Raw genomic sequence first — 57,671 nt, 5'->3', positions numbered from 1 at the left:
GGGGCCGGGCGTCGTGGTCCGCGCGCCTCCCCGCGGTCCCGCGGCGCGAGGCGAACAACCCGCCGGCGCGCCAGCCGTTCGGACACCCTGTCATCGCTAACGGCGAGGTGTTCGTTGCGGACGCCAGTCGCGTGTACCGGTTCGACCTGCGGAGCGGCAAGCCGCGCCCGTACTTCTCTTCGGAGGTGAAAGTAAAGTCGGATCTACCGGGCTACTCGGTCGACGCCTGCGCGTCACTCACCGCGGCCGACGGGCGCCTGTACGCTCGGTTCGGCCCGCCGGCGGTTCGCACGCCCGAGGACCTTTCGAGGGGCGATGCCGAGGAATCGTATCTTGCGTGCCTGCGACCGACCGAGGACGAAATCGAGCCGGTGTGGAAGCTCCCCCCGCCCGAGGACCGGAAGGTGCCGGCCGCCTGGGAAGGCGCGCCGCTCGTGGTCGGGAAGCGGCTGTGGGCCGTGTACGCCAAGTTCGAGGGCGGACGGGTGGTTCACGTCGCGGTCTGTTACGACCCGGTCGGCGACCGAACCCCGGACCGCCCCGCGTGGGCAACCGAGCTCTGTGACAGCGCCCAGCCGGTCTCGGGCGCCGGCCGGACGCGCCAGGAACTGCTCACCCTCTGTGGGCGGAACCTCGTGTTCTGCTCCAACACCGGCGCGGTCGTCGCGGTGGACGCCGCGACCGGACAGCGGGCGTGGGCGTTTCGCTACCCGCGCTCGCGTAAGAGCAACTACGCGGGCGACCCCAGCCCGGCGGTCGCGTTCGGCGGTCGGGTGCTGGTCGCGCCGGCCGACGGCGAACGCGTGTATTGCCTCGACGGCGCCACCGGCGGTGTGGTCTGGGGCTCCGGCCCGACGGAAGGGGCACGAATCCTGGGGGTCGCGCGGGGGCGGGTCATCGTCACGGTGACCGGGCCGCTCGCGGGGCTGCGCGGGCTGGACCTGGACACTGGCTCGCACCACCGTGAGGACGGCGGCTGGGTGCAGGGCGGTACGCTTTCTTACGGCCAAGGGGTTGTCACCGACGACGTGATCTTGTGGCCGTCGCGCGCCGGGCTGTACTTTGTGCGCCCCGAAAATGGGTTTCCCACCCCCGGCCGCCCGAACCCGCTCCCCGCGCCGCTCCCCACCTTCGCACGCCCCGAAAACGGTCTGCCCCCTTCGGGTCGCTCGAATCCAATGACCGGAGATCTACTCGAGAACCGAACGTTCTTCGGGAATTTGGCTTACGCCGACGGCACGCTCGTCGTGGTCACGCACGCACAAATTTGGGGATACCGTGCCGAGTCGTACAAGATCGTCCCGCGATCGGACACGCCGGCGGACCTGTTTCACTGGCTCATCGACCGGTCGGAGCGCGACCTGGCCGCGGGCAACACGGCCGCGTGCTTTACGGCCCTCACGGAAGCCGCGACGGGTAACTTCCCGCCCCAGTTGCGCGCGTGGGCCGCGGCCCGGATGGTGCAACTGTCGCCGCGCGCAGGGGAACTCCCCACGACCGTGCGCCGTGCTCTTCCCCCCGCCCTCATGTCCGAATGGGTTCTCACGGCCGAGGGGCTTCCGGTGACGCTCGAAACCTTCGTGAGCGAGCACCTTCACCGCCCAACACGTGCGCCATCGGTTCCCGTAATGAGCCCCGCTACCCCGCCGTGCCCGCCGGCACTGGCGCCGCGGTCCGAGCGCGATCACACATGGCAGACGCCCTCGGGTATGTGCCCATTACTTTCGATCCCGGGTTCAACGGAGCCCCCCCAACGGCTGTTCATGGCCGGTGGCGACAAGGTACTTGCGGTGCCGCTCAATCAGGGCGCCGAAACGGAACACGCCGCCACGGAACTGTTCACTCACGCAGCGGATCTGCCGGACGGCTTTCTGGCGGTAGGTCCGCGGATCGTCGCGCTGTACGGTACGGCCCGCGATCCGGTTTGGATTTTTCGGGCGCCGGTCACGGCAAGACTCACGCCAGGGGCCTTGCCCTACCAACTACGCGCCGGTGCCGACACGCTCGGACCGTACCTGTCGTCCTTTCGGCTCGCGGGCTCGTGGCTCGTGGCGCGGCTCGGCGAGTTCCACCTCATCGCGCTCGACCTCGGCGCCCGGCGGGTGGCATGGGTGCTGGCGGCGACCGGCGACAGCGGGTATGAATCGGTGATGTTCGCTACGACTCCCAGGTTCGAGCCGCATTTCGCGACAGCAAACCGGTTCGTGGTCGCACAGCTCTCCGACGGTCAGCTCTGGTTCGTGCGGCTCGACACCGGCCGGTTCGAAACGCAACCGCCCCACCCAACCGGCACGGCGCTGGCGAGTTGGCCGCACGCGCCGGTGGAGATCTCGGGCGGGCACCTCGCGCTCGCTGACGGGGCCGGCCACGTGCGGCTCGTTGATCTGGGCGGACCGAACGACGTTCCGCCGATCGCGCTTCCCGTACCGGGGCGGGGCCGGTTCGTCGTGTTCACACCGGGCCTTCGCACCAAATGGGTGTTCGCGGCCGAGCGCCCCGAGGGGCTGGCCGGCGAACCGCCGCAGGTGCGTGCGTTCGGTGCCGAACTGCTCATCGCCGTGCGCCGCAATTACGGAGTGGACCTCGAACCGGTTAGCGCGGCCGACGGCAAGTCTCTATGGCACGAGCCCGCGTTCCTCGACGCCGATCACATTGACCTGTCCGGCGTCGACGCGGACGCCGATCGTATTTACGTTCCCGTTGGGAACAAGGTGGTGGCGCTCGCACGAGAAGACGGCACGCCCGCGTGGTCGGTCACGCTGCCGGACGCCGGCGACGCGGGGTGGGCGGTGCGGGTCGGGAAATCGGGCCTGATCGCCCACCCTCGCCAAGCGCCCACGCGCGAGCCGGTGGCGGATGTTCTGGCGCGGCTGTCACGATCGTTCCGGCGGGAACCGCACCTGTGGCGGCTCCCCGGGCTCGCCGCAACGCTGTATGATGCGTGGGTCGATCGTGTGGTGCCCGTGGTGCTCCTCGACCCCGAGACGGGCACGCGCACGGGCCGCTTCAACGTCCCGGCCCGAGGCCCCGGCTTGGCCGTGTGGTTCGGCCCGAATGCCACCGTGATCGCAACCGGCGACCGGGTCGTTTGGTTGAAATAGTCCTAACTCGCAACGTCCGAACGCCGGCTGGAGAACAACGTGTCTGTTCGAGCGGAACCTGTCGGTCTGAGCGGCGACGACGCCCACGCGGTCGACCAACTGCGCGCCGCGGCCGAGCGGATCGGCGAGGAGTGCGGCAAGGTTATCGTCGGCCAGAAGGACGTGATGGAGCTGCTGCTCATCGCCCTACTGGCGCAAGGGCACGCGCTCCTGGTCGGGGTGCCCGGGCTGGCGAAAACGCTCATGATCCGCACCCTCGCGGACAGCATGAACCTCACGTTCAACCGCGTCCAGTTCACCCCCGACCTGATCCCGACCGACATCACCGGGACGCGGATGATCGAAGAGGACCCGGAGACGCACCGCCCGGTGTTCAAGTTCCTCCCGGGTCCGCTGTTCGCCAACGTGGTGCTCGCCGACGAGGTGAACCGGACGCCGCCCAAGACGCAGTCGTCGCTGCTCGAAGCGATGCAGGAGCGGCAGGTCACGGTCGCGGGCGTCCGGCACCTGCTGCCCGACCCGTTCTTCGTCCTCGCGACCCAGAACCCCATCGAGCAGGAGGGCACTTATCCCCTGCCCGAAGCCCAGCAGGACCGCTTCATGTTCACGGTCAACGTGGGCTACCCGAGCGAGGAGGAGGAGTTCCGCATTCTCGAGTCCACGACGACCGCGAGCCGCGAAAAGCCGGAGCACGTTGTAAACGGGCCGCAGCTGCTGGAGATGCAAAAGCTGGTGCGCCGGGTGCCCGCGGCCGGCTTCGTCATTCGGTACGCGATGCGGATCGCCCGCCTCACCCGTCCCGGCACCCAGGACGGCGAGGCGCCGGACCCGAACGTGCCCGACTTCGTGAAGAAGTACGTGACCTGGGGGGCGGGGCCGCGCGCGGGTCAGAACCTCGTCCTCGCAGCCAAGGCGCGAGCCCTGCTGCACGGTCGCACCTACGTGGCGACCGAGGACGTGAAGGCGGTCGCGCTGCCCGTCATGCGGCACCGGGTCGTCACCAACTACAACGCCGACGCCGACCGCGTCACGCCCGACGAAATTGTGAAAAAGCTGCTCGCGCTGGTCCCGGCGCGTTCGGCCGAATAGGTCACCCGCACCATGTCGAACCCGCTCGACGCCGCCGTTCTGTCCCGAATCGACCGCCTGGAGATCGAGGCGCGGCAGTTCGTGGAAGGCTACCTCGCGGGCAAGCACCGCAGCCCGCGCCAGGGGCTGGCGGTGGAGTTCGCGCAGCACCGCGAGTACGCGCCGGGCGACGACGTGAAGCACATCGACTGGGCCGTGTACGCGCGGACCAAACGGTACTTCATGAAGCAGTACGAGCAGGAGACGAACCTCGTCGCGTGGGTCGTTGTGGACGCCAGCGAGTCGATGGCGTACGCCTCCGCGGCCCGCAGCAAGTACGAACTCGCGTGCTCGGCGGCGGCCGCGATGGCCTACCTCGTGCTCCAGCAGGCCGACACCGTGGGCGTCAGTTTGGTGGCCGGCGGGGTGCGTGCATTCCTGCGACCGTCCGGCCAGTCGAACCAGCTCCGCGAGGCGTGTCGCGTGATGGCGACCGGCCCCTTTTCCGACGGGGCCGGGGCCGCACGCGGGATGGACGAACTGGCGGGGCGCACCGGGCGGCGCGGGATCGTGTTCGTGTTCAGCGACCTGCTCGACGACGTACCGGATCTTCTCGCGGCACTACAGCACCTCCGCTACCAGAAACACGAGGTGGTGCTGTTTCACACGCTCGACGCGGCCGAACTCGATTTTCCGTTCCGCCAGACGACGCTGTTCAAGGGCCTTGAGGGGATGCCGGAAGTCCTCACCGACCCGGCCGGCGTTCGTGACAGCTATTTGAAAGCGCTCCACGCGCACATCGATTCGATCGAGAGCGGCTGTCGGCGGTTGGAGATCGACTACGTCCGGCTCCGCACCGACGCCGACCTCGGGCACGACCTCGCCGCGTACCTTCAGAAGCGTCACGGGCGGTAACGTCGCCGGGGCGGGCCGGAAATCACCGCCACGTCACGAACGGTACCGGCAGCAGGAACGCGTGCTGCTCGTACAGGCTCGACACGCCCGCCCAGCCAATGTGTTGTGACACCCACACGGCAAACACGTACGCGAGCACCACCGGAACCGCCGCGAGCCGGCCTGCCCACCGGGACACCCAAAGCCGCGGTAGCTGGCGCCGCGTGCCGCGTGCATACGCCCACCCACCCAGCAGCCGCGCCGGGAAGATGAACAGCAGGAAGAACAGCCCCTCAACGAAGAACAGTTCGCGCGGGATGAGTTCGATTTTCAGCACGTATAGCGGCATCGCGAACAGCAGATGGACACACAGTGCGAACGCAAACGCAAGCGGCGCCCGTCGGTACACGCCGCGGACCTTTCGCAACTCGAAAAACGTGGCGAACCGCCGCGTCCGGGCGAACCGCACCTGCAAGAAGGGTACGCACGGCACCACAACCGAAAGTAGCGCCGCGCCGAGCAACCCGACGCCCCAAAACTTGTGCCCGAGCCCGAGAAGGAAAAGCGGGCACGCGAGCCAGATGAACCCGCCCACAAACCCCCGAAGGCCGAGCCAGAAGTAGTACGGCAGCCGTAACCCGACAACGAGTTCCCAAACACGGTCTCGTGCCTCCTGGTACATCCCGCCCTGGAACAGCCGGTGCGCGAGCCACGGAACGTTGATCGGATTCAAAAAATGCCGGACCCGCCCGCCCCAGAAAAGCGCGCCGGCCACATGGAGCACGAGAACCACCGCGGAGACGCCGAGCGTGATCTCCCACACCCGCGCGATCGTCCCGCGCGGGTCGATGATCCGAGCCGCTTCCGCCTGGAGCGACATCAGGTAGAGCGGGAGCCACATCACGCCGCCCACCAACGCGGCTCCTCCGAACAGGGCCGCCCGGCGGACGCCGATGAACCCATCCCGGATGCGCCCGGATCGGGCCACCCGCCCGCTCGCTTCCAACAGATAGCCCAAAACCAAGAACTGCCCGAGCGGCACCGCCGCCAGCACCGATAGGCCCAGAAGCAGTACCACAACCCCGAAGCACCATTCCAGCCCTGCTCCAAGGAGGCCGATCGCGCGCAGCAACGGGTTCGCACCCGGCTCCGCACCGGGAATCATCTCCGGAACTGGCGCACGAACCGGTTGCGCGACCGGAAGAGGGTCATCGAACGTTGGTCCGATCAGCGGCGGCGCGACGGGAATTGCGTGAGCTGCCATTGGAATTGTGGGGGCCGAATCGGGTGCCTGCAGAACTCCCGGTAGGTACTCACCGACCGGCACCCGTACTACCCCCGGACGAAGCGTACGGTTTCGTGAAACGCGCACGATGGACGGTGGGTATGCACTGCGATCTCCCGCACGGAACATCAGATATGTGGGGCCGAAACGTCCTATTCGCCGCGGTCGTACTCGGCTCAGCTCTCTCGCTGTGGGCGAGCCTGTTTCCACTATCCGCACCCAGGCGCAAGATCACGTTCGACGCAGCCCCGACCGAGCGGCCCGACTTCCGTGTCACGGTCGCGAAGGTGAACCGCGCATTTCGGGACCAGTGGGCCGAAAAAGGGCTCGTCCCTGCCCCACTCGCTGCTGACCTCACCGTGGCCCGCCGGCTGTCGCTCGCGCTCACGGGCAGCGTGCCGTCGCTGGAAGATGTCCGCCAGTTCGAGGAGCAATCGCCCGAGATGCGTGTTGAGGGCTGGGCGCATCACCTGCTAAAGGACCGACGGTTCGCCGACTACTTCGCCGACCGACTCGCGCGGGCGTACATCGGCACCGAAGACGGGCCACCCGTCGTGTACCGCAAGCGCAAATTTATCGCGTGGCTGAGCGACGAGTTCCTCAAGAACACCTCGTATGCCGAGGTCGTGACGCAGATGATTGCCGCGCAAGGTCTCAACACGGATGTGCCCGCGGTCAACTTCGTAGCCGCGGGCTACGACGACAACAAGGAAGCCCCTGACCCCGAAAAGCTCGCGGTGCGCGTCAGCCGTGCGTTCCTGGGTCTGCGCATCGACTGCGCGCAGTGCCATGACCACTTCCTCGAACCGACTTGGAAGCAGACGCATTTCCAGGCACTCGCAGCGTTCTTCGGGCAGACGAGACATGTGGTGACCAACATCACGGACGCTGCTACCGGCGAATACGGCTTCGAGGATCGCGTTGCGGGCGGGCGACATGAAATCGGTCCCGGTGTGCCATTTCTGCCGGAGTTGCTGCCCGCCACCGGCACGAGGCGCTCGCGCCTCGCGGCGTGGGTCACCGACACGAAGAACGTCTACTTCGCGCGTGCGACCGTGAACCGTGTGTGGGCCATGCTGTTCGGCCGCCCGCTGACGAACCGGATCGAAGCACAGACGCTTGCAGAGATGAGCGACGAGCAGGCGCCCCCCGCGCTCCGCATTCTGGGGGACGACTTTGCGGCCCACGGGCACGACATCCGCCGGCTCATCCTGCTCATTTCCTCCCTCGACGTGTTTCGGCTCGACAGCGCTGCCGCGTTCGAAATTACCGAGTCTCATGACGAAGCGTGGGCCGTGTTCCCCCTCTCGCGGCTGCGCCCCGAACAAGTGATCGGGAACGTGATCCAGGCCGCAAGTGTGAAAACGATAGACCAGCAATCGCACGTCTTCGTGCGGCTGGCCCGGTACTTCAGCGAGAAGGATTTTGTGGCGCGATACGGCGACGCCGACGACGACGAATTCGCCCGATCCAGTGGCACCATCCCGCAACGCCTACTGGTGATGAACGGTGACCTGGTGGACGGCAAGGCGAATGAAGAACTGTTGAGTGCTTCGGCACAAATCGCAATGTTCGCGCCGGACGATCGCGCCGCGGTCGAAGCGGCTTACCTGACCGTGCTGACGCGCCGACCAACTCCGAAGGAAAGCCACCACTTCGCAACCAGACTTGCGAATACGAGTGGTGACGAACGCAGGCGGCGGCTCGCGGACCTGTACTGGGCGCTCTTCAACAGCACCGAACTCTCATGGAATCACTGAGCAATGCCCCCGATGCGCACCGCTGATAACTTGCGATTTTGGGTGGGTCCACGGCAGCATCTGATTCGGCGGGCGCCTCACACCGATGGCCCGCACCCCCACCCATGCACAGGTCATGTCGAACACGACAGTCGTAGATGCGAAGTGGGTTTTGCACGTGCCGACTTGTGACGCCAAGACGAGTTTTGACCTTGCGTGACAAACGACGCATGCTGCCGGACAAGTACCGATCACGCAGCAATTCCCGGCGAGCGAAATTCGGCTTGAAAAGCTTGAATTCGCCGGCCTGTTTGGCCCCGGCGGGGTAATACTACAGCGCCTCTGGTTGTCCCCGACTCCGCCGCTCGGCGTCGGCTACGCTCAGTGCGGCCTGGTGGCGCTTCCGGTGGCACCTTTTGGCGATGCGATTGCGCTCCTGTCGCCACCGGGACCACGTCAGGATTTGGTCCTCATCCCAGCGCCGCGTGTCGAGCAGGTGCCCGAGCAGGGCGCGCACCTCGGGGGAACTCATCTGGGGCTCTTTTTTCCCCCAACCGGCGCTTCTGCCGTGCCAGGAACCACAAGGCCAACAGGGACAAGGCGGTGTGGTGGTGCTACCCGACCCAACCCCGGGTCTCGTACTCGTCCAACCCGCACTCCCCCTTGGCCGCCTGGAAGCTCTGCTCCACCGACCAATGGCACCCGCGCACCGGGGCCAACTTCGCCACCGTGATTTGTTCGGGCGCGTTGGACCGGTGGCACTTGAGCTCGGGCTCCTGGCCCACGGACCGGCGCACCAACAGGCGCTCGCGCCCGGATGGGAGCCCTTCTTCGCTGAACCACACCCAGAGGGCCGCGTACTCGAAGATCCTCGGCCCTTGGCTCCCCTCGGCCACCACCACACGGGTCCACGCCGTGGCCGGGAGCCGCGCGGCCACCGCGTCCACCCGCTCGGGCTTGGTGGCCACATGGGGCGCGGTGGTGGCACGGCCCCGGCGGCCCTTGGTGCCCGCCGGCACGACCACCGGCTCGGCCACCCACACCCGCGCGTCGGCCGACGCGTCGACCACGTACCACGTGCCCAGAGCCCGGCCCCCCTGCACGAATGTCGGGCTGTCGCCGTACACGCTGTCCCCGGTCACCCAGGTGAACGTAACCGTTCACGGGGTCTGATCGCCGGTCGACTTGCCGGGGTCGGCCTGGAGCCGCAGATTCGTGTGTAATGGGCGCAACCCCGCCAATCCCTGAGGAGCTCTGGAACCAACTGCCGGCGGCGGCCCAGGCCGCCGTGTCGGCGGTAATTGCGGCCCTGGAAGCCCGGGTTGCGGCCCTGGAAGCCCGTCTCAACCAGAGCCCGTCCAACTCGTCCAAGCCCCCGTCCTCCGACGGCCCGCAGGTGAAGCCGGCACCGCCTCGGAAAGGAACCGGGAAGGCCCGGGGCGGACAACCCGGGCACCCCAAGCGGACCCGCCCGGACCTGCCCCCGGACACGGTCCTCGAGTTGCGGCCCGAGGTGTGCGCCGGGTGCTCCGGTGCGCTCGCCGGGACCGATCCCGAGCCCATTCGCCACCAGGTGCTCGAGTTACCCGCGGTGCGGCCCCAGGTGACCGAGTACCGGCGACACCGGCTCACCTGCCCCCGTTGCGCGCGGGTCACATGCCCACCATTGCCACCCGGGGTGCGGGGCGGATACGGCCCCCGGACCCAGGCCGCCTGCGCGGTCCTGACCGGGGCGTACCGACTCGGCAAGCGGGGCGTCGCGCGGGTGCTGAGGGACCTGTTCGGGGTGCCGATCAGCCCGGGTGCCGTGTGCCACCTCCAGGACCGCACCGCGGGCGCCCGGGAGCCGGTCACCACGGCGGTCCACGCCCACCTCACGGGGAGGTCCGCGAACGTGGACGAGACCGGATGGCGCGAGGGCCGGAGCCGGGCCTGGCTGTGGGTCGCGGTGGCCGACCGGTTGACCGGGTTCGTGATCCGCCGGTCCCGAGCCCGCAAGGTGTTGGGCGAGCTGATCCCGGGAACCCCGGGTGTGCTCACCACCGACCGGTACTCGGTGTACGACCACCTGTCACCGGACCGGCGCCAGGTGTGTTGGGCGCACCTGCGGCGGGACTTCCAGGCGATGATCGACCGGGGCAACGACGGGTCCCCGATCGGGACCGCCCTGTTGGCCTCGGCCGATGCGCTCCTGGGCGCGTGGCCCCGGGTGCGAGACGGGACGTTGAGCCGGGCCCGGTTCGTGTCCCATCACCTGGGCGGGGTTCGGGCGGCCGTCTACGCCCAACTGGGGCGCGGGCGCACGTGCGGGTGCGCGATCACCGCGGGCGTGTGCCGCGAGTTGCTTCGGTTCGGTGGAGCCCTGTACACGTTCGCCCGGGTGGACGGCGTCGAGCCCACCAACAACGCGGCCGAGCGGGCCCTGCGCCACGCGGTGTGCTGGCGCAAGACCAGTTACGGCACCGACTCCGAACGCGGCTCCCGATTCGTCGAGCGGGTGCTCACCGTCGTCGCCTCGTGCCAGCAGCAAGGCCGAAACGTGCTCACCTTCCTCACCGACGCCATTCAGGCCGCACGAAACGGCACACCCGTGCCCTCACTCCTTCCCGGCACCCATCGCCACCCCGTGAACGGATACGCGGGCTCAGGTGCGGCTCACGAGCAATAGGTCATGGAGGGCCGCGGCCAGCGCACGCGGGTCGAGCGGTTTGGCGAACAGAGGGGTGCCGCTCATCCGCCGGTACGCGGATGCGGTGTACGCCTTCACCCCGCCGGACATCGCACACCGGGTCAGTTCGGGAGCCACCTGCCCCAGTTCGGCGAGCAGTCGCCCGCCCTGAAGGCCCGGGAACTGAAGGTCCACCAGCGCAACGTCAATATTGTCCCGGTGCAGTCGGTACGTTTCCATGGCGGTGCTGCCGTCCACGGCCCACACGTGCCAGCCGGCGCCCTCGAGCCCGCGGGCCAGGCTAGCCCGGGCGGTCGGGTCCGGGTCGATCAGCAGAACACCGGGCCGCCGCTCCTGGGGGCGGCCCGCGTCATACAAGGTGGTCACGGGTCGCCTCCGCTCCGCCTGCCGAGTGGGTGCCGCGGTCGAACAGGTTCAGCGCGCCGCACAGGCGCGCGAGGTCGGTGTGCAGCCGGGCCGGCGTGGGCAGCGTGTACCTCGTTCCAGCAGGCGCTTCCGGACCGACGCCGACGCTCACACCGTCGGCAGCAACGACCGCGGCCATCGCCGGGCGGTCGTTCTCCGAATCACCGAAGTAAGCTGCGAACGTGTGCGCGGGCTGTTCGGCCAGGACGCGCCGCACCGCATCCCCCTTGTCCCACCCGTCCCGTAGCCCCACTTCGTAGGATTTGCACACGTCCAGCACTCGGAGCGCGGGGAACTGGGTGTGCCACCGGCTGAAGAACGCGTGGAACGCGGTTGCGGTGGGCTCCGGGGTCGCCCGGTAGTGGACCGCGAACCCGACCGGCTTGGGCTCGAGCCAGACGCCGTGGAACCCGGCGAGTGCGGCCCGCAAGTCGGAAACGGCGGCCGTCAGTTGGCGCTGGGCGTCCGCCGGTATCGGCTCGACCTCTGTTACCCCACAGAGGTCCAATTCCGCCCCGCCGCTGCCGCCAAAGTACAAGTCGTCGATACCGACCATGTCGCGCACGTCGGCCAGCGCCCGCCCGCTGATCACGCCGACCGCCACCCCGGGGGCTCGGGCGAGCCGGCGCAGCCGGGCGCGAACCTGCGGCGCGAGGATCGCCAGTGCGGGGTGCGGGACGATGGGCGCGAGCGTACCGTCGTAGTCGAACAATAAGGTCAGCGGCCGTCCCGAGTGGAATTCGAGCACGGCGTGGTCGACCCAGTTATCTCCGTCACTCATGCGGTCCCTCACCACCGGGAGCAGAGCGGCGCGGCGGGGTCCGCCGGCGCCGCGAATCGTGACCGACCGGAGGAGTTCAACCGGCGGCGAGCCGGAGCGTGGCGAAATAGTTCTCGCGGGCGATGTCCCGTTCGGTGGCGTCCAGGGACTCGTCCGCCGGATCGGGGACGACGGTCGGCTCCGAAGCCGCGTCCGCAACGTCCGGAACCATCTTGCTGATCGCAGTCAGCAGCGAGCCGGCCCAGCGGTAGATGTTGTGGTCGTCGACCTGGGCGCGCATGCGGCGCATGCGGCGCTCCTGCTCGGCGGCGGGCATGGTGAGGGCGGCGTACAGCCCGTCGGCCAACTCGTCCACGTCGAACGGGTTGGCCAGCACCGCGTCGGTCAGCTCCCGGGCGGCCCCGGTGAACGTGGACAGCACCAGCACCCCGCGATCGTCGGCGCGGGCGGTGACGAACTCCTTGGCCACCAGGTTCATGCCGTCGTGCAGCGAGCTCACCACGCACCCGGCCGCGTCTCGGTACAGCGCGAAGATGTCCTCCGGCCCGTGGTGCGCGTTGAGGAACACCACCGGCTGCCAGCCCGCCGTCCCGTGCTCCCGGTTGATCCGCGCGGCCAGCCCGTTCACCTCGGCGGTCAGATCCCGGTACGCCGGGATGCTGGAGCGGCTCGGGGCGCCCACCTGCACGAAGTGGAACCCGCCCTTGAGTTCCGGGTGCCGGTGCAGCACCCGGTCCACGGCCCGCAGCCGCTCCGGGATCCCCTTGGTGTAGTCCACCCGGTCCACGCCCACGATCAGGGGCCGGTCCCCCAACCCGTGCCGGCGCCGGATGGCCCCGGCCCGGGCCGCCCAGTCGTCCCCCAGGTACTCGTCGGCCAGGGCCGGGTCCACGCTGATCGGGAACGGCTTGACGGTGGTCGCCTGGCCGCCCCGCTGGACCGCGAACCGCTCCCGGTCGATGCGGCACTCCAGGGCCCGGTCCACGCACTCCAGGAAGTGGTTGCAGTCGTGCTGCGTGTGGAACCCCATCAGGTCGTTGCCCAGGAGCCCGTCCAGGATGTCCCTGGCCCACGGGCACACCAGGAACTTCTCCGGGCCGGGCCACGGGATGTGCCAGAACTGGGCCGTCACCAGGTCCGGGCGGGCCGCCTTGAGGAGCCGCGGGAGCAGCGCGAAGTGGTAGTCCTGGATGAACACCAGGGCCGGCCCGCCCTGGGCCTCCTCGAGCACCGCGTCGGCGAACGTCTGGTTCACCCGGCGGTACGCGTCCCAGTGCCCCGGGTCGAACGCGGGGCGGGCGAACACCTGGTGGCACAGCGGCCACAGCATGCCGTTGGCGGCCCCGTAGTAGTACCCGTCCTCCTGCTCCGGGGTGAGCCACACCCGCCGCAGCACGTAGTTCGGGTCGTCCGGCGGCACCCCGACCCGGCCGCTCGGGTCGGTGACCGCCCGGTCCGCGTCCCCGGACCCGTGCGCCACCCACACCCCGCCGCACGCCTGCATCACCGGGTCCAGCGCCGTGGTCAGCCCGCCCGCCGGGCGGATCCACTCCACCGCACCGTCCGTCGCGTACCGGTGGATGTACGGCTCCCGGTTCGCCACCACGATCAGCTTCGCGCCCCCGAGACGTGTGCGGGCAACTTCCTGTAAGCGCTCTTTGGTCCAGCCCACGGGTTGTCACCTCATGACGGGAAGTTGGACTGCAGCCCTCGAACTCGCGACCCGTCACAGTCGAGGACTGCGACCGGCCGGCGTCGGTCTGCCATACATGCGGTAACCCAGGCACCGCTGTTGCGGCGGCACATAAGGCAATCCCGATGCCGGAGGCCAAAACGTCTGCTCCGAGTCCCTAATTAGCTCCCTTACAGACGACGCAAACAACTTGGGAATAAGGAGTTATTGTAATTACTATGCGCACCGCATGAACGACGAATTGATGTGATGTGACGCACAGGCTTAACGAACCACGATTGGACAGAACGCGATGCCGTGACCAGAAATTGGTCACGCGGAGGACACCGCACCAGGACATGCGGTCTTCCGTAATTGGTCTGAGATTGCGCCGTCATCAACGTTACCGATAACCTTCTCGCGTGATCTTCGGAGGTGATTAGCAAATTCCGGGACTGGGTTGGGGTTGGAGGAGTGGCTCGGATACGTCGGTCGTACAGGATCGTCCCCGAAACGAAATACGTTCTAAGCTGGCGCATGAGTTCGCGCAACCTGCTCTCGATCGTCGGCCTCGTGGCTGTCGGCGCGCTGCTGGCGGGTCAGGTGCGACAACTACTTGCCGACCCGACAGTGTGGCCGCCGGATGATTTCGTGGAATACTGGGCCGCCGCGACGCTCGCGCTGAGTGGCCAGAACCCGTTTGACGGCAACCTCTTGCTTCCGCTCCAGCAAAGTGCCGGTCGGCACACGCCACACCCGATCATGATGTGGAACCCGCCGTGGGCGCTGCCCGCGGTGCTGCCGCTCGGGTTGCTGCCCGCGCGCGACGCCCAGTTGCTGTGGGCGCTGGTTCAATTTGCCTCCCTGGGGTTCTGCGCCGACCGCCTGTGGGTCAGGCTCGGTGGCGCGCGGAGCCTGCGCTGGGTCAGTTGGGCGGTGACATTCACGTCCATGCCGACCGTGCTGGCTCTGTCGAGCGGTCAAATCAGTCCGCTCTTACTGCTCGGCGCGGTGCTGTTCGCCGAGTGCGAGCGCCGCGCGCACGCGGACCGTCGCTGGGAGTATCTTGCGGGCGCCGCAACGGTGCTGGTGGCGATCAAACCACACCTCGCGTACCTGTTATGGGTCGGGCTCGCGGTAGACGGGGTCGTGCGCGGGCGCTGGCGGGTGCTCGTCGGCGGTGCGGTGGCCGGAGCGGCGTGTGCGGCGGTCCCGCTCGCGTTCAACCCGCACGTCTGGCATCAGTATGCCGACGCGATGGCGAACCGCCCGCCGTCGCAGTGGCTCTCGCCGACGCTGGGAACGGTGCTCCGAATGGCGTTCGGGTCGGAACATTTCCGGCTGCAATTCGTATCGGTCGCGATCGGCCTAGTGTGGTTCGTATGGTATCGATGGCAGCGGCGGTGCGCCTGGGACTGGGGCTCCGAACTGCCGTTAATATTGTTGGTATCGTTTTGCACAGCCCCATACGGCGCGTGGCCGTTTGATATGGTGCTGCTGCTGCCGGCCGTGTTTGCGGTGGTCACGAAGTCCCTGCCTTCTCAACTCGCTCCCGTAGAACAGAGGGGTAGCGTTTTTTATCCGCTGTTCGCGCTGGCAGCAGTTAACGCCGGCTGTTTCGTGATGAATCTGTTCAAGCTCGGGTCGTTTTGGTTCCTTTGGATGGCACCCGCCGTGTTGCTCATTTACTCGCTCCGCCCCCGCCGACCGCGACCGGTTGAACGGCAACCGGCACCCACCGCCGCGGTGCCGGCATGACCCTTCCGCGCTGGTTCGGCCCCGGGGCCGTGGCGTTTTTGCTCGTCTGGCTGCTGCTCCTGGGGGCCGGGCGCTCGCGGTTCTTCATCGACCCGGGCACGTTCTGGCACACCACCACCGGCGAACTCATCCTGAAGGACGGGTTCGTCCGTGCGGACCCGTACACGTTCACGTTCGCGGGGCAGTGGTGGGTCCCGTACCAGTGGCTCGGCGAGATCGCAATGGCCGGTGCCCACCGGGTCGGCGGGTTCGACGCGCAGCTCCTCGGCGCGGCGACCCTGCTCGCGGCCTTGTTCGCGTGGCTCGCGCTTCGGCTGTGGCGCACGGGCCTCCACCCCGTCGTCGTTGCCGGCGTCGTGGCGCTGACGCTCGCGTCGGCCGGCTCGCACTTCCACGTCCGCCCGCACCTGTTCACGCTCGCGGCGATGGCGGCGGTCGCGGTCGCGCTCGCCGAGGCCGACGTGAGCCGGCCGAAACTCAAGCGCCTGCTTTTGCTGATCCCACTCTGCGCCGTTTGGACCAACGTTCACGGCGGCGTGCTCGGCGGAATCGGAACGATCGGCAGCGTTTTCGCGGGCTGGGTGCTGGCGTGGAAGCTCGGCCGCCCGGCCCCGATCAAGAGCTGGCGCGACGCGGGTTTGTTGCTGCTCGTCGCGGTGGGGTGCGGGCTCTCAACGCTTGCCAACCCGTACGGCACCGACATGGTGAAGACCTGGCTCGTCATCATGAATGCGGGCGAGTTGCGCGACATCATCGCGGAACACCGGCCCTTCGATGTGACCGCGTCCTACGCATGGCCCGTGCTGGCACTGGCGCTGCTTTACCTGCTGGTGCTGTACGGCGTGAAGCGTAGCGCCCTGCGCGTGTCGTGGCTGTTGCCGCTCGTGTGGCTCGCGCTCAGTTTCAGCCGGTGCCGGCACGTGTCGCTGTTCGCCGTCGTCACGCTGGTCGCGGTGACGGCGATGTGGAAGCACACGCGCTGGGCGCTGTGGCTCGCCGCCCGGCGGCCCGACCTGTACCAGCCCGGCAGCGCCCGGCCGCGCCCGTGGTGGGCGCACGTGTGGGCGCCCGCGCTCGCGGTGGCGCTGGCGCTCGGACTTCAGGTGGCGCGTGTGCCGGTACCGCTGATCGGCTCGGGTTGGGCGACACACGACCCGAACGCTTGGCCGGTTGATGTGCTCGACGCTCTCAAAGAGTACGAGCCGAGGGCGGGTGAGCCGAACCGGCTGTTCAACTCGGAATACATTTACGGCGGGTTTGTGATCTACCACGCGCCGGGTTACAAGGTGTTCGTGGACGACCGGTGCGAGTTGACCGGCGGGCCGTGGCTCGTCAATTACGTCCACGCGGCCGAAGCGCCCGGAGCCGCGGTCAACGACTGGCAAGACCGCTACGGGCGGTTCGAATTCGCGCTCACTCGCACCGGCACGCCGTTCGATGAGTGGTTCCGCGCCGCTCCCGAATGGCGACCGATCAAGTCAACACCGACGGCCACGTTTTATACCCGCCGCTCACATTGAGCGGGCGGTTGATAAGTGGTATAGCGGAGTCCCGGAGGGACCGCGCTGTGAACCACTTGCGCCAAAAGTTCGGTACCGCGCGCGTGCGGCCGTACGCACAGCGCCCGGGTAACGTGGTGCTCCCGCACGCCCTGCGCGAGCGCGGAGACCGCACCGCCCCCGCCACGCACCCGCGCGCACGGGACGCGAAGCTCGCCCGGCTCGAAGCGGCTCTGTTCCTGGCAGATGAACCGCTCCCGGCACGAAAACTTGCCGACGTGGTCGGGCTCCGCGGTGTGGCGGAGGCGCGCGAACTCGTGGCCCGGCTCCAACAGTTCTACGACGCCGACGGGTCTGCATTTCAGGTCGAAGAGATCGCCGGCGGGTACCAACTCCTCACGCGCACCGTTTACCACACCTGGCTCGCCAGGCTCAAACGCACGGGGCACGAGTTGAAGCTCTCCCCGGCCGCGCTCGAAACCCTGGCGGTGATCGCTTACAAACAGCCCATCATGCGCGCCGAAGTGGAAAAGGTGCGGGGTGTGGCGTGCGGTGAAGTGGTGCGGCAGCTCATGGAAAAGGGGCTTGTCCGGATTGCCGGCCGCCACGACTCGCTGGGCCGCCCGCAGGTCTACGGCACCACCAAGAAGTTTCTTCAGGCCTTTGGGCTGAATACGCTGTCCGACCTGCCCGAAGTCGAATCGTTACGTCCGCCGCCTTAGCACGTTCATAGATTAAGTGAGGATTCCGTCCTCATCCGGCACGACGACATGAACCGCCGCACGTTCTTGACTGCCGCATCGGCCGCCGCCCTCTCGGCCGGTGGCGGCTGCACGGGCTCCCGTTACGACTTCGAATTGCTGAACGTGTCTTACGACCCGACCCGTGAACTCTATCGGCGTATGAACCGCCTGTTCGCCGAACACTACGCCGCGCAGACCGGCAAGCGGGTGCGGGTGCGCCAGTCGCACGGCGGGTCCGGCAGTCAAGCGCGGTCGGTGATCGACGGCATTCCCGCCGACGTTGTTACGCTGGCGATGTGGGCCGACATCAACAACATCCGCTCCAAAAAGTTGATCGCCGACAACTGGGAATCGCGGCTCCCCAACAACGCGCTTCCGTACTACTCAACGATCGTGTTTACCGTGCGGAAGGGGAACCCCCACGGCATCGAACAGTGGACCGACCTGGTTGATAAGCCCGGCGTAAAGATCATCACCGCCAACCCCAAGACCGGCGGCGGGGCCAAGCTCAACCTGCTCGGCGCGTGGCTCGCGGTGCGGCACGGCGGCGGATCGGTCGGCGACGCCCGGAAGTTCATCACGGAGATGTACCGGCGCGTCCCGGTGCTGGACACCGGCGCGCGCGGGGCCACGGTGACGTTCGCCCGCAAGAACATCGGCGACGTTCACCTCACTTGGGAAAACGAGGCGTGGCTGGAGAAGCGGGAGTTGAAGGACGAAATCGAAATCGTGTACCCGAAGGTGAGCATCCGGGCCGAACCGCACGTCGCGCTGGTGGACGCCAACGCGGACCGCAAAGGCACTCGCGCCCCGGCCGAGGAGTACCTCCGGTTCCTCTACACGAACGCGGCCCAGGAGTTGATCGCAGAAACGTTCTTTCGCCCCGGGAACCCGGACGTGGCAACTCGCCACGCGGGCCGGTTCCCGCCGATCGATTTGATCCGCGCCACCGCGCCGTCGTCTGGTCTTGGCGGGTGGGACAAGATCCAATCGGACTTCTTCTCCGAGGGCGGGCTGTTCGATCAGATCTATCAATCCGCCCGGTGAGTTCCGGGCGTGGTGTGAGCCATCACCACGTTTCAAGTAAAAGCTACAACTCCTGCTTCACAGCGCACGCGCGTAATACTACATAAAGTAGTATTGAGGGATGTGTGCTTATCGACATAACGTGAACGACAGGAGTGCAGAGCCGTGGCCAGAAGTAAGAGCGACGGGAAAGTCACCCAGAAGCAAATGGTCCGCGACGCGCTCGGGGAGAAAGGGTGGGCGGTCTCACCGACCGAGTTGCAGGCCTACATCAGGGACAAGTACGACGTCGAGCTACCGAACAACGTCATTTCGAACTACAAATCTAACATCAAGAAAGAAGATGGAGCGGGTGGGGCGAGTGTAACGCCGCCTCCGGTACACCGGTCGACCGGGGGGCTCGACATGACTGATGTCGAAGCGGTCAAGGGGTTGGTCACCCGGCTCGGGGCTGCGCAGGTCAAGAAATTGGCCGAGATGTTCGAGTAGTGGTGCCTTGCCAACCCGGCCCCGAGTTGCCATCATGCACCGGACGGGTGAGTGGTGGAATGGCAGACACAGCGGACTTAAAATCCGCCGCTACCGCAAGGGGCTTGCGGGTTCGAGTCCCGCCTCACCCACTGAACGAAAGCCGGTTACGCGCCACGCTCGGTAATCACCCACCATCAAACACAGGAGCCCGGCGACCGATGGTCGCCGGGCTCCTGTGTTTGATGGTGGGCCGCGTTACTCGTCTGAGGCGAGGGCTGGGACGTAACAGCCCGTTCTCAGACGCTGAACGGATCATTTTTTGAACACGGCACTGTTGCGGTCGCCGCGCGACAGAATGTAAGCCAGCAGGTCCAACACCTCGTCTTCCTGAAAAGTATCAACGAGGCCCGTGGGCATCATTGACACCTTCGACGGCGTCATACTTTCGATCAGCTTGCGGTTCACAGAGACTGTGGAGCCGGGCTCCAGCATGTTGGTGTTAACCATCACGTTGTCGTTGTTCAGGTTGACGATGCGTCCCTTGATGACGCGGTCGTCGGCCGTGCGGATTTCGACCGCCCCGTACTGGTCGCTGATCTCCTTGCTGGGGTCGATAATCGACTCCAGCAGGTCGCGCGGGCTGAACCGCCCGGCTACGCCGGTGAGGTCCGGGGCGTTGCTCCCGCCTTCGCCGTCGAACCGGTGGCACCCGAAGCACTTCCCGGTCGCGAACAGCTTCCGGCCGCGCTCGTAGTCGCGACCGGACTTCAGCCCCTTCTCCAGCGCGTCGGTGAGATCGGCCACCTTGTACGCCTTCACGAGCGGCCGCGCGGGCTCCGGCGGCAATTTCACCGCCGCCGGGTCCGCGGTCAGCAGCGCGCCCAGCGCGACCTTCTCGGCGGGCGCGAGGGTCAGAACCGCGTCATCCCGGATCAACTTTAAGAACTTACCGAAGCTGTTCCCGCCCTTGTATCCGGCGGCCTTGACGAACCACTCGAAGTAGTCCTTACGCAGTTCCGGCGTCCAGCCCGCTTTTAGCATCCGCAGCGAGCGGGCGTACTCGATTTGCTCCTCTTGAGTGGGCGCGTCCTTGAGTGCCTTGACCGCCCGCGGGGCGACGGTGTCGTCTTGTAGGTACACGAGTACCTCCAGCACCATGCCGTTGACGAAGCGGTTGCCCGACGGCAGCACCGGCGACAGCTTCGCCAGAACGGCCTTGCGCTCGTCGGCCGTGGGCGAACCGAACCGGTTGAACAGCACCTGGTAGACTCGGAGCAGGTCGAGCTTCTGCTGGTCGGTCAGCTTTGCGAGGTCGAACCGCCCAAGAGCGGCGAGTACCTTCGCGCGGAGCGCGGGGTCGCCCTTCACCTTCTTGTCGGGGGTGTGTTCGGGGCACGGGGCGGAGACCCGCACCAGTCCGAGCAGCGCGTGCGCCGCCTCGGTCGCGTCGGTGGCCGCGAGTGCGAGTTCGCGCCACTGGTCGACCGGCTGGCTCTCCAGCACCCGGCGGGCGGCGGCCAGAGCGAAGCGGTCCCGGGAGTCGGCCGCCGTCGCCATAACGTCTTTAAACGCCGGGTTCGAATGCTCGGCAGAATCGACCAAGGTCTTGTACCGGCGACGTGCGGCCTGTTCGTCCGCGCTCAGCGACTCGCCCCCGGCGACCGCCTCGGTGCTCTCCGTTCCGGTGTAGGTTACGCGGTACAAACCGCTCTTGGTCTTGCGCCCGCCGATGGCAAAGTACAGCGCGCCGTCGGTCGGGTTCACGACGAGGTCCGTGAGCGGCAGCGGCGTGCCGGTCACGAACTCTTCGAGTTCGCCGGTGTACGCGTAGCTCTTTGGCTTCAGGTGGACCGCGTACAGCTTGCCGTAGCTCCAGTCGCAGATGAAGAACGCATTCTGATACTTGGCGGGGAACTTCGCACCATATCCGAAGCACACGCCGGTGGGCGAGCCCGGCCCCACGTTGAGCACCGGGGGCAGGTTATCGGGGTAATACTCGGGGTACTTGCCCGCACCGTTGCGCCAGCCGAACTCGCCGCCCGGCGGCACGAAGCACACGCGTGTCGGCCGGTACCACGGGGTGTTGAAGTCCCACTCCATGTCGGCGTCGTAGGTGAACAGGTCGCCGGCGCGGTTGTAGGCCGCATCGTACTGGTTGCGGAAGCCGACGCTGAACAGCTCCCACTGCTTGCCGTCGGGGGTGACGTTGTAAATGGCCCCGCCCGGCCCCATCACGCCCTTCATGAATCCGTTGCCGTCCGGGAGCCGCGGCAGCAGGTGGTCCTCGCCCCAGTACGGTGGGACTTTGGTCGTGTCGTACTTGGTGAGTTTGGTTTGGTTCCCGCACACCACGGTGAGGCGCTTCCCGTCCGGGGTGAGCATCACCGCGTGCGGCCCGTGCTCGCCCCCGCCGCCCTCGAACGCACGCAGCAGTTCCACCGTGTCGAGCGTGTCGTCCTTCTTGGACGAAGTGACCTTGTACAGCCCGCTCTTGTTGGGCGCGTTCACCACGACGTAGAGGGCGTCGAACGCGTAGAGGAGGCCCTGCGCGGAGCCGACCGCGGCGGGGATCTTCTCGATCGCGGTTTCGCCCTTGGCGCCCGCCGGCGGGACCGAGACGCGGTACAGCGCGCCGTACTGGTCCGACACGATGAGCCGGCCCTTCGGGTCGACGCACATGCTCACCCACGAGCCCATCGTGTCCTTGGGGACGCTGTACAGCAGTTCGACCTTGAACCCCTTCGCGACTTTCATGGTCGCGGGGTCGGTGGCCGGCGGCTCGACGGCTTTCGCCTTGGGTTTGGGTTGCGCGGGCGCGCTGACCGGGCTGAGCGCGAAGAGCGCGGCCGACAGCGCGAGGGCCGACGCGCGGAGACGCGATCGGAACATAGAAGGGCCTCGGAGAGGGAACGTGCGGTACGAACGTGCGTGGGCCGTTTGGGATAACCTCACGCGAAGCGGGGGTGCGCGTTAAAAGGGCGGGTCGTGACGCGCCCGGTGGGCTGACGCCGTCCGACCCGCCACCTCGTTACAGCCCGGCGCCGAACTCGTCGTCGTCGCTGGGCGGCTTCGGGTCCGGTTGGCGCGGTCTCGCGGGCGGCTCCTTTGCGGGGGGCTTGGCCGCGGGTTTCGGCCCAGCGGCCTTCGTCGCCGGTTTCGGTTTCGCGGCCGGCTTGACGGCGGGGGCGTCGGGTTCAGCCCCTTCGCTGACGGGGCGCGCGGGGGCCTTCGCGGGTGCGGGCTTTGCCGGGACCGGCTTGGCGGGCGCCGGCTCCGCCGTGGCGACCGGTTTCGGGGCCGGCTTGGCGGGCGCCGGCTCTTTCGCCGCGATCGGCTTCGGGGCCGGAACCGGCTTGGCGGGCGCCGGCCGTGCCGGGGCGGTCGCGGGTTTCAACTCAGCTTTGCGCGGGGCGTAAGTCGGAATCTCGTCGAGCGGCTCGTCGTCCAGATCGTCGAAGTCGTCCACAAGCGCGCGGCCGAGCGGCCGATCGTCGTCCGCGTCCTCGCGCGTGGGGGCCGGCGGTTTTGGTGGCGGCGCGGGCCGTGCCGGAGCCGGAGTCGGGCGCGCGGGAGCGGGCCTTGGAGCGGCGGCGGCCGGTTTCGGGACGGCGGCGGACGGTTTCGGCGGCTCGACCTTCTTCGGTTCCGGTTCGGGGCGCTGCGGCGGTTCGGCTCGCGGCGGCAGTTCGGCCCGCCGTGGCTCCGCGGCACCGCGGGGCGGCAGTTCGAGTGCCTTCTTCGGCTCGGGGCCGGGGAGGCCGTTCCCGTTGCGCGGCACCAACTCGATCGGTCTGCGCCCCTCGCCGCCCTTCGGCAGCGGAATGACGCGCGACACCGGCGGCAGCGCACCGGCCTTCATTTCCAGCCCGAACCGCGTGACCACATACATTCCGCTGGTGCGGTGCTTGTCCAGTTCCAGCAGCCCCTCACGCTGGGCGTCTTCGAGCAGTTCGCTGAAGGTGCGGTATCCGTAGTAGTCCTCGTTGAAGGACGGCTTCTTCCGCTTGATTGTGTCCTTCAGCATGGAAGAGTAGATCACCTCCTTGTTCTCGCGGCGCAGGGCCAGCAGCGAGTCCAGCAGCAGCGCGAACACCTTCCGCTTCTTTTCGGGGATCTGTTCGTTGACCGCGATCGGGATGATCGGGGCGCGGTCCAGGTCCTCGTAATAGATGAACTCGTCGCAGTTGTCGCGCAGCAGGTCCGAGGTGGCGTCGGACAGGCCGAGCCCGATGACGTGCTTGCCGAGTTCCTTCAGCTTCGACACGAGCGGCGAAAAGTCGCTGTCGCCGGAGACGATCACGAACGTGTCGATGTGGTCCTTCGAGTACGCGAGGTCGATCGCGTCCACGACGAGCCGGATGTCGGCGGAGTTCTTCCCGGTCATCCCGCGGCGCGGGATCTCGATCAGTTCGATGGCGGACTCGTGGAGCGCGCCGGTGTACATGCCGAACCGGCTCCAGTCGGCGTACGCCTTTTTACAAACGATTTTGCCCTTCTCGACCAGCCGTTCGAGCACCTTGGAGATCTCGAACCGGTCGCGGCGGTTGTTGAACCCCAGGCCCATGTTCTCGAAGTCGATAAACACGGCCAGCGACCGTTCGCCGTCGCCCGCGCGGTGTGCTTTCATCCCAATCCTACGCTTATCGGTGCGAGTCCTCGGCATCTGACGACCCGCACGCTATTGTGCGAAACCTTTGGTGGCGGGGGAAGGCCAAGCCGCGATCAAGCGTCTACAACGTTCCCATCCCGAACGAATCTCCCTTCCGTGAGGACTGGTGCGACGTGGCAGAGAACTTTTTTCGGCTCGACGGCAAGGTGGCGGTGGTGACCGGCGGCGGCCAGGGCATCGGCGAGGCGATCAGCCGGCGGCTGGCCGGGGCCGGGGCGAAGGTCGGCGTGTTCGACATGAACGCCGAGAGCGCCGCCCGCGTCGCCGGCGCGATCGGGGGGGTGCCGCTGGTCGGCGACCTGACAAAGGAAGCCGATCTGGACCGCGTGTTCGGCGAAATCGCCGCGAAAGCCGGCCCGGTGGACATACTGGTGAACAACGCCGGGGTGGCGAGCCGCAAGGGGCGGGACGTGCCGATCTGGGAGAGCGTCCGCGAGGACTGGGAGTTCGTGCTCGGGATCAACGTGACCGGGCTGGTGCTGTGCTGCAAGGCGGTGCTGCCGTCGATGATCGAGCGCAAGTACGGCCGGATCGTTAACATCGCCAGCATCGCCGGGAAAGAGGGCAACCCGAAGATGGCGCCCTACTCGGCGAGTAAGGCGGCGGTGATCGCGCTCACCAAGTCGCTGTCGAAGGAACTGGTCGGCAAGGGCGACATCTGTGTGAACAGCGTCGCCCCGGCCGTCATCCAGACGCCGATTCTGGACCAACTGGACCAGTCGCAGATCAACATGATGCTGTCGAAGATCCCGCTGGGCCGCACCGGCAAGCCGGACGAGGTGGCCGCCCTGGTCCACTTCCTGAGCAGCAACGATTGCAGTTTCACGACCGGCTTCTGCTTCGACATCAGCGGCGGCCGCGCGACGTATTAAAGACAACCCACCCCCAACCCCTCCCTGCAGGGAGGGGAGCAAACCCAAAACACTCCGAAAACGTCGCGGGAACGCTCTGTTCTGGCTCCCTACCTGCAGGGAGGGGTTGGGGGTGGGTTTCCTCGCCCCCTTCGCGTACACTTGCTCTCGCCACCCGGCCGCACCGAGGTAGCAAACGCTGCGGCGTAACGCCGTGGATGGTTAGTAACCGTGCCCATCAAAAGCGTTACGGCTCCGCACAAGTCGCGACGCCTAGAGGATCGATACCTCTCGCTGTTCGAAGGTGTAAGTACCGCGGCCGGGTGGCACTTCTTCTCCACAGGTGAACGCCGTGCCCGAACTGTGGTCCGAGTTCCTGCCGCACCCGTGGAACCTCGTCGCCGGCGGCGCCGCTGCTGCGGCGTTACTCTTCGGGTTCATCGGTCTGTCTGCGTTCCTCGGCATTTGGGCCGAACGTAAGGTGTCGGCGCGGATGCAAGACCGGCTCGGTCCCACGCGCGTCGGGCCGTTCGGGTTGCTTCAATCCCTGGCGGACGGCGTAAAACTCATTGCAAAAGAAGACGTCGCCCCGCAAGCCGCGGACAAGCTCTTGTTCCGGGCCGCCCCGTACATCGCGTTTTGCGCCAGCTTTTGCGGGTTCCTCGCGCTGCCGTTCGGCTCGCAGTTCGTGGCCCAGAACCTGAGCGTGGGCGCGTTCTTCGTGCTCGCGGTGCTGTCGAGCGAGGTGTTCGGCATCGTGCTGGCGGGGTACGCGTCCGCGAGCAAGTGGTCGCTGTTCGGCGGGGTTCGCGAGGCGGCCCAGGTCGTCAGTTACGAGGTGCCGCGGGCGATGTGCGTGGTGGTCCCGGTGTGCCTCGCCGGAACGCTCAACCTCAACACGATCGGGGCGCAACAGGTCGGCTGGTTCTGGAATTGGAACGTGTTCCACGACCCGTTCACGTTCGTCGCGTTCTTCGTGTTCTTCATCACGGCGGTCGCGAGTTGCAAGCGCGCCCCGTTCGACCTCGCCGAAGCCGAGAGCGAACTGGTGGCGGGGTTCCACACGGAGTACAGCGGCATCCGGTGGTCGTACTTCTTTCTGGCCGAGTACGGCAGCATGTTCGCCGTCAGCGGGCTGGCCGCCCTGCTCTTCCTGGGCGGCTGGCACTCCGGAGTTCTGCCGTTCGAGCCGTCTGTCGAGTTCGGGTTCTGGCCCGGAACGGTGCTGAACGTGGCGGTGTTTGTTGGGAAGTGCTGGGCGCTTGTGCTGGTGATGATCTGGATGCGCTGGAGCCTCCCGCGGCTCCGCATCGATCAGGTGATGACAACCTGCCTCAAATATTTCCTGCCGATCAGTTGTGTTCTCCTGATTGGCGTGTGCCTGTGGCTGTTGATGGTGCCGGCGGCGGTCACGAACGTCGTGAGGTACGCGCTCAGTTTCGGGTGCTTGGCCCTCGTGCTGGGGGTGGGCGCGAGCCTGTTCCGCTCGCCCGTGACGGCGTCCGCGCGGGCAGGCGAATTGCCGGGAGCGTGGGCGCGGCGATGACACCGAAACCCGAAAGTAACCTCCCCTCCGGCCCGCTTCCGGACGGGAAGGGGCGGAGTACTGCTCCGCCGCGTGAACTCGATTCGCGCGGCGATTCCGACGCGCCTTTGCTCCCCTCAAAGAGAGGGGTTGGGGGCGGGTCGTATTTCTTCCGCTTCGTGCGCCCCTATCTCGTCCTCGCCTTGCTCTGGGCACTGTACTTTCACCCGCTGATCCTGCACCCCACGCAGACCATCTACGCGCCGTATTCCGACCTGCTCGCCGAGCACCTGCCCGTCAAGCTGTTCCTGAACCGCGAGTGGCGGGCGAGTGGCGAGTTGCCGCTCTGGAACCCGTACCACTTCTGCGGGACGCCGCTCGTTCACGACCCGCAGGTCGGAACCTTTTACCCACCCAACTTCGTCGTACTCGCCGTCCCGGAACACGCAGTCGGGGCGGCGGTGTCGTGGGGCGTTGCGCTTCATGTGCTCGCCGCGGGGGCGCTGGCGCTTGTGTACGCCCGCGCCCGCGGACTGAACGAGCCCGCGAGCCTCGTTGCGGCGATCGGGTTCATGCTGTCGTCGAAGTGGATGACGCACCTGCTGCTCGCGGGCCACACGATCACGGCCGGGCTTACGTGGCTCCCCCTTCTGCTACTCCTGATCGAACGCGCGATTGATCGCCGCGGCACGCGCGCGGTCGTGTGGGCGGGTGTGCCCCTCGCGCTTCTCGGACTCGGCACCCACCCGCAATGGGCGTTCTACGCAACCGTTTTCGCGTTCGTGTGGACGTATCGGCGCGACGCTCGTGGTCGGTGGTTGGGCTGCTGGTTCGGTGCGGCCGTCGTTGCAGCGGCCCTGATGGCCGTGCAACTGCTTCCGGCTCTGGAATCGGCACAGTATTCCGCGCGAAGTGACGGAGTGGACGCCAGCGGGGCGCTCGGCATCGGGCTCCAAACGGCCGTGCGGCTGATCGGGCCGGCGTTGTCGTACTCGCCCCCGCAGGCGTGGGAAATGCAGGGGGTATTCGGCGCGTTCTGGCTCGTTGCGGCGGTCGCGGCGCCGGTCGTGGGCGGCCCGCGGACGCGCTGGCAGTTCGGTGTTTTCTGCGCCCTTGTGCTGTTCGCACTCGGCGGGGCCGCACTGATCGACTGGTTGCCGGGTTTCAACCTGTTCCGGGTGCCGACCCGGATGCTGCTGATCGCGACCTTCCCGCTCGCTTTTCTCGCGGGGGTGACCACCCAGGCGCTCACGGAATCGCGGTGGGCGCTGAGCGCTCGGGCGGCGGTGTCGCGCGGGTTCCGGCGCGTGGTGCTGGTCCTCGTCGCCCCCACGATCCTCGGGCTGTGGTTCAACGACGGCCCCGTGTGGTGGGCGTTCGTCGCTTACTGGGGCGCAGCGGTGCTGGCTCTGCCGCTCTTCATCCGCACTCTTCAGAACACCGGCACCAGCGGCCGTCTGCGGACCGCCCTCTGGTTCGTCATTCTCTTGGCCGAGTTGATTGCTCCGATTGCCGTTCTGCCGCAAACGAAGCCGCAAGCGGAACTGTATCCGTCGTCACCGGTTCTGGATTACCTGAGAGAGCAACCGCAGCCGGTCCGCGTTCTCGATTGGGACGTTCACAGTGAGGGCACACAGACCTCCCTGCTGGGGACGGGCGCGCCGCAGGCGATGGTTCAGGCGCTCGGGACGCCCCGCGGCTACAACCCGCTCGACGTGCGCCACTACCGCGAGTTCCTCGCGTTCGCGGTCGGGGACGACCGGCCGGTGCGCGGGAACAGCCCCTACGCACAACAGGTGATGCCGAACTTCGAGGTCGGCGAGCCGCACGTGTTCGCGCTCCTGCGCGTCACGCACCACGTTGCCCCGGTCGGAACGCCCCCGCCGCCCGGGGATTGGCGCGTGTGCGCGCGCGACCCGGCCCCGCCGGCGGTGGTTCCGCTGCTGCCGGGCACGCCGCCGACACTCCCGCCCCACACGCTCCGCGAGTTCACGCCCCCGAAACCACGAGCGTGGATCGTCCCGCACGGCGAACGTCTCGAAGGTGCGCCGTTCGCGGCACTCAAAACGTGCGACTTCGACCGCACGGTGCTGATCACCACGCGCGCACCGCTCCCTCCGATGGCGGGCACAAAGCCGGGCGCCGCGCGAGTTACGCATTACGGCCCGAACCGCGTCACGACTGAACTCGACGGCTCGGCGGGGTGGCTGGTTCTGTCGGACGTGTGGTTCCCGGGCTGGACCTGCTTCGTGGACGGCCGGGAAGTCGAGGTGTCGCGCGCGAATCACGCGTTCCGGGCGGTGCCAGTGCCGGCCGGGTCGGCGGTCGCGGAGTTTCGGTTCGAGCCGCGCACGTACCGCCTCGGCTGGTGGGTCAGTGTGGTCGCCGCCGTCCTCATGCTCGGGCTCGGTGTGTGGAGCGCCCGCCGAGGTTGACCAATCTTGAATCGACCTTACTCGTCACAGCTTCACGCGATCGCCGAACCGCGCGCGCAGCGCCGCCGCACCGCCGGCCGTGATGCGATTGTCCCGCAGGCTCAGCACGTCCAGTCCGTCGAGGTGTGGCGACCCCGCCAGGGCTCGCGCGCCGGTGTCGCCGATCCGGTTCTGCCACAGGTCAAGAATCGACAAATCCGCTACGTTCGGCGAAGACGCCAACGCCGCGGCCCCTGCATCACCGACCGTGCAATCGCGAAGAATCAGTTCGCGGAACCGCGGCAGGTGTTCGCAGGCCGCGAGCGCCCGCGCGCCCTCGTCCGCGATCGGGTTCATCGACAGGTTCAGCCCCGGGCCGTGCAGCCGGCCCAACAGCGGCGAGCGCGCGAGCGCGACCGCACCGCGGTCGCCGATGCCGGTGTTCTGCACCTCCAGCACGTTGAGCGTCTGTGCCAGTGGCGATTCAACGAGTGCAACCAGCCCGTCGCACCCAAGTCCGTTGCGGTACGCGACCAGTGATACGAGCTGTCGAAGGTGTGGCGCGTGTGCGAGTTGCCGCACCCCGGCCGCCGTGAGTTGCGTGGCCGACACGTTCAGCGCCGAAAGGTTGGTCAGCGCCGCGGACGACAGGAACGCGGCGTCGGCGTCACTCAGCGCGGCCCGCACCGCGAGCCGCTGCACGTTCGACACATTGGCCCCTGCCATCAGCCGCAGGAACCCGGCGTCGAGTGCCGGGGGGAACAGGACCAGCTCGCGGACCAGTCCGAATTTCGCACTGCGGAGTAGCCGGCGGCACCGCCGCTCGTCGGTGTCTCCCGGGTCCGGACGGGGGCGCAAGAGGGTCGGGAATTCGGCCGCGCCCACGGCGAGCCGGACGCCGAAATACGGTCGCATCGGGTCCGGGAGTGCGAGCCGTTCCAGCTCGCGCGATGCGGCCACATCGACGCACGCCTCCTCGGTCCAGGCGGCCAGGGGCGACGCGAACCACGCCCCCAGTTCGGGGTCGTCGACCGTTTCGGCGCGCAGGTCGATGTTCAGCAGCCCGCGCGTGAACCGCCACGGTTTGAACGGGGTCAGCGGTTCGAAGGTGAACGGCTGCGGGGGCCGCGCGGCGGCGAGCTGTTGGGCGAACCCGAACACCGGGTGCGTGAGTTCGTGGAGCCGGCGCGGGAGCGAACCGAGCCACCCCTCCGCGTGCGCCACCAGCAGCCGCCGCTCCTCGGCGCGGAGGGCCGCAACGTGCCCCTCGTCGCAGGTGGGCCGGGCGAGTTCGACCTGCACGCGCAGCAGCGCGGCGCGCGCCCGGGCGTCGCCGGGCGACGGTAGACCGGACACGTCAGCGTGTTCGTCGAGCCAGTCCGCGAGCACCAGCCGCGGGGTGTCATCGGCCGGGGCCGCGCGACAGCTCGCGAGCAGCCCGAGCAGGTCCGGGTTCAGCGGTGGGGGCACGGGCAGTTCCCTCTGACGGCCCCGGCGCCGGCGTGAAACGGCGGCGCCGGGGCGGAATATCCTTGCGAGCGGGCGCGCGGCGGTTTATCCCTATTCTTGCAGCGCGAACAAGAGGCCCTCTCCCAACTGTCCGCCCGATGTCGTTACCGGTTATTCTGTTCGCCGTGGTCGGCGCCGCCACCTGCGCTTCCGCACTTGGTGTGGTGGCCGCGCGCGACGTGGTGCGCATGGCGGTGTGGCTGCTGTTCACGCTGGTCGGCGTCTCACTGATCTACTTCTTGCTCGGCGCCGAGTTCGCGGGCGCCGCGCAGCTCATCGTGTACGTCGGCGGCACGCTGGTGCTGGTCGTGTTCGGAGTGATGCTGACCGCACACGGTCCGCTCCGTGAACTGCGGACTCGGCGCACCGAGTGGTTCGTCGGCGGTGCGCTCGGCGTCGCGCTGTTCACGCTCCTGGCGGTCGTCTCGTTGAAGCTCGGCTCCCCGACCGCGGGCGAAGATCCCCTTCCCGGCCCCGGGCCGCTCGGGATGAGCTTTCTGGGCGCCACCGACACCAGCCCGAAGGGAGCGGTGAGCGGGACGCCGACCGGCGGCGTGGTGCGAACCCCGACGGCGTACCTGTTGCCGTTCGAGATCGTGTCGGTTCACCTGCTGGTGGTGCTGGTCGGAGCCGCCTACCTCGCCCGCGCGAAGAGGAAGCGACCCCAGGCATGAACGAACTCGGCCTGACACCGTTCTTGCTGCTCTCCGCGTTCCTATTCGCGTGCGGGGTGGTGTGCGTGACCACGAAGCGGAACGCGATCGGCGTTCTGATGGGCGTTGAGCTGATCCTGAACGCGGCGAACGTGAATCTCGTCGCCTTCGCGCGCTTCAACCCCGCGTTCCGGCTCGAAGGTCAGGTGTTCGCGCTTCTGGTGGTCGTACTCGCGGCGGCAGAGGCCGCAGTGGCACTGGCCATCATCCTGAACTTTTACAACAACCACTCCACCGTGGACGTGGACGAAGCAAAGAACCTCCGGGGGTAGTGCTGGGGGCTTGGTGGCTGTGCTTGGTGTTCGGTACTCGGCCTCGGCGCGGGATGCGGCCCTGGTGTGAAGAGAAGCTCCGAAACACTGACACGAAACGCCAAGCACCGAGCACCAAACACGAGCGATGCTCGACTGGTTTCAGGTCGTTCCGGGTCGGCTGTACGTGCTCGCCACGCTGCTGCCGCTCGCCGCGTTCGTGCTCCTGCTCGTCGCGGGCGCGGTGCGGGCGCTGTGCCGCCCGTTCCGCGACCAGAGCGGCTTCGGCGGCCGTCTGTATTGGCTGTACGGCGGAGACGCGCCGCTCAAAACCGGCGCGTACCTCGCCACCCTCCTCATCGCCAGTTCGGCTGTACTCGGCATTGTTGGGCTGGTGACCCTCCTGACCGACTCTTCGACCGGCGATCAGCGGGCGGCACGCTGGTCCGAGCGGGCGGACTGGGTCCGCCTCGGGCCGCTCGATTCCAGCCCGCCACCGGTTTGGGCTCGGCAGCACGCCGCCGACCCGCTGCTCCCCACACCCAAACCGGCGCTCGCGCTCGAACTGGGCTACAAGGTCGACGAACTGACCGCGGTCGTGTTCGCGATGGTCACGGTGATTGGGACGCTGATCTTCGTGTTCTCGCTCGGCTACATGAAAGACGAATTGCAAGAGGGGGTAATAGTCGACCTACACGCCCCGCTTCCTGTCGGCAGGGGCAGCGAAGGCACAGCGGAATTGAGCCACGCAACCGATACCCGTGACACGCATTCCCCCCTCCCCTTCAGGGATGGAAGTCCGGGGGGTGGAGGTCGGCCTTCCACCCGCCGCGGTCGGTTCGGGCGGTTCTTCCTGTACTTGTCGCTGTTCAGCTTCTCGATGCTGAACCTCGTCATCGCGGACAACCTGTTTCAGGTGTTCGTCGGTTGGGAGCTGGTCGGGGTTTGCTCGTTTTTCCTCATCGGGTTCTACTACGAGCGCCCGAGCGCGAGCCGGGCGGCGAACAAGGCGTTCATCGTGAACCGGGTCGGCGACGCCGGGTTCCTGATCGGCATCCTGATCGCGTGGACGTATTTGGGCACCCTCAACTTCGACGAGATGGCACGGCGGGTGCGATCGCCTCAACATGGGGACCGCCTCACGCACGCCGAGAGTCCCGAAGACGCCAACCGGTTCGTTCGAGTCGATCCGAACAGCATGTCCAATTCTGGTAGGAACCAGCAGTACGCGCTCCCCCAGAACAGGACGCCGGGGTCACACCTCGCTTTGTTCCCGCTGATCGAACCCGATCCTTTCGGCAGCACTCAGCCGGACGGCAACAACTGGACGGGCAAGCTGTCAGTGCCGGCGGTTGCGACGTACACCACATACGGCGTACTGCCGTATGGGCTGTTCGTTCTGATGGGAATCGGCATCTTCCTGGGCTGTGCGGGCAAAAGCGCGCAAGTGCCGCTCCAGACGTGGCTCCCCGACGCAATGGAAGGCCCCACACCCGTGAGCGCACTCATCCACGCGGCCACGATGGTCGCGGCGGGTGTGTACCTCGTCGGTCGGTGCTTTCCGCTCTTCGCCCCGGAGGTGCTGCTGACCGTCGCCTACATCGGCGCGGTCACCCTGTTCATCAGCGCCACAATCGCGCTGGTCCAGACGGATATTAAGCGGGTGCTGGCGTACTCGACGTGCAGCCAACTCGGGTTCATGATGCTCGCCCTCGGGCTCGGCGGGTGGGTTGCGGGGTTGCTGCACCTCATCACCCACGCGTTCTTTAAAGCCCTGCTGTTCCTCTGTTCGGGGAGCGTGATTCACGGGTGCCACCACGAACAGGACATTCGGAAAATGGGTGGGCTCAAGTCGAAGATGCCCGTCACCGCGTTCACGATGCTCGTCGGCGTGCTGGCGATCTCCGGCGCGCCGCTCCTGAGCGGTTGGTACAGCAAGGACATGATCCTCTCGACGGCGCTCGGCTACGTCTCGCTCCATCCCGCTCACGCCCTCCTGTTCGTACTCCCGGCCCTGACCGCGGGGCTCACCGCGTACTACATGTTCCGGCTCTGGTTCCTGACCTTCACCGGAACGCCGCGGGACACGCACCTGCACGATCACGCGCACGAATCCCCGCGCGTGATGACGCTTCCGCTCGTCGTACTGGCGGTGTTCAGCGTTGGTGTGGCGTGGGGTTGGCCGGTGTGGAGCGCCGAAGCGAGCTACATCGGGTCCGTTCTGCATAAGGCCGAGCCGGCTGCGGTCCGAACGGATTTCGCCCTTGAGAAGTCGCAGGAGCACAAGCTACACCTGTACGCGGGAGCCGTCGCCCTCGCTACGGCTGTGTTCGGCGCGTTCCTCGCGTACCGAACCTTCTATCGGAGTACCCCGGCTCACGCGGCGCTGCACGCAACCGGCCCCGGCTGGTACCGCTTCCTGCTCGGGAAATGGTACTTCGACGAAGCCTACGACGCCGCTCTCGTCACCCCGACCCTCCGGCTGGCGCACACCGCCGCGATGGTCGATAAGCGCCCGCCGGAATCGTCGCCGAACGGGTTCGACTTTTACACCCTCGACGGACTTCTGAACGCCATCGGGCAAGCGGCGTCGCGCCTTGGATCGCTTTTGCGTGGTGTGCAGACCGGGTTCGTGCGGTCCTACGTCCTCGCGCTGGCCTTGACGGCCGCGCTGTTGTTAGGGATGCTCGCGGTTCTGGCGAAGTGAAAGGCCGGGTTACACCGCAGAGGGCGCGAGAGGGCGCGGAGAAAAGGCAACAAGAACAAAGCCGTGGCTGTCGTTGTTGTTTCTCTGCGCCCTCTCGCGCCCTCTGCGGTGTAACCCGGCCTTTCTGCTCTTCTTGAAGGCTAAGGAATGGCCGAGTCGGACCTGACGTGGCTGTCGCTTCTCGTGTTCTTGCCGGCCATCTGTGCGGCAGGTTTGCTCGTCCTGCCGTCGCGCTGGCCTGAACTGCTGCGCTGGTGGGCCACGTTCGGCGCGGCCGGCACACTCGCGCTGTCGCTGTGCGTCGTGGTGGGGTACTATAACCTGCTCGACCAGCACCTCGACGCCAACGGGATGCCGCGGCACTCGGTCCGCACCCGGCTCGACAGCCGGGCCGATAAGGCGGCCAGCGACGCCGCGCAGCCGATTCCCAAGAAACTCGACCCCAACGACTGGATCGCCCGGCGGGCCTGGATCGCGCCCTTCAATGTGCAGTTCGCGCTGGGGGCGGACGGGCTGAGCCTGCCGCTCGTGGTGCTCACCGCGCTGGTCACGCTCTTGGCGATCGTCGCGAGCTGGAAGATCGAAGACGGTGTGCGCGGGTACCTCGCCTTGCTGCTGCTGCTGGAAACCGGCGTGATCGGCGCGTTCCTCGCGCTGGACTTCTTCCTGTTTTACGTCTCCTACGAGTTGATGCTGCTCCCCATGTACGTCCTCATCGGGCTGTGGGGCGGCAACAACCGTAAGTACGCGGCGCTCAAGTTCGTGGTGTACACACTACTCGGCGGCGTGTGCCTCCTCGTCGCGATGATCGCCCTGTACTCGGTGAACGCGCGCGACTTCGTCGATCAGGCGGAAGTGAACCAGCGGGCCGCCGACGTCCAGAAAAAGCAACCGAACCTCAAGCCCGAAGAAGCGGCGGAACAGGTTGAGGTTCACACGTTCGATTTCGTCACGCTCTCGAAAGTGGGCCGCGCGGTGTCGCTGGTCCTGAGCGGGCAAGAAGAGCGTCTTGCCGTTAAAACCGCGACGGTCGAAGTGCCCGGCCCCTCGGATGAGGCGAAGCAGGTGCGCCTCTTCGCACCCGGCGTGGACCGTGACGCCGCCCTGGCCCGGCTGAAGACGCAGCCCGTTTGCACCAAACGGTTCCAGTACCTCGTGTTCGTGCTGTTGTTCCTCGGGTTCGCGGTCAAGGTGCCGATCGTTCCGCTGCACTCGTGGCTGCCGGACGCGCACTTCGAGGCGCCGACGCCGGTCAGCATGATCCTGGCGGGCGTGCTGCTGAAGCTCGGCGGCTACGGGCTGGTGCGGGTCGCGTTTCCGGTGTGCCCGTGGGCCGCATCGGAGCTGGCGTGGTGGATCGGGCTCATCGGGGTGATCGGAATCGTGTACGGCGCACTGGTCGCGATGGGCCAAACCGATTTCAAGAAACTGCTCGCGTATTCCAGCGTCAGCCACATGGGCTTCGTGGTGCTGGGTCTCGCGAGCTGGGGTTCTGCCGCCAACGCTCAATATTGGCAGTGGGGCGTGAGCGGCGCGATGTTCCAGATGGTCGCCCACGGGATCACCGCATCGGCCCTGTTCTTTATCGTGGGCGTGGTGTACGACCGGGCGCACCACCGCGACCTGAACCGGTTCGGCGGCCTGAAGGAACCGATGCCGTTCTACGCCGGGCTGAGCGCGATTCTGTTCTTCGCGTCGATGGGGCTTCCCGGGCTGTGCGGGTTCGTGGGCGAGTTCTGTGTGTTCCTGGCCGCGTGGAACTTCTCTCCCGGCCTTGCGGTGCCGGCCGTGCTGAGCGTCGTCCTGACGGCCGCGTACCTGCTCTGGACGTGGCAGCGGGTCTACCTGGGCACGAACCCCGCAACCAAAGACTTCCCCGAACTGACGCCCCGTGAGGCGGTGTGCCTCGTGCCCTTCGTACTGCTCGCCATCGCGCTGGGAATTGCACCGAGCCTGTTGCTGTTCAACTGGATGGAGCCCAGTGTGGCGGGCTGGATCGAGAACCTGGCGCCGCTGAAACCGTAGGCCCGGGGGGAAAACTCCGGGCGATGACCCGCCACCCACGGCCCGCGTCTGGTCATCATCGCGTTCGGCACCCGGGGTTTCACCCCGGGCTATGACCCGTGACCCCGTTGGGGTCAGAAGACAACGATTCGCGCGGCTGTGCCCGACTCTTCGACCCCAACGGGGTCGCGGGTCATTGCCCGGGGTGAAAACCCCGGGCTACCAGAAGCAGCGCTTGCCTCGCGCCGGTCACAGGGTTAATCTTCCCGCATCGGCTGCGTTTAACTCGCTGCCATGCAGCGGGACGATGTTGCGTCGTCCGGGCAAACACCATCACACGCTCCGCACCACAGATTGAGAAGTTGACGAGGCCCGATCATAACGGCTCGCCGGAGACCCCGGCGGGCCGTTCCTTTCCCGGAGTTGTAGCGCCGAACCGCGTGCGCGTGTGCGCAGCTCGGCGGCACTCCCCACAGGAGCCGCGATGACCGCCGACGAACCGAAAACCAAGCTCAAGGGCCGGGTGAACCACTCGGTCGCCTTCTGGTGCTTCAACGCCCGCGGCGAGCAGTGGTCCGCCGAGAAGGTGTGCAGCGTCACCCGCGACCTGGGCGGCAAGGCGGTCGAGCTGATCGACCCCTCGGAATGGCACCACCTTAAGAAGTACGACCTCGTGTGCGGGCTGGCGGCCAACGGGATGCCCGGCGCGCCGTTCATGCGCGGGTTCAACAACCCGCAGTTCCACGACGAGGTGATCACGACCACCTCGAAGACCATCGACCAGTGTGCCGACGCGAAGTTCCCGAACGTGATCGCGTTCACCGGGTACAAGTGGGTCAACCCGGACGACCCGAAGTCCGGCACCATCACCCCAGATGAGGCGTTCTACAACTGCGTTGCGGGTCTCAAGAAGCTGGCGCTGTACGCGGAAAAGAAGGGCGTGACGGTGTGCCTGGAGCACCTCAACACGCGCGACGACACGGACCCGATGAAGGGGCACCCGGGGTACGGCGGAGACGACCTCGAGTTCGTCGCGAGCATCGTGAAGGCGGTGGGCAGCCCGCGCGTGAAGCTGCTGTTCGACTTCTACCACGTGCAGCTCATGCACGGCGACCTGATCCGCCGCGTCGAGCAGCACAAGGAGCTGATCGGCCACGTTCACACCGCGGGCGCGCCGGGCCGGGGCGAACTCGACGAGAACCAGGAGATCAACTACCCCGCGGTGCTCCGGAAGCTCGTGTCCACGGGCTACACCGGGTTCGTCGGTCACGAGTTCATCCCCACCCGCGACCCGCTGGCCGGGCTGAAGCAGGCGATCGAGACCTGCGACGTGTGACCGGCTCCCGGGGAATAATTCGGCCACTGCGGCGTCGAGTGAGGTAGCAACCGGCCGGGCGCCCAGTCCGGGCGCCCGCCGGTTCGCGAGTCGAACCCGCTTCGGGTTCCGGCGGACCTCGGCATGGAATGGTGCTGCGGACTGGCGGCCGTCGTGACCGTCATTGCCGTCCTCGGTCACGGCGCTTGGATGGTCGCAGTAACGGTTCTGAATGCCCTCTTCGGAACCCGTCCGCGCGCCGACGAACACCGCTCGTTCCGCTACTGCCCGGGGTGCCGCGCCGCCCTCTCGCCCACCGACCGCTACTGCCCTCAATGTGACCTCGACTTCGACAGCCGACGTGCAGCGGATTTGCACCGCGTACGTGTCGCCGAGCGGGAAGTTCAAGCTCTGATCGACAGTGAGGCCCTGGACGCCGCCGCCGGTCGTCCCGTTCTGAATCAACTCAACGCCCGCGCCCGGAGCCTTCAAAGGCTTCCCGCAACACCCCCGCCCCCCACCCGACCCCGTCCGGCTCGTCCCGCCGTTGCGAATCCGCCCGAACCGGTCGCGTCGATCAGCGCCGTCAAACCGCTCTCCCCGGCGGCCTCGGTTCCGCCTGAACCGCCTTTACGCGTACCCGTGGCACCGAAAGAGCCGGAACCGCGCCGTGCGGAGCCGTCCAAGGAGCCCGCACAACGGTTGCCGGGGTTCCTCGAAGCGCACAACATCCTTTGGGGCGAGTTGGTCGGTGGGTTGCTCATCGTTGGTTGTTCGATCGCGCTGGTGGTCACGCTCCGGCAGACGCTCGAAGCGATCCCGTACTTCCAGTTTTTGCTGTCCGCGGCGGTGACGCTCGGGCTGTTCGGCGCGGGCCAGTACACGCTGCACCGGTGGAAGCTGCGCGGCACCAGCCGCGGGATGCTCGTCATCGCTCTGCTGCTCACCCCGCTCACGCTCCTGTTACTCGCGGCGCCGTTCACCGAAGGCGCGCACTGGGCCGTCGATCTGGCAGTGAAAGCGCTGGCACTGGCGACGTTTGTGGGAGTGGTGCGTACCGGCGGGCGGGATCTGATCGGGACCCAGCACCTGCCCGGGCCGGTGGATCGCCGCTGGCTGCTGTCGCTCGCGGTGATCGGCGCCGCCGGGACACAGCTTCTTCCCGCCAACCTCGTGTCACCGTGGCTCCCGCTGGCGTGCTTCGCGGTCGCGTGCGGGGCGACACTCGGCGGGCTGTCGTGGTACGGCCCCCGGCGTCGCGACGAACCGGTTTCGGACCGGAGCGGCACGGCGGTACTGATGTTCGTCGGGTTGGCCGCGTTCGCGCTGTCGGCGGCATGGGGGCTGTACGCCGTGCGCGACGCCCTGGGCGACGCCGCACGACTTGCCGCACGGCTCGCCGATCTCGCGGTTCCGTTGGCCCTGGCGGGCGTTCCGGTGATCGAATCCGGGATACTGGTGCTGCGCCGGGTCGCGTCCGGCGGGCTCCGCGCCGCGGGAACCGCGGTGGCGCTCGCGGGGTTCGGCGCGGTCACGACCGCGCTGGCGCTCGCGTGGCCGGACCCGCTCGCACTTCTGCTCATCTCGAGTGCGGCCGGGGCGCACCTGACACGCGTCGCGTTCCGCGAGCACCTCTCCTGGGTCCAAGCCGGCGCGATCCCGCTGTTGGCCCTGGCGGCAATGCTTGGGTACCACGGCCTCGCCGGTAACTGGACCAACCCTGCTGGACTGATCGCGGCGTTTGAGGCGCCCGTGAACGGGGTGATACTCGCGGGGTTCGCACTGGCGCTCGGGTTGCTCGCCGAGGTGCTGGCGCGGCGTGGGTCCCACCAGACCCGGAGTTACGCGACCGGCGGACTGTGCGTCGGGGCGCTTGGACTGCTGATCGTGAGCTGGAACGGGCCGGATCACCCCGTGACCGCGGCAGTCGTTCACGGCGCGCTCGCGCTCGGGCTGATCGCGAGCAACTACCGGTGCGAGCGCCGGGCGGTCGCGTCCGCCGGGTTGTGGGTCGCGCTGGTCGGTACGCTCTGGGCGCTGTGGGCGCAGGCGCCGCGCCAGCCCGACCATTGGGGATTTGTCATCGCAGCCGAGGCGGCGTTCCTTGCCCTCGTCTCCGTGGCAATCCGGAACGCGCACCACACTGCGACCGCCCTGCTCCGCCGCGCCGGGCGGGATGTAGCCTTCGGGGCGAGTGTGTTAGCCCCCGTGTTCGCAATCAGTTCACTGGCACCCGATTCCGCGTGGCACACCGGAACGCTGTTCGCGCTCGCGCTCGCCTTCGTCGCGCTCGCGCGTTTGACCGGGGGGCCGTATTTCACCTGGGCCGGTTCACTGGCGGCCCTGTTCGGGTGCCTGCACCTCGGTGTCTTCACCTGGGGCGCAAAGCCGGTACTGGTGTCGATCGAAACGGCCGTCCTCGCGCACGCCACTTTCATGACCGCCGCGGCGGTGCTGTGCCGCCGACAGGCCCGTGTGTTCGGCGACCCGTTCCGCTGGTCCGCGCGACTCTCGACGGCCCTTGCAGTCCCGCTACTGCTCCCGTGGGTGGGTGGCTACGCGGGCACGTTCGCGGTACTCGCGGTGTGGCTCGGTCTCCTGTGGCTCAGCTTCTCGTTGTTGTGGCGCGAGCGCGGCGGATTCTCGGCGTTCCAGGCCGCGGTCACACTCGCGGGGCTGCTGACGGCTCTGGGGTGGGCCGAGCGCCAGGATTGGTGGGCCGGAACGGCTCCCCTTTCTGATGCGCGTGTGCTGTGTGCGTTCGGGTACGCTCTCGGGCTGCTGGCCATCGGCTGGTCGCTCGCGCGGCGCGCCGTCCGGCCGGTGCCTCGTGCCCGTGAGCTGTGGTGCGACGACCCGCTGTCGCTGGAGCGGTTCGTACTCGGTGCAACCGTACTTGGGTTTTTGTTAATCACGGCCGCGGCGACGGCGCCCGGGATAGCAGCGGAATTACGCCCGCTGGCTTGGCGTCTCGACAGGCTGGCGGTACCCGCGCACGCCTTCGATCAGACAACGTTCGGCCTGCTGTTCCTGCTCGCAACGGCGGTCGGGGTGGCGTGGCGGCTGTCAACACTCGAACGCGACACCGATGTCCACGCGCTCGGCCTCGCACTGGTCGCGCTCGCGGCGCCTGTGGTCTGGGCCGGGACGTTCGCCCCCGAGGTCGCGACGGCGTCGGCCTTGCGGTGGGGGCTCGCCGGCGCGTTCCTCACGGGGACGGGACTGGTGGCTCTGCGTACGTCTGCACGGCGTTCGGCAGAGGCGCTGGGTTTCATCGTGCGCCCTTCGCCGCACTTGCACCTAGTCCTGCTCGCGGCGCTCGCGACGGCGGCCGGCGCCGTTGTGGCACTCTCCGGGCTCGTTGCCGAACTCGGGTTGAAGCGGTTGGAACCCGGCGGGCCGCTCGGCACCTCCGCGTTCGCCCAGATGGGAGCGCTCACGTCTAACCTCGTGCCGCTCGCGCTGGTCGTGGCCGGGCTGGCGGTCAGCGCGGCCCGCGAGCGATCGGCGGGTTATGCCCTCGCGGGCGGAGTGGTGTTCGTTGCTACCCTTACCGCCGAATACGCGCTGGGCGTCGTACTCCGCGGGAACCCTCTGAACGATACGGAATGGGTTCACCTCGCGCTTGTGCTCGCCAGTAGTGCGGCGGTGTGGGCCATGGGCTGGCTGTCGGTCGAGCGCCGCGTGCCGGGGGGAACTCTGCTCACCGTGCAGGTGCTGATCGGATTCGGGGCACTTCTTGCGGTGTGCTTCGGGCCGGGAACGCGCATCTTCACGCGCCCGGACTTACCTCTGGCCGTTGCCGTCGAGCCGCTAGGTGTATTCGGCTGGGGAGCGCTCGTGCTGGTCGCCGGCGCGGGCGTGTGGCACGCACGCCGTAAACAACCGGAAGCCGTTTCACTGATCCTGGCGTTCTCCGGGCTGCTCGCGGGCGTCCTGGCCGCCTCGGCGGCGCGCCGGTGGGACGAGCCCGGCCGGTGGCTGTCGTTCCATGTGATGGCGCTCGCGTGGCTTGGTGTGAGCGGGGCTTTCCTCGCGACGATCAAGCACGTCAAACTCGGAGCGTGGTGGCTCACCTGCTTCGCGGCGCTGCTCGTGCTGTGTGCTCTACGCGCCGGCGAGTTGGACCCGTGGCGCCCGTGGCTGCCGGCCGGGCTGGCGATCGGAGCGGCGGTCGCGCTGGGAGCGGTCTCGCTACACACTCGAGCGCTTGCGTTCGCGTACACCTCTGGGTTGGCGATGAACCTGGCCGCGCTCCTCGTGTGGGTCGCAGAGGGACCCAGAACCGTGTCCGGGTTCTTCCTCACGAACGCGACTGGCTTTGGTGCCGCGATCGCCGTGTGGGGCGTCGTTCGTGCCCGAAAGCGCGCGGCGAACGATTCGGCCCCCTGGCTGGAACCACTCGACGGGGCACTCGTCCCGGCGCTCGCGTTCCTTCTCGCTGGTCTCGCGCCCACATTCACCGGAGCCGGGTCCGATCCTGCCGGTTTGAAGTGGGGAGCGCTGGGAGCGATTGCGGTGGCGTGTGCGGTGGGGCTCTGGGACGCGCGTGCGCGGTTCGCCCGGCCGGCGCTGTTCGTGGCCGGCACGCTCGCGGTACTGCTCACCGTGTGCGACTTGGAGCCGCAAATCGTTAGTGAGTGGGCGCCGCGACCGGTGTGGAGCATCCCGCTGACCGCTCTGGCGCTCTCTGCATACGCACTCGGTGTCGCGTGCTTGCGCCTCGGGTCCGACCGATTCGTTGGGTCGGTTCTCCGGTTACCACAGTCTCCTCAGGCGCAGTGGCCCGCGCTCGGGCTGTCGCTGCTCGCCACGGTTGCGGTCGCGTTTGGGATACACAGCGGACTTACCTCGGCGGAATTGCTGTCCCGGTGTGCGAACTCGGGCGCCGCAGCGCTTCTGGCGATCAGCTTCGCGGTGCTGGCCCGGACTTACGCCACCGAAGTCGGGAATGCGCTCCGCATGGCAGCCGCGGCTCTTGTGGTGTGGTGCCTTGCGGCGCTCGGGTGGGCGGTGCCGGACCCAACACCCCCGCACGTTTGGCTGCACCGGAACGCGTGGCTGTTCGTCGCACTGGTGATCGCCGCCGTGGGCGGGAGCGTGGCGGTGCCGCGTGTGAGCGAACACTGGCGCCGGGTGGTGCGCATCGTCGGAGGATGGGCCGCGGTCGCGGCGTTCGTCGTGCTGGGCCTGAACCTTGTGCAGCAGGTGCCGGTGTTTGATCCCGTCAAAGGCCGCACGCCACTTGCGCGCGAGGCCGCCCTCGCGATACTGGCCGCGGTCGCGAGCTTGACGGCCCTCGCCCTCCGCTTCGCACTGAAACCAGACCGTGACCCGTTCGAGCTGCGTCCGACGCGCCGCACCGCATACGTGTACATCGCGGAATTGCTGGTCGTATTGTTCTTTTTGCAGATCCGATTCAACGTGCCGGGGCTGTTCCGGGGGGAGCTTGCGAAGTTCTGGACGTTTGTGGTGATGGCGCTCGCCTACGCGGGCATCGGGCTGGCCGAGTTCTTTGAGCGGAGAAAGGTCGAGGTGCTCGCGCTGCCGCTCCGCCGCACCGGCGCGCTGCTCCCGCTGGTGCCGCTGCTCGCGTTCTGGGCGAAGCCGTCGGCCCCCGTCTCCGAGTTCGCACGCGACACCGCTCCGGGACTGGAGCCGATCCTCGGTTACCTGGAAAAGCTCCCGCAGCACTTCGATACCTACGCGTGGCTGTGGTTCCTCGCGGGCGGCGTTTACGGGTTGGTGGCGCTCTCGAAGCGGTCGTTCGGATGGGCGCTGCTCGCGGCCCTGGCGACCAACGCGGCGCTGTGGGCAGCCCTTACCCACGGCGACGTACCGTTCTTCGTTCACCCACAGGCGTGGGTGATCCCGCTCGCGCTGATTCTCCTGGTGTCCGAACACATCAACCGGCACCGGCTCTCGCCCGAGGCGTCCAACACGATGCGGTACGCCGGCGTGGCGATGATCTACGTCGCCTCGGCGGCGGACATGTTCATCGCGGGCGTGGGGAAGTCGAGGTGGTTGCCGGTGGTCCTCGCGGCGCTGTGCGTGCTCGGGGTGCTGGCCGGCGTGCTGCTCCGGGTGCGTGCGTTCATCTACCTCGGGGCCGGGTTCCTTCTGCTCGATGTGTTCGCGATGATCTGGCACGCGGCGGTGAACTTGCAACAGACGTGGGTGTGGTACGCGTCGGGCATCGTGCTGGGCGTGGCGGTGCTGGCGCTGTTCGCGTACCTGGAGAAGCGCCGCGGGCACATCGAGCAAGAGCCGAGCGAACGCGAGTGAAGTCGGGCACTCGGCCGCAGCGCACGGGTGTTTGGCGCGCTGCGGGCTGGTCATCGCGTTACCACGACCACATGATTGGCTCGGGGCGCCGGTCGCGGTAAATTGGGAACCCGCACAACAACTGTTGTTCAGACGGGCCGTGCTGTGGCCGAACGTGTGCCGTCGGTGTCAACGGATCAGGTCGCGGCGCTGGTCGAGTTGGCACGCGCCGGGAGCCTGCGCACCGCGGCCATCGGGCTGCACCTCACCGAGCAGGGGTTGCGCAACCGGCTCGTCGCGCTCGAAACGGCCCTCAAGGTGCCGCTCTACCACAAGCAGCGCGGGCCGCGTCGGCGGTCACCGCTCACACCGCAAGGGGAACTGTTCCTGCCCCATGCGGTCGCGTTCCTCGAAGCCGCCCGGCGGTTCGGCGAACGCGCCGGCGACGGCCCGCAAGAGATTCACGTCGCGGCCACACAATACCTGACGATGTACGCGATGCTCGACGCCGTCCGCCGGTTCCACCGCGCGTTCCCGGCGACCCCGCGTGCGCCTCAGCGCCCGCACCGAGCGCGACATTGAGGACGCGTTGCTCCGCGATCCGGACCTCGCGTTCGGCGTCGCGGCGCCTTACGAAGGTGCCGCCGGGATCGAGTACCGGCACCTCTTTTCGCTCGAATGGGGGCTGATCGCCCCCCCACCCGCTACTCAAGAAGCGCGCGCTGACCTTGTCCGACGTGAAAGATGTGCCGCTGATCGTGCAGGGTTGGCGTGTCAAAAATCGTTCCCGCCGGTGACCTCGCCGCCCGCCCGTGTCGCGAGCCCGCGCCACACTGCGATCGGGATCGAGTCGCGCACGAACCGAACACTTCCGTCCGCCAGCGCGACGTTAACTCCGCCGGCGAACGGGCTGCGCGCCGAGAACCACCCCTGTCCGTGTCCGGCCACGTCGGGCGTGGAGCTGTTCGGTGTGAGGGCGGCGTTGAACCCGTTCGTATACGGCTGCCCCCAGATCCACGACCCGCCCCGGTTACCGGTCCAACTCGTGGCGGCCGTCGCGTCCGCGGTCTTGAGGACCGGGTTCAGCCCGCCCGGCGCCGTTCCGACGGCGCTACGTCCGGCACTGGCACTCGCGTACAGGCGGCGCCGCTGCTCCGGGGCCAAGGCCGCGTATGCCGTACCGGTAACGCTCGCGTTCGTGCCGCGGAGGATGTCCGCCATCATCAGCGTGTTCGAAGTGCCGTCGGCAACGTCCGTGAGGCGCACCCGCGAGCCGGACCAGAACAGCCCGTCCGACGGGAACCGGAGGTCGGTGCCGTTACTCCGCGCAGGGTTGTTTACGGCATCGTTCGCATCCAGCCCGGACCCGATGTTGACGGCGTAATTGGTGCCCGCGTGAGGCGCGCCGCCGGACATCGCGTAAACGGGGTCCTGGCCGTCGGCGGGGTTCAGAAACGTCTTCACCGGTGTCACGGCGGTGGACGCGAGGGCGGCGTTGAACGTGCCGAACGGCGCGCTGCCGAAGAACAACTGCTGGGTGTTCGGTTCGAACATTCGCCCCAGCGGCTCTTGCTCGATGTAGGGCAGGATGAAGGCATGTACCGAGTAGCCGTAGGACGCCACCGACGACCCGGTCGGGGCCGGCTGGTACCCGGGGAGCCGCTCGTTCGCACTGTGGAAGTTGTGGCACGCGAGCGCGAGCTGCTTCAGGTTGTTCTGGTCGCTCATGCGCGCCGCGGCCTCGCGCACCTTCTGGACCGCGGGGAGCAGCAGGCCGATCAGAATCGCGATGATCGCGATCACCACCAGCAACTCGATCAAGGTGAACGCGGCGCGCAACGGAGAACGAACCGTGGTAGAAGTCACGTCGGGTACCCTCGACAAGCAGCAAATGTGCAACTCGAACGAGATGATAAATAGTTATACTTAGTATTTCAAGCAGTGTGTCCGTGAAACTTACAACTCGAAGTGCGCGCGGGCGGAACCGGCCCACTTGGGCCGGTTGCGGTGACGAGCGTAACGAGGTCGGTCAGATAGGGCGGACGAGTTGCGCGAACACGTCTGCGAGAAATGCCGTGACGAACGCCTCAATGCCCGGCGACGTGCGCTCCGAGTTGCCGGCCACGTTTAGCACGTGCGGGTCGTGGTGCCGGAGCCATTCGACGACGGTTGCGACCGTTTCGCCCCGGCCGGGTGTGACATCAAGGTGCGGGCGCCCGTACCGCTCGATCATTTTGAGCGTGAGCGCTTCGCCGGGCGACGCCCAGTCGGTCGCGAAGCGAAGGGTGGCGTCGGATTCCTTCACGTTGAGCGCGGTGCGCGGCGGGTATCGAGGGCTCTCGTGCTCGCGGAGCCCGTAAAGTGAGGCGAACTCGGGGCGCTCGCCGTCATGGGCCAAGAAACCCTTCGGCATCCACCCCCCGGTCGCGAGGCCGGCGGCCTTTGCGGCTACGAGTGCGGCCCGGTCCGCACCGGTCTGTCCGCCCGAAATCACGCGCACCAGCCTCATTACGCCCCCGTATACGTTGCCACAAACGAATTTCGCACTACCACGTTTCAGGCCGTTCAGCGGAGAATGATAACCGGACGCCCCACCCGAACGGAAACCGAGATGCGCTCCCACCCTCGCCGTCCTGCGTTCACCCTGATCGAGTTGCTGGTGGTGATCGCGATCATCGCGATTCTGATCGGCCTGCTGCTCCCCGCGGTCCAAAAGGTGCGCGAGGCCGCGGCGCGCATCAAGTGCGCCAACAACATGAAGCAGATCGGGCTGGCCGTACACCATTACGCGCTGGACCACGACGAGCGGTTACCCCCTGCTGGTCGGGACGGCGTGTACTGGGGGCCGTTTGACGACCGCGTAGGCTACGCCGAACGGCCGCTGCCGGATTACAACCCGACCCGCGCGATGCTGTGGCCGTATCTGGAGGGCAACGCCCAGGTTTTTCAGTGCCCGAAAGGGCTCGACGCACTCCCCGGCAGCCCGACCTTCGGCCAGTCGCTGCAACTCAGCTACGCGCTCAACAGCGTGATCGGCGGCCCGGCCGGACAGCGGTTAACGGATGTGGCCAACGGGAATGGCACCAGTCAGGTGCTGTACGTGTGGCAGCACTGCCGGTCCCCACAGTGCGCGACCAACGGGACCTTACCAGCCGGGTTGGCTCCGGGGCTTCCCTGGCCCCCTGATGACGCTGACTGGATCAACCATTACCCCGAGAACCGCCACACCGGTGTGTTCGGGGTGCTCTTTTGTGACGGCCACGTTGTACCCATGCGGCGTGCCGGGCTGGCATTAGCGATGTACTACGTGCGTTGAATCGCGTGGCTGGCAGTGGTTTGACCCGCGAGGGGCATTTGACTTCGCACGTCGTTCCGTGAAAAGTTGGCGAATCTAAATCGACTGTTCCGCCCTACTTTTCCTGATTCCGACACTCATGATTAGAAAGTCGATGAGAAAAGGATGAATCGGCGAGCCGATGGTTGCTGTGGTGTGTTGGGTTACTTACGATTGCCCCCGGTGGGGTAGCCGCAATCGTGATCGCACCCCGGCGACTAACGCCGGGGCCGGTCAGAAACCCCCTCAGGAGTTCCCACATGCGCAAGTTGATGATGGTCACGCTGTCCCTGTGCCTCTCGGCCGGGATTGTAATCGCTGCCGAAGGGTTCGTGAGCAAGGTCGACGTTGAGAAAATGAAGGTCACGATCGACGACAAGGAGTACACCGTCGACAAGGACACCAAGATCACGACCAAGAGCAAAACCGAGTCCAAAGAATCGGACCTGAAGGCGCTGGCCAAGGCCGCTGAGCGCAAGGGCAAGGACGGGAAGGTCGGCACGAAGGTGACGTTCGAGGCCAAGGAATCGAAGCTGACCTCCGTCGAGTTCCGTGGCGGCGGTGGCAAGAAGGACAAGAGCGACAAGTAAGGTAGCTCACGGCTCATGCCGAGGCCCGACCGAACGGTCGGGCTTTTTGCGTTTTACGGCTGCTTGTCCGCGCCGGCTCCTGGCACCTGATTTGCTTTGGCTGAGGCTCATCACTGGCAATTAGCCGCTGACGAGGAGTCAAATAGTGCGCCACGGTCATCCGCCCTCTGCTCTCACGACCGGACAGGAACACGAAGCAGGTCAGCAACTCGTTCGCGAGGAAGGTCCGGCGGCAACCGGCGAGCGGCTCCGGCCGTACGCCCTTGCGGCGCTCACCGCGCTGCTGATCGGGCTCAGTGCCGCGCTCGCGGTCCCGTTCCTGCCGGCGCTGACCTGGGGAGTTGCACTGGCGATTATCGCGTGGCCGCTCAGTTCGTGGCTCCGGAGGGTGACTGCGAACCGCACCTGTGCTGCGGTCGTGGCCTCGGCCGTGGTGATTCTCCTGGTCGCGGTCCCGAGCGGGTACGTCGCCCAGCAGGTGGCGCGCGAGGTAAGTTCGTCCACCGAGCAAGCGCAACAGGAGGCGGTGCAAGGCACGCTTCGCGAGCGGATGCTAGCTACGCCGGTGTTGCGCGACGCGGTCGCGTGGGCGGAACGGCCCGAGGTGAACCTGGAAGCGGAAGCGAAGAAAGCAGCCCGCGAATACCTCGGCAACGGGATGTGGCTGGCCCGCGGATCGGTCGCGTTCCTGCTCCAACTCGCCATTGCTATTTACATCCTCTATTACTCGCTCCGGGACGGGGATCAATTTCTCCGCGCCGCCCGGCGGTTGCTCCCGGTTACGCCCGAAGAAGCCGACCGCGTATTCGATCGCGCCGGCGGCTCGGTCCACGCGAACCTGTACGCGTCTCTCGTCACGAGCGCGATCAACGGGGTGAATGCCGCGCTACTGTTCTGGGCAACGGGTCTGCCCGCACCGATTCTGTGGGGTGTGGTGGTCTTCGTGGTGAGTATGCTGCCGGTCGCCGGCATCTTCCTCATCTGGGTGCCCGCGGCCGCGTACCTCGCGCTTACGGATCACTGGGGAGGTGCCGTCGCGCTGGTGGCATGGGGCGTTGGGTCGAGTGTACTTGTGGACACGCTGTTGTACACGTGGCTCGCGGGCGGGCGGATGCGATTGCACCCGGTGCCGGCGCTGCTGTCGTTCATCGGCGGGCTGGCCCTTTTCGGTGCATCGGGCATCGTCCTCGGGCCGGCTATTCTCGCCGTGACGGTGGCGGTGCTGGACGTGTGGCACACCCGCACGACCAACAGTCCTCTTCCGTCGGTCGAAGGCGCCGCGAGCACGGGGACGACGTAGAAGCGACGAGGCTTAGGCCCCTCTTTCTAGGTTCCGCCGTTGAACGAATGGTGCGGGGCTTTACGAGGTGTTGATCGAATGTGCTCGCCGCGGGTAGGTACTGAAGTGCGAGCCGACGCGGATATCTCCGCTCAGCGACGCCGCCCCGCGACTACCTGTCGCGGGGCGGCGTCGCTTCCGTGGTGGCGCGGCTCGCTGTGCCGGTTTCAATCAGTGATTTAGCATAAACTCGTTCGTGTTGAGCAGCGCCCAGAATACGTCCTGGTAGTACGTGATGTCGTCTGGGTTGGCCCCCGGGACGGGTACGGGACCGCTCTTGGGCGGGTTCGCGCCCTTGCCCCCGGACGACGCGCTGCCGCCGCTCCCCAGCGTGATCGTCGCGCGCCCGGAGCGGATCTGCTCGAGTTTCGCCAGTTCTTCACGCGTTGGGTGCCGGCTCACGGTCATCAAGAACAACTCGTCGTAGATGGGCGACGGGGTGCCGCGGTGCTTTTTCACCACGTCCGCGACCACGCCCTTGTCGCGGGTGGTCCCCACCTCGTTGTTGAGGTCCTTGCCGTTCATTAGGAGCAGCGCCTGAACGACGGTCCCGTTGAACGTCGTCTCGTTGCCTTCGTCGTCGCCGAAGTTGCGGACCAGCTTACCGGTCCAGCTCGCCTTCAGGGCCTTGTACTCGGCGTCCTTGAGCCGGGACTCGGCCCGCGTCGCCAGCGAGAGCGAGTCGAACAGCACCTCCGGCGACAGTGCTTTCAGCGGCATGCGGGCGAAGAACGGGTCGAACTTGGGGTCGGCCTGCCCCTTCAGTGCGACGTGGCTCAGTTGGTACACGTCGGAGGTGCAGAGCCACTCCAGGAGCTTCTTCGTGTCGTGGTTGTACTGCTTGAACTGCTCGCCGAGGTAGGTGAGCAGTTCCGGGTGAACGATCTCGTTGTCGCTCTTGAAGTCGTCAACGGTGGCGTCCTTCTGGAGCCCGCGGCCGAACAGGTGGCCCCACATCCGGTTCACGAGCGCCTTCTCGAAGTTGTCGTGCTGGACGACCCACTCGGCGAGGGTCTGACGACGGGTCTTGGCCGTCGCCGGCGCTGAGATCAGGTTTTTCGTGGATTTCTCGCCCTTCTCGGACTGAGCCAGATCTTTCAGCATCACCGGGTAGGTGGCTTTGCGCTGGCCGTCGCGACGCTCGTACAGCACCATGCCCTTCTTGTTCCAATCGGGCATCTCGCGCAGCTCGACGTAGTTCGCCGTCGCGGTCTGCTTCTTCTGCATGGTGTTCTGTGTGCCGACCTTCTCCGTTTGACGGAAGAACGCGTTGACCCCCCAGAAGTCGGCCTGGAGCCACTCCTTCGCCTGCGGGTGGTCGTGGCACTGGGTACACTGGGTCTGAATGCCCAGGAACATTTTGGTCACACGCGACGTGACCGGCACGTTGTCGTACTTGCCGAACTCGCCCAGGTCGACCTTTTGGCCCTTCGCGTCGGCCTGGATCGGGTCGCCGATGTGTCGGAAGACGAAGTGAACGGCACCGTTGTCGTTGCTCTTGCCGGTCGCAGTAATCAGGCCCGTAACGAAGTCGCGGTACGGAACGTTGTTATCGAGCTGATCCTCCAGCCACATCATGAACTGTTCGCGGTAGATCGGGTCCAACCCGCTGCGGGTGAGCAGCCACACGGACCAGATTTCGGCGAAGTTGCGGGCGTAGGCCGCCGAGTAGTCGATGGGGAATTTCGACAGCCCGGCGACCGCGGTGACGGGCCGGCCGTTCGACTTCGGGGCGTACTTCCTTTCGTTCAGCAACCGCTGGACGAGCCGCACGCGCTTGTTCGCCGCGCGGTCCTGCTCGAAGTCCCGGATCTCTTCGACCGTCGGGATGCGCCCGATGAGGTCGATGAAGACCCGGCGCATGTACTCGTGGTCGCTGGCCTTCGCCGCCGGCTTGGCTCCCGCCGCTTCCCACCCCTTGGCGATGAATTCGTTGATTTTAGCGGTTTGGGGCGAGATGCCGCCGGTCAGCGGCTTCGGTTCGTCGTCAGCGACCGACGGCCCGGCTGCGACCAGCAGCGCACCGAGCAAGAGCAGGTAGCGGGTCATTCGCCTTCCCCTGGAGGGTGGAATTCGTCAATGAGCGATCCCGTTGCGGTCCGGGACGGGTAAACTGTGGGGGTGGTTGTTCCGGTAGTTTAGACCAGTGAAACGGCAGCGGTCTACCGTTTTTCACTTTCGCCTGGCACCGACACCTACCACATTTGACGCCGAAACCGGCGCCGAAGTTCCCCGAATCACGTCACCCATCTTTGAACCCCGTGGCCCCCGAACCGGTTCTGATCGGAGCCAAGCCGATGCACCTGCCGTTGAAAGAGATTGCCGCATACATCCGCCGCGCCCCAACGGCGGAACTGCTCGACAGGGTCACGATTTACCGCGACGGTATGGAGCCCGCTGCGCTCGACCTGATGGAGGGGGAACTCGACCGCCGCAGAATCACCCGCGAGCAGATCGCCGAGTACGACGCCGCGCTCCAGGCCGCGGTTGTTCGTCGTGCCGACGGCAGCGTGCGGCGCTGCGAGAGGTGCGAGCGGCCGGCCGTTCACCAGCACCGCGGGTGGCACAAACTGTGTTGGTTCGTGCCTGTGTTCCGGCGCAGCTTTTATCTTTGCGAGGAGCACCGGTCCGATGAGCGCGACATCGGCCCTGAAACGCCGCAAGCCTCTTGAAAAGCCGACTACGGGCTGGCTCCGCCCATTTTTCGGTCCGTTGGCTTGGTGTTTCTCGCATGAGTACATGGTTATCGTCACGCACACGAAGTGCGACAACCGGCTGTAAAGGCAGGCAACGAATGGAGATTGGGCGAGAAGGGCGGAGGCGGCTCGTTTGAACCCGCTTCGTGTTAGACCGGCGGAATCGAGCGGTATGTTTCAGCAGACCGGCCGCGGTCATTGAGGTGAATGGGCGACACCTCGATGATTTGCGGCCGGTTCTTTTACGCGCGGCTCTGTGCCGCACACTGTTTTACAACCGGATGCCGCCGGACACGTCGAGCCAAGTGCCCGTGATCCAGCGGGCGTCGTTTGATGCCAGGAACGCGGCTGCGTCGGCGATGTCCACCGGTAGGCCCTGGCGCCGCAGCGCGGTCATTGCGATCTCCTGGTCCGCTTCCTCTTGCGTCTTGCCGCTCTTCTCGCTGTTCATGTCGGTGATGGTAGACCCAGGAGCGAGGACGTTGACACGGATACCCTTGGGGCCGAGTTCGGCGGCCAGCACACGTGTCATGAGATCGACCGCCCCTTTCGTTGCGGTGTAAACCACCGCGCCGGGGTACGCCATGCGACTGATCGCGCTGCCGATGTTGATGATGCACCCGCCGGAGGTCATGCGCTCGGCGGCGTACTTGGAGCACAGGAGGTAGCCGCGAACGTTCACGTTGAAGTGCGCGTCGATGGTTTCGGCGGTGACATCCGAAAGGAACAGGCGCTGCATGATGGCAGCGTTGTTCACCAGGATGTCGAGTTTGCCGAACGCCTTGACGGTCGACTCGAAGAGGGGCAGGATCTCGGCCGGTTGGCCCACGTCCGCTTTCACAGCGATCGCGTCGCCGCCGGCTTGCTTGATGCCCGAAACCACTTTTTCGGCTTCACCAGCACTGCGCGCGTAGTTGACGACGACCTTGGCCCCGTCGGCACCGAACCGGGTGGCGATGGCCGCGCCGATCCCGCGCGAGCCCCCGGTAACCAGCGCGACCTTCCCCGCGAGCGGTTTGTCAGCCATAAGGTGTTCTCCCGTGAAGAGTGTGAGCACGAACCCCGCGAAGACAAGCTATCAGCGCGCCGCGGTTCCGGCGGCGCGCCGGGAATCCGGCTGGGCTAGACGGGTGGGCGGCCGTCTGTCACCATCGATCGGGGATGAGTTCACGACACGAGGGTGACGGATGAAGTGGCGCTTGACCCGTCGGCGGTTCCTTATGGGCAGCGCAGGCGCCGCGCTCGGCGTGGGGTTGTACACGTGGCGGATCGAGCCGCGCTGGGTCACGGTGGTCCGCCACGACATGCCGGTCCGCAACCTGCCACCCGAACTGAACGGGAAAACGCTCGCGCAGGTCAGCGACTTGCACAGCGGGGCACGAGTCGACGCGGATTACCTCGCCGCGTGCATGCGAGACCTGTCGGCCCTCCGGCCCGACATTGTGGTGGTGACCGGCGATGTGACCGATCACGGAGCGGTGGGCGCACACGCGCACGACATCGAGACGATTTTCGCAGCGCTGGACCCACCCCCGCTCGGAACTTTTGCGGTGCTCGGGAACCACGACTTTGGTACCGCCTGGTCCGATCTGGGGGCGGGCGCCGAGGTCGCCGCACAACTTAGTAGCGCGGGTGTAACCGTTCTCCGGAACGAGAGCCGGGTGGTCGCGGGACTGCGGATCGCGGGCGTGGACGATTACTGGTGTCCAAACTTCAAGCCCGAGGCCGTGTTCCCACGACTCGATGCCGACGAACCGACGGTGGTGCTGTGTCACAACCCGGACGCGGCCGACCGGCCGGTAGATTGGGGACGTTTTCGGGGGTGGATTCTGTCCGGGCACACGCACGGCGGTCAGTGTAAGCCGCCGTTCCTCCCGCCCCCGCTGTTACCGGTGGCGAACAAGCGGTACACCGCCGGGGCGTTCGACCTCGGCGACGGGCGGTCGATGTACATCAACCGCGGGTTGGGGCACACGCTGCGGGTGCGGTTCAACGTGCGCCCGGAGATCACGCTCCACCGGTTGGTGAGGGCGTGAGGGTGGTGCGTGACTCGTCCGACAAGAACGACCGCGCGCGTTCCACTCTTTGGCCGGAATCGCGGCCGGCCTACTAAAAGTTCCTGACGAAATCCTGGCATGGGGTGCGCGTCACGATAGCGAGCCCGCCCGACGAAGGCTCCTGCAATAGCGACCGCAACGATGCCAGATACGTTCTTCGAGGTGGTTTCACACCACCCGGAATCACTCATCAAAAACGCCACCGCAAGCGCTTTTTCGGACTGCACAGGTTAGGGTTACGTTTAAGGTCAAGGGGAGACGCCCGAGTCAGCCCCGGGCGGGGGCGTCCCGTCCCGTTCGCGGACTGCTACCGTGCCGAACCGTCGGCGCCGGAGGTATTGTTTCGCAGCATTTCCGTCATTCGGGCACTTCTGGGAATCGGAACCACTACCCAACAACGTTTTCGGCGCCGGTTTCTATTCGCAGGGGCGAACCGATCCTGCGAATAGAATTTGTTACAAGTTCCACCACCATCGCACATTACCGCACGGCGATCGAACACCGTTGGAAACGATTTTGCTTTCGCCCAAGGACTTCACACCGGTTTCGAGCACGTGATTCATGGGTAGCGATGCCCCAGCAAAGTAGCAGCGAATTGCCAGTTGGGCGACAGCGGCTGTCCAGTCCTCCCCCCGTCGGCTCCCTGCTGCACGGGATCGGGCTGGAACCCCCGTTACAGCCCCGCGACACTCGTGAACGCCGGAGTTACCGCCGAACGTCGAGCCGTTTGTGAGTGCAACCAGGAGTAACAGAAACGCCCCGTCATGCCCGTCACAAACGAAACCGGTTTTGGACCCCGGTCGCTCGGGCACCGCACAGCACCCGCACGGACGGACCCGGAGCGATCCCTCATTAAACTGATGGCACCGCAGGCACGCCACGACGTTCGGAACGAACACCACCCGGTATAGGCGGAAAACGACACAGATCCGGGGTCGAGACAGACGGCGGGATGAGAGTGCGGTTCGACTCGGGACAGGCAGCAGCTCGGGCTCGGGCAGGGGCAGCGCATACCCGTGCGCGTCGCTGGCAAGGACGACGTGTGGCTGTTCGTGACGGGCGTGGTCGAGACGCCGCCCAGCGTGTGGGGCACGCTGGCGCGGCGGATGCGGGCGGCGGGGTGATGAGGCGTGCTTGCCGCCGCGAGTGTGGGAAGCGGGCGAGGCTGCCGTGGTGCGCAAAAACGGCATCCGTCAGTTGTCTGAGGTCACGCCACGGTTTGTGCTGTGGCACCCTCTGATTTGTGGCAGAGTGTATCTCGTTTGCGGAACGAGGAGCCCGGCCGTTCGGCGAAGAACCGTGGGAGCCGGTCGTCTTGGCTCAGCACGGCGGCCCGCAGTTGCAGGATCGATTCGGCACCGTCGGGCCGGGTCCAATGCTTCTGTGTGCTCTTCACCCGGGCGTTGATCTCGCCCACCAGTGACTCGACCAAGCTACTCGTCGTCGGTAGCCCGTTGCGCCGGTATCGCGGGTACGCCATGCGATCCCGATTGTTCCCCAAGTAGGTCCGCGCGTGCGCCACCACCCGGCGCGGGTCCCGGCGCTCCTCGGCCGTCGCCGCCTCACCCGGTGGGGGCTCACCCAGCCGCGCCTGCCACTGATCCAGTTCGGTGAGCACTTCTCCAACGCGACCCTGCCAGCACGCGCGCATCCAGGCCACGTATTGGGACCAACCCGACGCCTCATCGGGGCTCACGGCCGCGGCCGACGAGAACACGTAACACACCGCGTGCAGGAAATCCACGATCGGCTCGAACGCACCAAAGTACCCGCGCCAGATGGTCCAGTTGTACGCCTGACCGTCGGCTACGAACGCCCGACGCGGGGCCTCATAGAAGCGCCGCTCCTGGGCCTCGGCGGCCATCATCGGGCCGAACGCGGTACTCCCCTCCAGGCTCGCCACGCACGTCCGCACCAACCGCGTCGGGGACCACCGCTCGGCCCCTTCGGGTTCCCCGGCCGGCACCGGGGGCGTCGATTCGTCCACGGTTTCCGGGGGCGCGACCTCGCCCGCCGGGCCCTTCATCTGCTGCACCAGGCGCCGCACCCGGCGCGGGCAGCGGAACGACTCGGGCGGCTCGGGGCACGGGTCCGTGGCGAACGTGGGGCCACTCAGGGTGGCCAGGCACGCCACCTTGTCCTCCTTGTTCTGGGCCTCGTGAACACCCGGGCCGGCGCCCGCGGCGCGGGTGCGGATGCGCCCCCCATCGACCTCGACCACCACGGCCACGGGCACCACCGCGGTCCGCGGCTCTAACTGGCGGCGCCGGTGCTCGACCGCCTTCCGATCGCGCCGCGCGATCAACTCGTGCCCGACCTCGTGAGCCAGTCGGCGCACCTGGTTGTCGCTGATCGTGACCCCGGTCATCCGCACCGCCTCGGCGGCATCCCGGAACGAGGAGAACCGGGCGGCGGCCGTGACGATGCGTTGAACGACCGAGGAACTGTACCCGTGCTCATCCAGCCCGAGGGCCAGCCGCAGGGGGGAAAAAGTCCCGCCGGCAGGCGGGACAATGGGCGATCCGTTCGGCCTGTTGAACCGTGGCCCCTTGGGCCGCCAGGGTGCGGGTGTGTGGTCGGGTCGGGCACGGCTCGCCACACACCGGACACGGAACCTGTTCGGGCACCTTCCGGGCCTGCTGGTGGAGCATCTGCTGGAGGGCACCTTCGGTGAGCCCTTGTGCCGCCGCGGTGGCGATCTGCTCCATCGTCCGGAAGTCCACGTCCAATCCCGGCCCGTCGTCCCCGAACGCCCGCTTGGAAACGATTTTGCCCCACTCCGCCGCCAGTGCTCGAAGGCGGTCGAGTTCCTCGGCCGTGAAACGCGGTGTGCTCATGACTCGCCCCGCACGAGAGTTGCGGCGAAATCGCCCCGCGCTTTTCCTATCCCGTGCCCCGAGGACCGCAAGGCCTACTGCAAACCGTGGCGTGACCTCCAGTTGTCTGGTGCCAACCAACCTTCCTCGCCTTCCAATTTCAGGTATAGTCATCTTAAAATAATTCTCTTCCCAGCTTAAGGCCCGTCGAATGGCTGCTGGCGCCCGGCATCTTTTACTTTCCGTTCCAAGCAACTGGTCGAACGACCAGCGGGGGCAGTTCTTCGAGCAGTTCGTCGCCGACATTCTCAGACCCCTCCGCTTTGCAGTCCACAACCGCATCCGCGTCACGGGCATGGAAATCGATCTCCTCGCGCGGGGAATCGATGAGCCGCGAACGATTCTCGTCGAGTGCAAGGCGCAGCGTGACGCACTTCCGGCGGACACCATTTCTAAACTGCTCGGAAACGTCGCGATCCGCCGCGCCGACGCCGGGTGGCTGTTCTCGACGTGTGACCTGAGCAAAGATGGCCGCGGCCAGTGGCAGGAGATTCAGAACGATCCCGACCTGTCCAAACGGTTTGTGTGGTATCCGCCGCAACGACTCATCGAAATCCTGATCGACCAGAACGCTATAAAGCCCCCGCCACCGATCCCGGACCGCTCCGCCGTGGAAGCGGGGGACGCGACCCTTGTTGTCAATCAAGCCGGCCGTTGGTGGCTGATTGAGATTCTTGAGCAAGGGGTGCCGGCTTACTTTACAGTGTTCAACGCCGCGACCGGCACTCCGGTCGCCGAGGAGACTGCGTCCGACGTGGCGAAGGCAGCGGACCGATTTAGCGCGCTCAAACACCTGCCTCAAACTCAAGAGCGCCCGGCGGAGCCCCCGGTGAGTGCACCGCGGTTCCAAGTGGCGCGTGTCGTAGCTGGTGACGCGTGGGACGACCTACGGCCTGCCCGCCCCGCCGACTTCGTAGGGCGCGACGACGTTTTGAACCAGATCCTGCAATTCGTCAGCGCTGTTCAAGCCGATAATACGACCACGCGCACTTTTGCGGTTCAAGGTCCGAGCGGATGGGGCAAGAGTAGCCTGATGCTCAAGCTGGTCGATCTCGCGAGCAAGGGCCGGCGGATAAGCAACTGCTCGATTACCGCCGTCGACACGCGGTCGGCGACGAACTTGGCCTTCGTTGGCGGGGCGATCCGGACGGCACTGCAGGATGCCGCCAAAGTCGGCCTGATCGCTAAAGGGTCATCGCTTACTATCAGCAGCCTGACCCACCCACTCGACTCTCCGGACGTTTCCAGTGCCTTTGACGCTCTCCGCGACCGGAATGCCGTCGTCGTGCTGATCTTTGATCAGTTTGAGGAACTGTTCGCCAAGGAGCAGCTTTACGGCATCTTCAGCGCCATCCGCGAGTTGAGCCTTGACCTCGACAGCAAACAAACTCCCCTCGTGCTTGGGTTTGCGTGGAAGACGGATATT

At 66.9% G+C, this 57,671-nt stretch carries 40 protein-coding genes, 1 tRNA gene and 1 pseudogene (2 of these 42 cut by a window edge); 27 read left to right on the top strand and 15 right to left on the bottom strand.

The annotated features are described in order from the left end of the window. The 3 genes in view from GobsT_RS15525 to GobsT_RS15515 are tightly spaced (at most 39 nt apart) and all read left to right on the top strand, a layout consistent with a single transcriptional unit that may run on beyond the window. A protein-coding gene (locus GobsT_RS15525; RefSeq protein ID WP_010041460.1) for an outer membrane protein assembly factor BamB family protein crosses the window boundary here: on the top strand, positions 1-3,101 show its 3' portion. 829 nt of this gene lie to the left of the window's left edge; only the last 3,101 of its 3,930 coding nucleotides appear in the window; the start codon falls outside the window, past its left edge; it ends in the stop codon at positions 3,099-3,101. Positions 3,102-3,140: 39 nt separating this feature from the next. After that, positions 3,141-4,190: an AAA family ATPase gene (locus GobsT_RS15520; RefSeq protein WP_010041457.1), complete on the top strand. Its 1,050-nt coding sequence runs from the start codon at positions 3,141-3,143 to the stop codon at positions 4,188-4,190. Between the two features lie 12 nt (positions 4,191-4,202). Then, positions 4,203-5,084: a DUF58 domain-containing protein gene (locus tag GobsT_RS15515; RefSeq protein ID WP_010041455.1), complete on the top strand. Its 882-nt coding sequence runs from the start codon at positions 4,203-4,205 to the stop codon at positions 5,082-5,084. Between the two features lie 22 nt (positions 5,085-5,106). On the opposite strand, the gene GobsT_RS15510 is transcribed toward GobsT_RS15515, so the two are convergent. Further along, the gene (locus GobsT_RS15510; RefSeq protein ID WP_010041453.1) at positions 5,107-6,228 is read right to left on the bottom strand and encodes a hypothetical protein; all 1,122 of its coding nucleotides are present in this window, start codon (positions 6,226-6,228) and stop codon (positions 5,107-5,109) included. A gap of 254 nt (positions 6,229-6,482) precedes the next feature. Here GobsT_RS15510 and GobsT_RS15505 point away from each other — a divergent pair, with 254 nt between their 5' ends. Then, positions 6,483-8,108 carry a DUF1549 domain-containing protein gene (locus GobsT_RS15505; RefSeq protein WP_010041451.1) on the top strand — a complete coding sequence of 542 codons (1,626 nt, stop codon included), beginning with the start codon at positions 6,483-6,485 and terminating at the stop codon, positions 8,106-8,108. A 310-nt stretch (positions 8,109-8,418) separates the two neighbouring features. Here GobsT_RS15505 and GobsT_RS15500 read toward each other — a convergent pair whose 3' ends face one another. After that, positions 8,419-8,619: a hypothetical protein gene (locus GobsT_RS15500; protein WP_010041448.1), complete on the bottom strand. Its 201-nt coding sequence runs from the start codon at positions 8,617-8,619 to the stop codon at positions 8,419-8,421. A gap of 82 nt (positions 8,620-8,701) precedes the next feature. Next, on the bottom strand, positions 8,702-9,229 hold the full coding sequence (locus GobsT_RS15495; protein WP_010041445.1) for a transposase: 528 nt from the start codon (positions 9,227-9,229) through the stop codon (positions 8,702-8,704). 80 nt (positions 9,230-9,309) lie between these two features. Here GobsT_RS15495 and GobsT_RS15490 point away from each other — a divergent pair, with 80 nt between their 5' ends. Beyond that, positions 9,310-10,755, top strand: a complete 1,446-nt coding sequence (locus GobsT_RS15490; protein WP_010041440.1) for an IS66-like element ISGob2 family transposase — start codon at positions 9,310-9,312, stop codon at positions 10,753-10,755. Here GobsT_RS15490 and GobsT_RS15485 read toward each other — a convergent pair. From GobsT_RS15485 to GobsT_RS15475, 3 genes are all read right to left on the bottom strand, one after another. Next, the gene (locus GobsT_RS15485; RefSeq protein ID WP_010041439.1) at positions 10,732-11,142 is read right to left on the bottom strand and encodes a response regulator; all 411 of its coding nucleotides are present in this window, start codon (positions 11,140-11,142) and stop codon (positions 10,732-10,734) included. The two genes, GobsT_RS15490 and GobsT_RS15485, sit on opposite strands and share 24 nt — an antisense overlap. Next, positions 11,126-11,962, bottom strand: coding sequence for a trehalose-phosphatase (gene otsB / locus GobsT_RS15480; RefSeq protein ID WP_010041438.1), 837 nt, complete (start codon positions 11,960-11,962; stop codon positions 11,126-11,128). The genes GobsT_RS15485 and otsB overlap by 17 nt, the downstream gene beginning before the upstream one ends. A gap of 76 nt (positions 11,963-12,038) precedes the next feature. Continuing rightward, positions 12,039-13,634 carry an alpha,alpha-trehalose-phosphate synthase (UDP-forming) gene (locus GobsT_RS15475; protein WP_010041437.1) on the bottom strand — a complete coding sequence of 532 codons (1,596 nt, stop codon included), beginning with the start codon at positions 13,632-13,634 and terminating at the stop codon, positions 12,039-12,041. A gap of 537 nt (positions 13,635-14,171) precedes the next feature. Between GobsT_RS15475 and GobsT_RS15470 the strand changes: the two genes are divergently transcribed. The 6 genes from GobsT_RS15470 to GobsT_RS15445 all read left to right on the top strand — a co-directional run bounded on the left by GobsT_RS15470 (position 14,172) and on the right by GobsT_RS15445 (position 19,280). Beyond that, positions 14,172-15,392: a glycosyltransferase family 87 protein gene (locus GobsT_RS15470; protein WP_010041435.1), complete on the top strand. Its 1,221-nt coding sequence runs from the start codon at positions 14,172-14,174 to the stop codon at positions 15,390-15,392. Further along, complete coding sequence (locus GobsT_RS15465; protein ID WP_010041433.1) at positions 15,389-16,912, top strand: hypothetical protein; 1,524 nt, start codon at positions 15,389-15,391, stop codon at positions 16,910-16,912. Before GobsT_RS15470 ends, GobsT_RS15465 begins: the two co-directional genes overlap by 4 nt. A 47-nt stretch (positions 16,913-16,959) precedes the next feature. Beyond that, entirely contained in the window at positions 16,960-17,613 is a 654-nt protein-coding gene (gene scpB / locus GobsT_RS15460; RefSeq protein ID WP_010041430.1) for an SMC-Scp complex subunit ScpB, read from the top strand. A gap of 48 nt (positions 17,614-17,661) precedes the next feature. Beyond that, the gene (locus GobsT_RS15455) at positions 17,662-18,681 is read left to right on the top strand and encodes a sulfate ABC transporter substrate-binding protein (RefSeq protein WP_010041428.1); all 1,020 of its coding nucleotides are present in this window, start codon (positions 17,662-17,664) and stop codon (positions 18,679-18,681) included. Between the two features lie 144 nt (positions 18,682-18,825). Beyond that, entirely contained in the window at positions 18,826-19,149 is a 324-nt protein-coding gene (locus GobsT_RS15450) for a hypothetical protein (protein WP_010041426.1), read from the top strand. Positions 19,150-19,194: 45 nt separating this feature from the next. After that, positions 19,195-19,280 (top strand) — tRNA-Leu (locus tag GobsT_RS15445). Between the two features lie 163 nt (positions 19,281-19,443). Here GobsT_RS15445 and GobsT_RS15440 read toward each other — a convergent pair. Beyond that, entirely contained in the window at positions 19,444-22,020 is a 2,577-nt protein-coding gene (locus tag GobsT_RS15440) for a c-type cytochrome (RefSeq protein WP_010046086.1), read from the bottom strand. 139 nt (positions 22,021-22,159) lie between these two features. Further along, positions 22,160-23,758 (bottom strand): NYN domain-containing protein, encoded by a 1,599-nt coding sequence (locus GobsT_RS38775; RefSeq protein ID WP_010046084.1) that lies wholly within the window; start codon positions 23,756-23,758, stop codon positions 22,160-22,162. A gap of 155 nt (positions 23,759-23,913) precedes the next feature. On the opposite strand from GobsT_RS38775, the gene GobsT_RS15430 reads away from it, so the two are divergent. The 3 genes from GobsT_RS15430 to GobsT_RS15420 all read left to right on the top strand — a co-directional run bounded on the left by GobsT_RS15430 (position 23,914) and on the right by GobsT_RS15420 (position 28,611). Continuing rightward, positions 23,914-24,672, top strand: a complete 759-nt coding sequence (locus GobsT_RS15430; protein WP_010046081.1) for an SDR family NAD(P)-dependent oxidoreductase — start codon at positions 23,914-23,916, stop codon at positions 24,670-24,672. 331 nt (positions 24,673-25,003) lie between these two features. Further along, the gene (gene nuoH, locus GobsT_RS15425) at positions 25,004-26,197 is read left to right on the top strand and encodes an NADH-quinone oxidoreductase subunit NuoH (RefSeq protein WP_033199265.1); all 1,194 of its coding nucleotides are present in this window, start codon (positions 25,004-25,006) and stop codon (positions 26,195-26,197) included. Between the two features lie 182 nt (positions 26,198-26,379). Then, positions 26,380-28,611, top strand: coding sequence for a YfhO family protein (locus GobsT_RS15420; protein WP_157506916.1), 2,232 nt, complete (start codon positions 26,380-26,382; stop codon positions 28,609-28,611). Between the two features lie 24 nt (positions 28,612-28,635). On the opposite strand, the gene GobsT_RS15415 is transcribed toward GobsT_RS15420, so the two are convergent. Continuing rightward, entirely contained in the window at positions 28,636-30,060 is a 1,425-nt protein-coding gene (locus tag GobsT_RS15415) for a TIGR02996 domain-containing protein (protein ID WP_010046075.1), read from the bottom strand. Positions 30,061-30,197: 137 nt separating this feature from the next. Here GobsT_RS15415 and GobsT_RS15410 point away from each other — a divergent pair, with 137 nt between their 5' ends. The 7 genes from GobsT_RS15410 to GobsT_RS15380 all read left to right on the top strand — a co-directional run bounded on the left by GobsT_RS15410 (position 30,198) and on the right by GobsT_RS15380 (position 43,935). After that, positions 30,198-30,773, top strand: a complete 576-nt coding sequence (locus GobsT_RS15410) for an NADH-quinone oxidoreductase subunit J family protein (protein WP_010046074.1) — start codon at positions 30,198-30,200, stop codon at positions 30,771-30,773. Continuing rightward, positions 30,770-31,084 (top strand): NADH-quinone oxidoreductase subunit NuoK, encoded by a 315-nt coding sequence (gene nuoK / locus GobsT_RS15405; RefSeq protein WP_010046073.1) that lies wholly within the window; start codon positions 30,770-30,772, stop codon positions 31,082-31,084. Before GobsT_RS15410 ends, nuoK begins: the two co-directional genes overlap by 4 nt. A gap of 127 nt (positions 31,085-31,211) precedes the next feature. After that, a complete protein-coding gene (locus GobsT_RS40800; protein ID WP_010046072.1) occupies positions 31,212-33,770 on the top strand; it encodes an NADH-quinone oxidoreductase subunit L in 2,559 nt (852 codons plus the stop codon). A gap of 147 nt (positions 33,771-33,917) precedes the next feature. After that, positions 33,918-35,795, top strand: a complete 1,878-nt coding sequence (locus tag GobsT_RS15395) for a complex I subunit 4 family protein (RefSeq protein ID WP_010052741.1) — start codon at positions 33,918-33,920, stop codon at positions 35,793-35,795. Positions 35,796-36,258: 463 nt separating this feature from the next. Then, the gene (locus tag GobsT_RS15390; protein ID WP_010036847.1) at positions 36,259-37,110 is read left to right on the top strand and encodes a TIM barrel protein; all 852 of its coding nucleotides are present in this window, start codon (positions 36,259-36,261) and stop codon (positions 37,108-37,110) included. A 621-nt stretch (positions 37,111-37,731) separates the two neighbouring features. Beyond that, positions 37,732-43,374 (top strand): hypothetical protein, encoded by a 5,643-nt coding sequence (locus GobsT_RS15385; RefSeq protein WP_029600752.1) that lies wholly within the window; start codon positions 37,732-37,734, stop codon positions 43,372-43,374. A 144-nt stretch (positions 43,375-43,518) separates the two neighbouring features. After that, positions 43,519-43,935: a LysR family transcriptional regulator gene (locus GobsT_RS15380; RefSeq protein ID WP_010036845.1), complete on the top strand. Its 417-nt coding sequence runs from the start codon at positions 43,519-43,521 to the stop codon at positions 43,933-43,935. Positions 43,936-44,127: 192 nt separating this feature from the next. On the opposite strand, the gene GobsT_RS15375 is transcribed toward GobsT_RS15380, so the two are convergent. Beyond that, positions 44,128-45,219, bottom strand: a complete 1,092-nt coding sequence (locus GobsT_RS15375; protein WP_033197990.1) for a DUF1559 domain-containing protein — start codon at positions 45,217-45,219, stop codon at positions 44,128-44,130. 163 nt (positions 45,220-45,382) lie between these two features. After that, on the bottom strand, positions 45,383-45,862 hold the full coding sequence (locus GobsT_RS15370; RefSeq protein ID WP_010036843.1) for a YpsA SLOG family protein: 480 nt from the start codon (positions 45,860-45,862) through the stop codon (positions 45,383-45,385). Between the two features lie 102 nt (positions 45,863-45,964). On the opposite strand from GobsT_RS15370, the pseudogene GobsT_RS41055 reads away from it, so the two are divergent. From GobsT_RS41055 to GobsT_RS15355, 3 genes and pseudogenes are all read left to right on the top strand, one after another. Beyond that, positions 45,965-46,282, top strand: a pseudogene (locus GobsT_RS41055) (DUF1559 family PulG-like putative transporter); the annotation flags it as partial. 665 nt (positions 46,283-46,947) lie between these two features. After that, positions 46,948-47,277 carry a hypothetical protein gene (locus tag GobsT_RS15360; RefSeq protein ID WP_010036841.1) on the top strand — a complete coding sequence of 110 codons (330 nt, stop codon included), beginning with the start codon at positions 46,948-46,950 and terminating at the stop codon, positions 47,275-47,277. A 145-nt stretch (positions 47,278-47,422) separates the two neighbouring features. Continuing rightward, complete coding sequence (locus GobsT_RS15355; protein ID WP_010036840.1) at positions 47,423-48,577, top strand: AI-2E family transporter; 1,155 nt, start codon at positions 47,423-47,425, stop codon at positions 48,575-48,577. A 210-nt stretch (positions 48,578-48,787) separates the two neighbouring features. On the opposite strand, the gene GobsT_RS15350 is transcribed toward GobsT_RS15355, so the two are convergent. Then, on the bottom strand, positions 48,788-50,665 hold the full coding sequence (locus GobsT_RS15350; RefSeq protein WP_010036838.1) for a DUF1549 domain-containing protein: 1,878 nt from the start codon (positions 50,663-50,665) through the stop codon (positions 48,788-48,790). A gap of 248 nt (positions 50,666-50,913) precedes the next feature. Here GobsT_RS15350 and GobsT_RS15345 point away from each other — a divergent pair, with 248 nt between their 5' ends. Beyond that, positions 50,914-51,288: a hypothetical protein gene (locus GobsT_RS15345; RefSeq protein ID WP_148087752.1), complete on the top strand. Its 375-nt coding sequence runs from the start codon at positions 50,914-50,916 to the stop codon at positions 51,286-51,288. 295 nt (positions 51,289-51,583) lie between these two features. Here the strand turns inward: GobsT_RS15345 and GobsT_RS15340 are convergent, their stop codons facing one another. Further along, complete coding sequence (locus tag GobsT_RS15340) at positions 51,584-52,339, bottom strand: glucose 1-dehydrogenase (RefSeq protein WP_010036834.1); 756 nt, start codon at positions 52,337-52,339, stop codon at positions 51,584-51,586. Positions 52,340-52,499: 160 nt separating this feature from the next. Here GobsT_RS15340 and GobsT_RS15335 point away from each other — a divergent pair, with 160 nt between their 5' ends. Continuing rightward, complete coding sequence (locus tag GobsT_RS15335; protein ID WP_010036832.1) at positions 52,500-53,348, top strand: metallophosphoesterase; 849 nt, start codon at positions 52,500-52,502, stop codon at positions 53,346-53,348. Between the two features lie 1,228 nt (positions 53,349-54,576). Here GobsT_RS15335 and GobsT_RS15330 read toward each other — a convergent pair. Next, complete coding sequence (locus GobsT_RS15330; protein WP_010035719.1) at positions 54,577-55,737, bottom strand: hypothetical protein; 1,161 nt, start codon at positions 55,735-55,737, stop codon at positions 54,577-54,579. 88 nt (positions 55,738-55,825) lie between these two features. Next, on the bottom strand, positions 55,826-56,206 hold the full coding sequence (locus tag GobsT_RS15325; protein WP_010035721.1) for a hypothetical protein: 381 nt from the start codon (positions 56,204-56,206) through the stop codon (positions 55,826-55,828). Between the two features lie 190 nt (positions 56,207-56,396). Here GobsT_RS15325 and GobsT_RS15320 point away from each other — a divergent pair, with 190 nt between their 5' ends. Then, a protein-coding gene (locus GobsT_RS15320) for an nSTAND1 domain-containing NTPase (protein ID WP_010036825.1) crosses the window boundary here: on the top strand, positions 56,397-57,671 show its start. It continues 1,431 nt past the right edge of the window; the window shows 1,275 of its 2,706 coding nt (coding positions 1-1,275); it begins with the start codon at positions 56,397-56,399; the stop codon falls past the right edge of the window.

The sequence above is a fragment of the Gemmata obscuriglobus genome (genome assembly GCF_008065095.1).
Lineage (GTDB): Bacteria > Planctomycetota > Planctomycetia > Gemmatales > Gemmataceae > Gemmata > Gemmata obscuriglobus.
Note: the sequence above shows the minus strand (reverse complement) of the source record. Positions and strands in the feature narration are given on the sequence as shown.

Excerpts from the sequence above, each read along its gene's own strand:
- GobsT_RS15515 (WP_010041455.1), top strand. The coding sequence starts at position 4,203 with ATGTCGAACCCGCTCGACGCCGCCGTTCTGTCCCGAATCGACCGCCTG.
- GobsT_RS15510 (WP_010041453.1), bottom strand. The coding sequence starts at position 6,228 with ATGATTCCCGGTGCGGAGCCGGGTGCGAACCCGTTGCTGCGCGCGATC.
- GobsT_RS15505 (WP_010041451.1), top strand. The coding sequence starts at position 6,483 with ATGTGGGGCCGAAACGTCCTATTCGCCGCGGTCGTACTCGGCTCAGCT.
- GobsT_RS15500 (WP_010041448.1), bottom strand. The coding sequence starts at position 8,619 with ATGAGTTCCCCCGAGGTGCGCGCCCTGCTCGGGCACCTGCTCGACACG.
- GobsT_RS15490 (WP_010041440.1), top strand. The coding sequence starts at position 9,310 with ATGGGCGCAACCCCGCCAATCCCTGAGGAGCTCTGGAACCAACTGCCG.
- otsB (WP_010041438.1), bottom strand. The coding sequence starts at position 11,962 with ATGAGTGACGGAGATAACTGGGTCGACCACGCCGTGCTCGAATTCCAC.
- GobsT_RS15470 (WP_010041435.1), top strand. The coding sequence starts at position 14,172 with ATGAGTTCGCGCAACCTGCTCTCGATCGTCGGCCTCGTGGCTGTCGGC.
- GobsT_RS15465 (WP_010041433.1), top strand. The coding sequence starts at position 15,389 with ATGACCCTTCCGCGCTGGTTCGGCCCCGGGGCCGTGGCGTTTTTGCTC.
- GobsT_RS15455 (WP_010041428.1), top strand. The coding sequence starts at position 17,662 with ATGAACCGCCGCACGTTCTTGACTGCCGCATCGGCCGCCGCCCTCTCG.
- GobsT_RS15440 (WP_010046086.1), bottom strand. The coding sequence starts at position 22,020 with ATGTTCCGATCGCGTCTCCGCGCGTCGGCCCTCGCGCTGTCGGCCGCG.
- GobsT_RS38775 (WP_010046084.1), bottom strand. The coding sequence starts at position 23,758 with ATGAAAGCACACCGCGCGGGCGACGGCGAACGGTCGCTGGCCGTGTTT.
- GobsT_RS15410 (WP_010046074.1), top strand. The coding sequence starts at position 30,198 with ATGTCGTTACCGGTTATTCTGTTCGCCGTGGTCGGCGCCGCCACCTGC.
- nuoK (WP_010046073.1), top strand. The coding sequence starts at position 30,770 with ATGAACGAACTCGGCCTGACACCGTTCTTGCTGCTCTCCGCGTTCCTA.
- GobsT_RS40800 (WP_010046072.1), top strand. The coding sequence starts at position 31,212 with ATGCTCGACTGGTTTCAGGTCGTTCCGGGTCGGCTGTACGTGCTCGCC.
- GobsT_RS15395 (WP_010052741.1), top strand. The coding sequence starts at position 33,918 with ATGGCCGAGTCGGACCTGACGTGGCTGTCGCTTCTCGTGTTCTTGCCG.
- GobsT_RS15390 (WP_010036847.1), top strand. The coding sequence starts at position 36,259 with ATGACCGCCGACGAACCGAAAACCAAGCTCAAGGGCCGGGTGAACCAC.
- GobsT_RS15370 (WP_010036843.1), bottom strand. The coding sequence starts at position 45,862 with ATGAGGCTGGTGCGCGTGATTTCGGGCGGACAGACCGGTGCGGACCGG.
- GobsT_RS15360 (WP_010036841.1), top strand. The coding sequence starts at position 46,948 with ATGCGCAAGTTGATGATGGTCACGCTGTCCCTGTGCCTCTCGGCCGGG.
- GobsT_RS15350 (WP_010036838.1), bottom strand. The coding sequence starts at position 50,665 with ATGACCCGCTACCTGCTCTTGCTCGGTGCGCTGCTGGTCGCAGCCGGG.
- GobsT_RS15345 (WP_148087752.1), top strand. The coding sequence starts at position 50,914 with ATGCACCTGCCGTTGAAAGAGATTGCCGCATACATCCGCCGCGCCCCA.
- GobsT_RS15340 (WP_010036834.1), bottom strand. The coding sequence starts at position 52,339 with ATGGCTGACAAACCGCTCGCGGGGAAGGTCGCGCTGGTTACCGGGGGC.
- GobsT_RS15335 (WP_010036832.1), top strand. The coding sequence starts at position 52,500 with ATGAAGTGGCGCTTGACCCGTCGGCGGTTCCTTATGGGCAGCGCAGGC.
- GobsT_RS15330 (WP_010035719.1), bottom strand. The coding sequence starts at position 55,737 with ATGACCGGGGTCACGATCAGCGACAACCAGGTGCGCCGACTGGCTCAC.
- GobsT_RS15325 (WP_010035721.1), bottom strand. The coding sequence starts at position 56,206 with ATGAGCACACCGCGTTTCACGGCCGAGGAACTCGACCGCCTTCGAGCA.